The sequence below is a fragment of the Streptomyces sp. DG2A-72 genome (assembly GCF_030499575.1).
In the GTDB taxonomy this organism is placed as follows: domain Bacteria; phylum Actinomycetota; class Actinomycetes; order Streptomycetales; family Streptomycetaceae; genus Streptomyces.
Map to the genome: position 1 here is coordinate 1,816,931 of NZ_JASTLC010000001.1, position 57,671 is coordinate 1,874,601.

Consider the following 57,671-nt stretch of genomic DNA (forward strand, 5'->3'; position numbering starts at 1 on the left):
TTGTTCTTCGCGAAGGCTGTCCGCGGCTTGTTCTCCCCACAGCGCGGACAGCGCTTCACATCTTGCTCTTCTTGCACTCGAAGCCCCCGTCAGCCACCAGCCTTCGTTTCGAAGGCTACTCGCCGCCTTTTTGAACGAAACTACGAACGAAGTCCTCTGCGTTCTCCTCGAGCACATCATCGATTTCGTCCAGCACGGAGTCCACGTCATCACTCAGCTTCTCTTGCCGCTCCTTGAGATCTTCCGAAGCCTGCGACTCCGCCGCCTGCTCCTCGACCTCCTCGGTGGAGCGCGTCGCCTTCTGCTGGCCGCCGCCGGTGTCCTTGGTCGCCATAACCCTCACCCCGCTCGGTTCGACGTTCTTGATCAGACCCTACAAGCAGGGTCCGACATCGGCCCCGCAGTTCCCTCAACGTCCGGGGACCACCTCGATGATTCCCGGACGCCGGGATTTCCACTCTGCCGGGCCGTTTCTGCCCGGGTGTTCGTTCAGCCGCCGGAGAGGACCCTGACCAGGTCTTCTGCCGTGCGGCAACGGTCCAGGAGTTCCTTGACGTGATTACGCGTTCCGCGAAGTGGTTCCAGGGTTGGGACGCGTTGCAACGAGTCCCGCCCGGGAAGGTCGAAGATCACGGAATCCCAGGAGGCCGCGGCGACGTCGTCCGCGTACTGCTCCAGGCATCGGCCGCGGAAGTACGCCCGGGTGTCCTCCGGCGGCTTGGTGCGGGCCCGCTCGATGTCCGGCTCGTCCAGGAGGCGCTTCATGCGGCCACGGGCGACGAGGCGGTTGTAGAGGCCCTTTTCCTCTCGTACGTCGGCGTACTGGAGGTCGACCAAATGCAGCCTCGCGGCGTCCCAGTCCAGGTCGTCCCGGCGTCGGTAGCCTTCCATCAGCTCCCTCTTGGCGACCCAGTCGAGTTCGCCGGCGAGGCTCATGGGGTCGTTCTCGAGCCGGTTGAGGGTGTCTTCCCAGCGGGCGAGGACGTCCTTGGTCTGGTCGTCGGCGTCGGCGCCGTAGCGCTCCTCCACGTATTTGCGGGAGAGCTCGTAGTACTCCATTTGGAGCTGGACCGCGGTGAGTGTGCGGCCGCTGCGGAGTGTGACCAGGCGCTTGAGGGTGGGGTCGTGGGAGACCTGGTGGAGGGTGCGGACGGGCTGGTCGACGGCGAGGTCGACCGCGATGAAGCCGTCCTCGATCATCGACAGCACCAGGGATGTGGTGCCGAGTTTCAGGTACGTGGAGATCTCGGCGAGGTTCGCGTCGCCGATGATCACGTGGAGTCGGCGGTATTTTTCGGCGTCCGCGTGGGGCTCGTCGCGGGTGTTGATGATCGGGCGCTTCAGGGTCGTCTCCAGGCCCACCTCGACCTCGAAGTAGTCCGCGCGCTGGCTGAGCTGGAAGCCGTGTTCGTGTCCGTCCTGGCCGATGCCGACGCGGCCCGCTCCGGTGAAGACCTGGCGGGAGACGAAGAAGGGCGTGAGGTGGCGCACGATGTCCGAGAAGGGGGTTTCCCGCTTCATCAGGTAGTTCTCGTGGGTGCCGTAGGAGGCGCCTTTGTTGTCGGTGTTGTTCTTGTACAGGTGGATGGGCTGGGCGCCGGGGAGCTGGGCGGCTCGTTCTGCGGCTTCGGCCATGATGCGTTCGCCGGCCTTGTCCCAGAGGACGGCGTCCCGGGGGTTGGTGACCTCGGGGGCGCTGTATTCGGGGTGTGCGTGGTCGACGTAGAGGCGTGCGCCGTTGGTGAGGATGACGTTGGCCAGGCCGATGTCCTCGTCGGTGAGCTGGCTGGCGTCGGCGGCCTCGCGGGCGAGGTCGAAGCCTCGCGCGTCCCGCAGCGGGTTCTCCTCCTCGAAGTCCCATCGGGCCCGCCGGGCCCGGTGCATCGCCGCCGCGTAGGCGTTGACGATCTGGGACGAGGTGAGCATGGCATTGGCGTTGGGGTGGCCGGGGACGGAGATCCCGTACTCCGTCTCGATGCCCATTACTCGCCGTACGGTCATGCGGCCCTCCTTGCCCGGCGGCGTCCTCGGTCGGGGACGCTGCTCAAGTACCGCTGGCGCTCCGGTGCGTGTGCGGTGCCCGTCCCCGCACTGCGCGACTCGGCGGTACCGAAGAGCCTAGAACGCCTTTGCGCTGGTGGGGAGATCATTTGCGTCATTGCCTTGCTCCAGCCGTGGCCTGAAAAGCAGTCGGCTGCGGGTACCCGGTGAGGGCACCCGCAGCCGCCCTGTCTTTTACAGGTACTGACCGGTGTTCGCCACCGTGTCGATGGAGCGTCCGGTGTCGGCGCCCTGCTTTCCGGTGATGAGGGTACGGATGTAGACGATCCGTTCGCCCTTCTTTCCGGAGATTCGGGCCCAGTCGTCCGGGTTGGTGGTGTTGGGCAGGTCTTCGTTCTCCTTGAACTCGTCCACGCAGGCCTGGAGGAGGTGGGCGACGCGGAGGCCCTTCTGCTTGTGCTCGAGGAAGTCCTTGATCGCCATCTTCTTGGCGCGTCCGACGATGTTTTCGATCATGGCGCCGGAGTTGAAGTCCTTGAAGTAGAGGACTTCCTTGTCGCCGTTGGCGTAGGTGACTTCCAGGAAGCGGTTCTCTTCAGTTTCGGCGTACATCTGCTCGACCGCGGTCTGGATCATGCCCTGGACCGTGGCGCCCTTGTCGCCGCCGTGCTCGCCGACGTCTTCGGGGTGCAGCGGGAGCCGCTCCGTGAGGTACTTCTGGAAGATGTCCTTGGCTGCTTCTGCGTCCGGGCGCTCGATCTTGATCTTCACATCGAGTCGGCCGGGGCGCAGGATCGCGGGGTCGATCATGTCCTCGCGGTTGGAGGCACCGATGACCACGACGTTCTGCAAGCCTTCCACGCCGTCGATCTCGGCGAGCAGCTGGGGGACGATGGTGTTCTCCACGTCCGAGCTGACGCCGGAGCCGCGGGTGCGGAAGAGGGATTCCATCTCGTCGAAGAAGACGATGACGGGGGTGCCCTCGCTGGCCTTCTCACGGGCACGCTGGAAGACGAGGCGGATCTGCCGCTCGGTCTCGCCGACGTACTTGTTGAGGAGCTCGGGGCCCTTGATGTTGAGGAAGAAGCTCTTGCCGGTGGCCTGGCCGGTGACTTCGGCGACCTTTTTGGCCAGCGAGTTGGCGACGGCCTTGGCGATGAGTGTCTTGCCGCATCCGGGGGGGCCGTAGAGCAGGACGCCCTTGGGCGGCCGCAGTTCGTGCTCCTTGAACAGGTCGGGGTAGAGGTAGGGGAGCTCGACCGCGTCGCGGATCATTTCGATCTGGCCGCCCAGACCGCCGATCTGCTCGTAGCCGATGTCGGGAACCTCTTCGAGGACGAGTTCCTCGACCTCGCTCTTCGGAACGATCTCGTAGACATAGCCGGAACGGGGTTCGAGGAGCAGGGCGTCGCCGGGTCGGATGTTGACGTCCAGCAGCGGCTCGGCGAGCCGTACCACTCGTTCCTCATCTGTGTGCCCGAGTACGAGGGCGCGTTCGCCGTCCTCGAGGATTTCCTTGAGGGTGACGATGTCCCCGACGCGCTCGTATTCCATGGCTTCGACCACGTTGAGCGCTTCGTTGAGCATGACTTCCTGGCCGCGCCGGAGCTCTTCGAGTTCGACGCTCGGGCTGACGTTCACGCGGAGTTTGCGGCCGCCGGTGAAGATGTCGGCGGTGCCGTCCTCGTTCGCCATGAGGAAGACTCCGAAGCCGGCCGGGGGCTGTGCGAGCCGGTCGACCTCTTCCTTGAGGGCCACGATCTGGTCGCGGGCCTCACGAAGCGTGTTGGCGAGCCGCTCGTTCTGTGCGGACACGCCGGCCAGGTTTGTCTGCAGCTCGACGATCCGCTCTTCGAGAATCCTCGTGTGCCGCGGAGAGTCGGCGAGCTTGCGTCGCAGGACGGCGATCTCCTGCTCAAGGTAGGCAATCTGCCCGGCCGGGTCGTCGGACCCTCGTCCCGGGCGGATGCCGCGGTTCATGTCGTCGTCGTGGGCTGCCACGGTCCTCACCTCCTCCAAGGGGAGCTGGACGCTTCCAGACCCTACCTGGGTGGGTGTCGATTGAAACCCCTAGATCACAAAGACTGTCAAGGTGTGTCGTCGGTCACCCTGCGCTCTCCCTCACGCCGTGTGGATACCCAGTCAACGTGATTCAGAAGCGGCCTGTTCCAAGGGTGGAGTGGTCAAAATCCTTCGCGCCGGGCGCGAGTTGCCGGTGTCGTCGGTCGTCGGAGGGCTTGCGGCGCTTGGGCGGTGAGGCGCTGCGGCTGTCGCGGAGGGTCTGGATGCGCGTGGGGAGCGGTGTCGCGGGCGTTGACTCAGCGTGGCGGTGACGGGTGGCTGGAGTCACAGGGGAAGCGGCTCGGGGAGATCGTGTTCGCCGTGAGAGATCGGGGTCTGGGGCGGCTGTCGAGCGGGGCTGGACCTCGTCTCGACCGTGGTCGTACTTCGGGCGGAGGTAGGGTCGAAGGGTCCAACACCGGGTGCGGGAGACGGCGGGAGAGATGAGCGTGCAGCAGGAGGCCGGGGTCGACAGTGAGGCTCTGGAGGTCTGGATCGACCAGGATCTCTGTACCGGCGACGGCATCTGCGCCCAGTATGCGCCTGAGGTGTTCGAGCTGGACATCGACGGTCTGGCCTATGTGAAGGGCTCGGGCGACGAGCTGCTGCAGGCCAAGGGCGCCACAACACCCGTACCGCTGCCGCTTCTCACGGATGTGGTCGACTCGGCACGGGAGTGTCCGGGCGAGTGCATCCATGTGCGTCGGGTGACGGACCGGGTGGAGGTCTTCGGTCCCGACGCGGAGTGATGACACGGGTGCGCTGCGTCACCGGCGTGTGATGTTCCGGGGTTCCGCGAGGTTCAGACGTTGCGGGCTTCGGAGGGCTTGGAGCGCTCGAACGTCCCGTTCTTCCACTGCCATTTCGCGCTGTCCTTGACGTCGGGGCAGCAACGGGGCACGTCGGTCGACGAGTAGCCGAGCACGGTGCCGAGGACGGCGCCTCCCTGTACGGCGATGTCGCTGACGACGCTGCGGTCCTTGGGGTCGACGAGCGTGGCCACGACGCGCGGCTTGCCGGTGTCGGCGGCGGTGGTGAGGACGTACAGGCCGTCGGGCGGGGTGCCCATGGGGGCGTCGCAGTGCACGACCGCGACGGTTTCGGGGCTGCCGTCGCCGTCGAGGTCTCCGGAGGCCTTCTTCACCACGATGGCCTTCACGGGGCCGCATTCGATCGGGAATTCGGCGTCGGCGGGGTCGGGCGCGGGGGCGGTCGCCCGGGCGGTCTTGGGGTCCGGGCCGGCGGCCTGGGCGGCGGTGGCCGCGTCGGGCTGGAGGATCGAGGAGAGGGCGACGACGCCGGCGAGGGCGGTCGCGGTGGCGAGCCAGTGGATCGGGCGGGTGTGCGTGTGCGCGAGTTCCGGAACGGCGGATTGCTGCACTAGGAGTGTCTCCTGTGAGGGCTGTGCCGGTGGGGGTGGCCAGCATGGTGCCACACGTCACAGTGCGGTGGAACGGCGGGGGTGGGCGGATGTTGTGCCGTTGGCCGCCTGTTGTGCTCTTGGCCGCCGCGTCCTGTCCCGACGTCAACGGAAAGGCGTCGTGGCCGAGTTCCGGGGTGTTTCCGGGAACTCGGCCACGTTGTTCGTACGTTGATCGCGGCACAGGGCCGCCCTAGCGCGCGGCGCCTCCGTCGGCGTTGGGGCCGGCGTAGTCCTCGCCGTAGGCGCCCTTGGCGGGGCGGCGGCGGCGCATGGGGGGCTCGACGCCGTCGGCGAGGCGGCGGGCCGTGAGCAGGAAGCCGGTGTGGCCGATCATGCGGTGGTCGGGGCGGACGGCGAGGCCTTCGACGTGCCAGTTGCGGATCATCGTCTCCCAGGATGTCGGCTCGTTGAAGCAGCCGATCTCGCGGATGGACTCGACGGTCCGGGCGAGCTGGGTGGTGGTGGCGACGTAGCAGCAGAGGATGCCGCCGGGGACGAGGGCCTTGGCGACGGCTTCCAGGCATTCCCAGGGGGCGAGCATGTCGAGGATGACGCGGTCGACGTCGGTGTCGCTGAGGTTGTCCTGGAGGTCGCCGACGGTGAGCTGCCAGGCGGGGTGGGGGCCGCCGAAGTAGCGCTCCACGTTCTGCCGGGCGATGTCGGCGAAGTCCTCGCGGCGCTCGTAGCTGTGCAGCATGCCCTGGTCGCCGATGGCGCGCAGCAGGAAGCTGCTGAGGGAGCCGGAGCCCACGCCCGCTTCCACGACGCGCGCGCCGGGGAAGATGTCGGCGAAGGACAGGATCTGCCCCGCGTCCTTGGGGTAGACCACGGCGGCGCCGCGGGGCATGGACAGGACGTAGTCGGGGAGCAGGGGGCGCAGCGCGAGGTAGGCGACGTTCCCGGTGGTGCGGACGACGCTGCCCTCGGGAGCACCGATCAGTTCGTCGTGCGGGAAGGAACCCTTGTGGGTGTGGAAGTTCTTCCCGGCTTCGAGCGTGAACGTGTAGTGACGGCCCTTGGGATCGGTCAGCTGTACCTGGTCCCCGACCTTGAAGGGCCCGCGTCGGCGGGCGGCACCGGTCGGTTCGGACATGTGACCAGCCTACCGGCGTTTATCTGCGTCGCCGACCACTAGGAGGGGCGGGCCATGGCCTTCACGAACGCGCGCTCCACGTCGGCGGCGGACAGGACGCCGTAGATCTCGCCGGTCTCCTCGACGACGAGGTATTCGGTGGCGGGGGTGGCGCGCAGGGCGTCCAGGAGGTCTTCGCCGGCCAGTTCGGCGGAGACGCGCATGCCGTCGGTGAGGTCCTGGGCGAGGCCGCTGACGGCGACCCAGGGGCGGCGGTGTTCGGGGACGCCGACGATGGCGGCCTCGCGGACGAGGGAGAGAGGCTGGCCGTCGGCGTCGACGACGACGAGAGCGCGGGCGCCGGCCTCGTTGGCGCGGCGCAGGGCCTCGGAGAGGGGGGTGTCCGTCTCGACGGGGACGGCGCGGCGGGTGAGGTTGCGGGCGCGCAGCTCGGGGAGGTGTTCGCGCAGGCGGGCCATGCGCAGGCTGTTGCCGGCGCCGGTCCAGATGATCGCGGCGAGGATCGCGGCGAGCAGGGCGTCCATGACGGTGTCCATGCCGACGTTGTCCACGGCGTTGCGGCCGAGTGCGCCGGTCTGGGTGAGCAGGGGCAGGCCGATCAGGACGGAGACGGCGAGGGCGCGGCCGACCCAGGCGGCGGCGATGGTGCCGCTCATGGGTTTGCCGGTGATCTTCCAGATGACGGCGCGGAGCATGCGGCCGCCGTCGAGGGGCAGGCCGGGGAGCAGGTTGAAGGCGGCGACGATGAGGTTGGAGATCATCAGGCCGGCCAGCAGGACGCCGGGGACGGTGCCGGGCTCGACGGGTTGCAGGGCCAGGTAGAAGAGGCCGGCGAGGACGAGGGAGAGCAGCGGGCCGACGAAGGCGAGGACGAATTCGCGGCCGGGGGTCTCGGCCTCCTTCTCGATCTCGGAGACGCCGCCGAAGAACTGGAGCTGGATGCGGCGGACCGGGAGCTTGAAGCGGAGGGCGGCGACGGTGTGGGCGAGTTCGTGGACGAGTACGGAGGCGTAGAAGGCGACCGCGAAGAAGAGGGAGACGAGGTAGCGGGCGGCGCCGAGTTCGGGGAGCACGCGGTCGAGCTGGCCGCCGAACACCCAGGTGATCAGCGCGGCGACGAGGAACCAGCTGGGCGCGACGTACACGGGCACACCGAAGGGGCGTCCCATCAGCAGCCCGCCCCTGGGGTCGCGGGGGCGCGGGGGCTGGGGGCCTTTGGTGGCGTCGGCGTGCGCGAGGGGACGGTCGGCGTGGTCCTGGCCTGTGTCCGCGGGGGTGTGCGAGGGGTTGTGCGCGGGGCTTGGGGCCGGGTGCTCGCCGCTGGAGGGCGGGGTTCCGGGTTGCGCGTCGCCGCCGGGAGCCGCATCCGCGGACTGGCTGTCCTGGTCGTCCGTGGCGGCGCTGTCCGAGGGTGTTGTGGCGTCCAAGTGCTGTGCCTCCGTGGCCCGTTCGTCGGCCGGGTCGGGGCGTGCGGGGTCCGTGGCCGGGGTCGTACGACCCCGGTGGCGCTCGGTCGGCTCCTCGTTGCCGGACCGCGGCTGCCCGCTCCCGCCGCTCTCGTCCACGGTGTCCCCTCGTTCGCAGCTTCTCCCGCGCCTGGCGGGCGGAAGGTCTCGGGTCGATGGTATGCGGCCGTCGGGACGCGTTCCGCCCCGGCACCCCCTGTGTTTGCACTGCCGTCGCGGCGGTCACGACCGTGACGGGGTCACTGTCAGTGGCGGGCCGTATGGTCTGTGGTCATGGAGACGAGCACCGAGGGCGCGGCGGAGGCCCACAGCGGCGGTAGGACGGCGGCGGCCGAGGCGGCGGTCGCGGCCATACCGCATGCGCGACCGCAGGCCGAGCCACCCGTCTCCGCGCCTGCCGAGCCCGCGGCGCAGCCGGCCGGGTCGCCCTCGGGGGCGCCCGCCTCCCCGCCGCTGCGCCAGGCCGCGCCCCCGGCCTCCCTCTCCCCTTCGCGCGCCAGTGACTTCATGCAGTGCCCGCTGCTGTACCGGCTGCGGGTGATCGACCGGCTGCCCGAGAAGCCGAGTGCGGCGGCGACGCGGGGCACCTTGGTGCATGCGGTGCTGGAGCGGCTGTTCGACGCCCCGGCCGCGGAGCGTACGGCGCCGCGGGCGAAGTCGCTGGTGCCGGGGCAGTGGGAGCGGCTGCGGGAGAGCCGGCCGGAGGTGGTGGAGCTGTTCGCGGACGATCCGGAGGGCGAGCGGCTGGCGCGCTGGCTGGGTGAGGCGGAGCAGTTGGTGGAGCGCTGGTTCACGCTGGAGGATCCGACGCGGCTGGAGCCGGCCGAGCGGGAGCTGTTCGTCGAGGCGGAGCTGGATTCGGGGCTCAGGCTGCGCGGGATCATCGACCGGGTGGATGTGGCGCCGACGGGTGAGGTGCGGATCGTCGACTACAAGACGGGCAAGGCGCCCCGGCCCGAGTACGCCGAGGGTGCGCTGTTCCAGATGAAGTTCTACGCGCTGGTGGTGTGGCGGCTGAAGAAGGTCGTGCCGCGGCGGCTGCAGCTGGTCTATCTCGGCAGCGGTGATGTGCTGACGTACGACCCGGTCCTCGCCGATCTGGAGCGGGTGGAGCGCAAGCTGCTGGCGCTGTGGGAGGCGATCCGGCTGGCGACGGAGACGGGTGACTGGCGGCCGCGGCCGACGAAGCTGTGCGGCTGGTGCGACCACCAGGCGGTATGCCCGGAATTCGGTGGTACTCCCCCGCCCTATCCGCTGCCGGTCAGGGCGGTCGAGTCGGGCGGTAGCGAGCAGGGCAGAATGGGGCCGGACTAGCGAAGGAGACTTACGTGGCCATCCGCGTCCTACTGGTCGACGACCAGCCGCTGCTGCGTACCGGCTTCCGGATGATTCTGGAGGCCGAGCAGGACATCGCGGTCGTCGGCGAGGCCGGAGACGGCCTCCAGGCTCTCGACCAGGTGCGGGCCCTGCAGCCCGATGTGGTTCTGATGGACATCCGTATGCCGCGGATGGACGGTGTGGAGGCGACCCGGCAGATCACCGGGCCGGGGCGGGACGGACCGGCCAAGGTGCTGGTGCTGACCACCTTCGACCTCGACGAGTATGTGGTGGAGGCGCTGAAGGCGGGGGCCAGCGGGTTTCTGCTGAAGGACGCCCCGGCCAATGAGCTGGTGCAGGCGATCCGGGTGGTTGCGGCGGGCGAGGCGATGCTGGCGCCGAGCATCACGCGCCGGCTGCTCGACAAGTACGCCACGCATCTGCCCTCCGGCGAAGAGCCCGTGCCGGACACGCTGCACACGCTCACCGAGCGTGAGGTGGAGGTGCTGAAGCTGGTGGCGCGCGGGCTGTCGAACGCGGAGATCGCGGCGGACCTGTTCGTCAGCGAGACCACGGTCAAGACGCATGTCGGGCACGTCCTGACCAAGCTGGGGCTGCGTGACCGGGTGCAGGCCGCGGTGTATGCGTACGAGAGCGGACTGGTGCGCCCGGGAGCGCAGTAGCCGAGTGTCCTACGACGCCGAGGGCGCCCCTTCACCGGAAGGGGCGCCCTCGGCGTTCGTGCCGCCTTGGGTCAGTCCTTGCTGAGTTCCCAGAACCGGAACACGGTCGAGGCATCGAGGCAGTACTCGAGGCCGTAGACGTTGTCGCGGGTGACGGCGTACTGCTTGCCCTGCCACAGCGGCAGCACGGGCACGTCGTCGGCGACGATGTCCTGGAGCCGGCCGTAGTCGGAGTCGGTCGCGGCACGGTCGCTCTCGGACGCGGTGCGCGGGATGAGCGTGCCGGTGATCGTGCTGTTGGTGTAGTTGTTGCTCAGCACGTTGCCCTCGCCGAAGAAGGGGCCGGTGAAGTTGTCGGCGTCCGGGTAGTCCGGGACCCAGCCCTTCACGTAAACGCCGTACTTGCCGTCGGCTATGTCCTGCTCGTACTGGTCGAACGCCACGGACCGGACGTCGGCGTCGAACAGGCCGCTGGCGTTGAGCTGGTCGGCGATCGCCTTGAGCTCGTCGTCGGTGGCGGGGCCGTAGCGGGACGGGGTCGACCAGAGGGTCAGCTTGACCTTGTCGGTGATGCCGTCGGCGCTCAGGGCTGCGGCTGCCTTGGCCTTGGAGGGCTTGGCGCCGTAGGTGTCGAAGAAGGCCGTGTTGTGGCCGGCGATACCGGCCGGGATGATCGAGTACAGCGGGGTCGCGGTGCCCTTGTAGACGTCCTTCATCAGGGCGTCACGGTCGAGCAGGTAAGCGATGGCCTTGCGGACACCGAGCTTTCCGGTGACCGGGTCGTCCATGTTGAAGACCAGGTGCTGGACCTCGGCGCTGTTGCCGTCGACGATCTCGACGCCCGAGCCGGGGTCGGCCTTCTCGATGTCGGCGATGTCGCTCGCGGCGAGGCCTCGGTAGGCGATGTCGACCTTCTTGTCGAGCAGGGCCGTCTTCAGCGCGGTCTGGTCGCCGTGGAAGAACTTGAGGGTGACCCCGGAGTTCTGTACCTCGGCGGTGCCCTTGTAGTGCTCGTTGACCGAGAAGACGGCTTCGTCCTCGCTGAAGGAGTCGAGCTTGTACGGGCCGGAGCCGACCGCCTCGCCGTCCTTGCGCAGGCCGCTCGCCTCGTACGACTTGTGGTCGACGATGGAGCCGGCGCCGGAGGCGATCTTGCTCGGGAAGGTGGCGTCCGCGGTGTTGAGGCGGAAGACGACCGTCTTCTCGTCCGGCGTCTCGACCTTCTCGAGCATGGGGAACATGATCGCGGGGCCGGCCTCGTCGTTGATCTTCAGCATGCGGTCGAAGGAGAACTTCACGTCCTCCGAGGTGAGCGCGTCACCGTTGCTGAACTTCAGACCGTCCTTCAGCGTGCACTGGTAGACCCTGGTCGAGGTGTCCGTGAAGGCACACTCCTCGGCGGCCTCCGGCTGCGGTTCGGTGGCTCCCTTGGGGAAGCTCAGCAGCGACTGGAAGACGTTGTTGAACAACAGCCAGGATCCTGGGTCGTAGCCGGAGGCGGGGTCGGTGGCCAGGACGTCGTCGGACATCCCCATGACCACGGAGGAGCCTTCGCTCCCCGAGTCCCCGTTCTCTGTTCCGCATCCGGTCAGCAGTCCGGAGGCCAGTCCCGCCACGATCGGCAGGACCGGCCACTGGTTACGCATATTCACGTGCAGGTGCCTTGTCGTCGGTTCCGAATTGCGGGGCCGTCGTCCGAGGCCCCGGGCACGGGAGTGGTCAGCCGCTGACTCCGCGGCCGAGCTCCCACAGCTGAAGCGTGGAGGAGGAGTTGAGGGCGTAGGCGGTGCCCGTGATGTCGCTGCGGGCGGCGACGTACTGCTTGCCCTGCCACAGCGGCAGCAGGGGTACGTCGTCGGCGACGACGGACTGGATTTCCGTCAGGCTCTTGACGGCGGAGAGCCGGTCGGCCTCGCGGCGCGACTCCGGGATCAGCGTGCTGCGGATCTCGCCGTTGGCGTACGGCGAGCCGAGGGTGTTGTCCTTGTCGAGGAACGGCGCGAGGTAGTTGTCGGCGTCCGGGAAGTCCGGGAACCAGCCCATGCCGTAGACGTCGTACTCGCCCTTCTGCTCGGCGGGGCGGAAGGTCTCCCAGGGGGTGCCTTCGATCTGGACGTCGAACAGGCCGCTGTCGTTGAGCTGCTTCTGGAGCAGCTCGAACTCCTCCTTGGTGGCCGGGCCGTAGTGGTCGGTCGTGTAGTGGAGGGTCAGCTTCACCGGGGTGGTGATGTCGGCCTTGGTCAGCATGGCCTTGGCCTTGGCCACGCTGGGGTCGCCGTACTTGTTGAAGAACGAGTTGGAGTGGCCGGTGATGCTGGCCGGGACCATCGAGTACAGGGGCTCCGCCTGGTCGCCGTACACCTTGGAGACCAGCGCGGCGCGATCGATGACCTGGGCCATCGCCTGGCGTACGGCCTTGGTCTTCACGGTCGGGGCGTCGGTGTTGAAGCCGAGATAGCGGATTTCCAGGCCTGGCATCTCGACCAGGTCCTCGTCGGTGCCCGCGGCGGCGTTGGAGAGCTTGTCGATCTGCTTCGGCGACATGGTGCGCGTCATCACGTCGATGTCACCGTCGTCGAGCGCGGTGCCCATCTTGCCGGCGTCGGCGAAGGAGCGCAGTTCGACCTTGTCGTTGTTCACCTTCAACGTCCCCTTGTAGTTGGGGTTCTTGGTGAACACGGCCTTGACCAGCTCGTCGTTCTTGACCTCGGACTCGAAGGTGTACGGGCCGGAGCCGTCGACCGCGAAGCCGTCGCGCAGCTTGTTCTTCTCGTAGTCGTCGGGGTTGACGATGCCGGCGACCGGCGTCGACAGCTTGAACGGGAAGGTGGCGTCGGCGGTCTTGAGGTGGAAGATCACCTCGCGGTCGCCCTGCGTCTCGACGGTGTCGATGGTGGACAGCAGCGCGAACACACCGCTGTCGGCCTTGATCGACAGGGCGCGGTCGATGGAGTACTTCACGTCGGCCGCCGTGACGGGAGCACCGTTGGCAAACTTGAGGCCTTCGCGGAGTGTGCAGACGTAGCGCTCGTTGCCGGTGTCGGTGAAGCCGCACTTCTCGGCGGCCTCGGGCACCGGTTCGCCCCCGCCGCGGGGCTGGATCATCAGCGTCTGCACGGTCTGACGCAGGACGTTCCAGGTGCCGATGTCGTAGGCGTACGCCGGGTCGAGGGGCGCGGGGGTTTCCGTCGAGGCACTGAACCGGTCGGTGGTACCGACGACGATCGCGTCACCGCCGCCGCTGCCGCTGCCCGACCCGCCGCAGGCTGCGAGCACCGGCGCGAGCAGGCCGATGACGGCCGGTAGCACCAAAGTCTTGCGGTTCATGCTCGAGTTTCTCCAGAGCTGTGAGTCCGTGTACCCGGCATGCAGGGGTGTAGCAGCGGGGCACGGGGGTAGTGGCGATGTTCTCGCGACGACATTAGTCCGCACCTGCACAAGGCTTGGCCGCACCCGGAGTTGAGAGCCCATCACGCAGTGAAACCGGCTGTCGACGCACCGAAAACCCGACAGCGGAAGGATTCGTGCAGCATCCCCCCAATCGGGACACAAGGCCCCGGCCCCAGCCGTCGAATTGGGGACGAGCCGCACACGTTGACGCCTCTGTCGACCCCCCGAGGAGTGGGGAACGTCACATTCTCAATGGCCTGCGCGAGGGCCGGAATTCGACCATCCAGCGCCGTGTGAATTCTTTTACCAGTGCCCGCATGGAATTCCCGCGCTATCGGTGCCGCACGCTCGGTGAACGCCTAGCCCATTTCCGTCATCAGCCCGTGCAGAAATGCCAGGTCGACCTCTTCCAGCGAGGTCACGACGGTGCGCCGGGCGGCCGGGGCGATGGGCGCCACCGAGGGCACGGCCACCACCTGGCAGCCGGCGGCCTCGGCCGCCGCCACACCGGTCGCGGTGTCCTCGATGACCGCGCATCTGGCCGGATCCACGCCGAGCCCGGCCGCCGCGGACAAGTACGGCTCCGGATCCGGCTTGGTGCGCCGCACCTCGTCCCCGGCGACCGTCAGGGCGAAGTGGTGGGCGCCGAGCGAGGAGAGCACCCGGTCGATGATGCGCCGGTGCGAGGCGGAGACCAGGGCGGTCGGGATCTCGTACGCCGACAACTCGCCCAGCAGCCGGGCGGCACCCGGCATCAGCGGCAGGGCGCGGTCGATACGGTCCTCGAAGCCCTGGTTGAGCAGGACGGTGAGCTCGGCGAGGGTGATGTCGGCGCCGGTGGCCTCGATCAGGAACCCCGCGCTGCGGCTCATCGGGCCGCCGACCACGACATGGCGCCAGGAGTCGTCGAGGGCATGGCCGAGACCGGCGAAGATCTCGACCTCGACGTCCCACCAGAAGCCCTCGGTGTCCACCAAGGTGCCGTCCATGTCGAGGAGCACGGCCTGAAGTGCCGACCCTTCGGCCGTTCGGGTTCCGAGCGCGGGGACCGTGCTGGTCATCCGGCCTACCTCCTTGAGGGACGATCAGGCCGGTTCCCGAAAAGGGAACCGGCCTGCGGTGGACCGACTAGTGTACGACGTCTTCGATCAGCGTGCTCGATGGTCCTAGAGGACGTCTGAACCCGCAGGTCAGCGGGTACGGCGCCGCCTGGTCACCGGGCGTTGAAGTACTTCGCCTCCGGGTGGTGGATCACGATGGCGTCCGTGGACTGCTCCGGGTGCAGCTGGAACTCCTCGGAGAGCTGGACGCCGATGCGCTCCGGCTCCAGCAGCTCGGCGATCTTGGCGCGGTCCTCCAGGTCGGGGCAGGCGCCGTAGCCCAGCGAGAAGCGGGCGCCGCGGTACTTCAGCGCGAACATGTCCTCGACGTCGGCCGGGTCCTCACCGGCGAAGCCCAGCTCGGACCGCACGCGCGCGTGCCAGTACTCCGCCAGCGCCTCGGCCAACTGCACGGACAGCCCGTGCAGTTCGAGGTAGTCGCGGTAGGAGTCGGACGCGAACAGCTTCGCGGTCTCCTCACCGATCCGCGAGCCCACGGTGACGACCTGGAGGCCTACGACGTCGGTCTCGCCGGACTCCTCCGGGCGGAAGAAGTCCGCCAGGCACAGATGCCGGCCGCGGCGCTGGCGCGGGAAGGTGAAGCGGGTGCGCTCGTTGCCGTCGTCGTCCAGGAGGATCAGGTCGTCGTCCTTGGACACGCACGGGAAGTAGCCGTAGACGACGGCCGCTTCCAGCAGGTTCTCGGTCTGCAGCTTGTCCAGCAGGCCACGCAGCCGCGGGCGGCCCTCGGTCTCGACGAGTTCCTGGTACGACGGCCCGTCCCCGGTGCGGGCTTCCTTCAGGCCCCACTGCCCCTTGAAGAGAGCGCCCTCGTCGAGCCAGGAGGCGTACTCCTTGAGCTGGATGCCCTTGATGACGCGGGTGCCCCAGAACGGCGGCGTGGGCACGGGGTTGTCGGTGGCGACGTCGGAGCGGACGTGCCCCTCCTCCGGGCGCTCCTCGACCTGGACGGTGGCCGCCCGCACCCGGCGCTGCTTCAGCTCGGGCAGCTTCGCGCCGGGCACGCCCCGCTTGACGCCGATGAGGGCGTCCATGAGGCGCAGGCCCTCGAACGCGTCGCGGGCGTAGCGGACTTCGCCCTCGTAGATCTCGTGCAGATCCTGCTCGACGTAGGCGCGGGTGAGCGCGGCGCCGCCGAGAATGACCGGGTAATCGGCCGCCAGCTTGCGCTGGTTGAGCTCCTCCAGGTTCTCCTTCATGATCACCGTGGACTTGACCAGGAGGCCGGACATGCCGATGACATCGGCCCGGTGTTCCTCGGCGGCCTCCAGGATCGCGGAGACGGGCTGCTTGATGCCCAGATTGACCACGGTGTAGCCGTTGTTGGACAGGATGATGTCGACGAGGTTCTTGCCGATGTCGTGTACGTCGCCGCGCACGGTCGCCAGCACGATGGTGCCCTTGCCCTCGTCGTCCGTCTTCTCCATGTGCGGCTCGAGGTAGGCCACCGCCGTCTTCATGACCTCGGCGGACTGCAGCACGAACGGCAGCTGCATCTGTCCGGAGCCGAACAGTTCACCGACGACCTTCATGCCGTCCAGCAGCGTCTCGTTGACGATGTCCAGGGCGGGGCGCTCCTGGAGAGCGTCGTCCAGGTCCTGTTCGAGGCCGTTCTTCTCGCCGTCGATGATGCGGCGCTTGAGGCGCTCGTTCAGCGGCAGGGCGGCCAGTTCCTCGGCACGGCCCGCCTTCAGGGACTTGGTGGTGGCGCCCTCGAACAGGGCCATGAGCTTCTGCAGCGGGTCGTAGCCCTCGGCGCGGCGGTCGTAGATCAGGTCGAGGGCCGTGGTGACCTCTTCCTCGGTGAAGCGGGCGATCGGCAGGATCTTCGACGCGTGCACGATCGCCGAGTCCAGGCCCGCCTTCACGCACTCGTCCAGGAAGACGGAGTTGAGCAGCATGCGGGCGGCCGGGTTCAGGCCGAAGGAGATGTTCGACAGGCCCAGCGTGGTCTGCACGTCCGGGTGGCGGCGCTTGAGCCCGCGGATCGCCTCGATGGTGGCGATGCCGTCCCTGCGGGACTCCTCCTGACCGGTGCAGATGGTGAAGGTCAGGGTGTCGATGAGGATGTCCGACTCGTGGATGCCCCAGTTGCCGGTCAGGTCGGCGATCAGCCGCTCGGCGATCGCGACCTTGTGCTCCGGCGTACGGGCCTGCCCCTCCTCGTCGATGGTCAGCGCGATCAGCGCGGCGCCGTGCTCCTGGGCCAGCTTGGTGACCTTGGCGAAGCGGGACTCGGGGCCGTCGCCGTCCTCGTAGTTCACCGAGTTGATCACCGCGCGCCCGCCGAGCTTCTCCAGCCCGGCCCGGATCACGTCCACCTCGGTGGAGTCCAGCACGATCGGCAGTGTGGAGGCGGTGGCGAAGCGGCCCGCCAGCTCCTCCATGTCGGCGACGCCATCACGGCCGACGTAGTCCACGCACAGGTCCAGCATGTGCGCGCCCTCGCGGATCTGCTCACGGGCCATCTCCACGCAGTCGTCCCAGCGGGCGTCCAGCATCGCCTCGCGGAACTTCTTCGACCCGTTGGCGTTCGTCCGCTCGCCGATCGCCATGTACGCGGTGTCCTGCCGGAACGGCACCGTCTGGTACAGGGAGGCGGCACCCGGCTCCGGGCGCGGGTTCCGCTCGGTGGGGGTGACCTCGCGGACGCGTTCGACGACCTGGCGCAGATGCTCGGGGGTGGTGCCGCAGCAGCCGCCGATCAGGGAGAGACCGTATTCGCGTACGAAGGTCGCCTGGGCGTCGGCGAGCTCCGGGGCCGTCAGCGGGTAGTGGGCGCCGTCCTTGCCCAGCACCGGCAGGCCGGCGTTCGGCATGCACGACAGCGGGATGCGGGAGTGGCGGGCCAGGTAGCGCAGGTGCTCACTCATCTCGGCCGGGCCGGTGGCGCAGTTCAGGCCGATCATGTCGATGCCGAGCGGCTCGAGGGCCGTCAGCGCGGCGCCGATTTCGGAGCCGAGCAGCATGGTGCCGGTGGTCTCGACGGTCACCGAGACGATCACGGGCACGTTCAGGCCGAGGGCGTCGAGGCCGCGGCGGGCACCGAGTACGGCGGCCTTGGTCTGCAGCAGGTCCTGGGTGGTCTCGACGAGCAGCGCGTCGGCGCCTCCCGCGACCAGGCCCTCGGCGTTCCGCTGGTAGGCGTCGCGCAGGGTGGTGTACGGGGCGTGGCCCAGGGTGGGCAGCTTGGTGCCGGGGCCCATGGAGCCCAGCACCCAGCGCTGCCGGCCGTCTTTGGCGGCGTACTCGTCGGCCACCTCGCGGGCCACCCGGGCCCCGGCCTCGGACAGCTCGTGGACGCGTTCGGGGATGTCGTACTCGCCGAGCGCCGAGTGGTTGGCGCCGAACGTGTTCGTCTCGACGCAGTCGACACCCACCGCGAAGTACGCCTCGTGGACGGAGCGGACAATGTCCGGGCGGGTGACGTTCAGGATCTCGTTACAGCCCTCGAGGTTCTCGAAGTCCTCGAGGGTCGGGTCCTGCGCCTGCAGCATGGTGCCCATCGCACCGTCGGCGACCACCACACGGGTGGCGAGCGCCTCACGGAGCGCGGACACGCGGGTCCGGCTGTCGGCGGAAGGGGTCAGCGGCGACGAGGCCATGAAAGGGGCTCCCTTTGGTGCGACGGCTGTCGGCTTTGCGCAACCCGTGGGACGTTCCACAGTAGGCGCACGGCAGCCAGCGTAACCGGGTCCATGGCGGGATGGTCAGACGGTCCACGGGACGGACGGGGATGACGAGCAGCTCGCCGACTGGATACGAGTGCGGGATGCGGCGTGGAACGACTGCCGCGACAGCTTCTCGCGGACCATTGGCGGCGGGTCGGCATGGACCGGTAGTGTTCGGCATTGCCGAACGGCGGCAGCGGACGTCGCGGGTCGACGGTCGAAGGGGACGGAGGCAGGACGGCGATGGCACGGAACATCCAGTCGCTCGAACGGGCGGCCGCGATGCTGCGGCTGCTCGCGGGCGGCGAGCGACGGCTCGGCCTGTCGGACATCGCCTCATCCCTGGGCCTCGCCAAGGGCACCGCCCACGGCATCCTGCGCACCCTCCAGCAGGAGGGCTTCGTCGAGCAGGACGACAACTCCGGGCGCTACCAGCTGGGCGCCGAGCTGCTGCGCCTGGGCACCACCTACCTGGACGTGCACGAACTGCGGGCCCGCGCCCTGGTGTGGGCGGACGACCTGGCCCGCTCCAGCGGCGAGAGCGTCTATCTGGGCGTGCTGCACCAGCAGGGCGTGCTGATCGTGCACCACGTCTTCCGGCCCGACGACAGCCGCCAGGTCCTGGAGATCGGCGCGATGCAGCCCTTGCACTCCACGGCCCTGGGCAAGGTCCTGTCGGCCTACGACCCGGTCGCGCACAGCGAGGCGCTGGAGGCCGACCGCAAGGCGTTCACGGACCGGACGGTGTGCGAGCTCGACGCCTTCGAGCAGATCCTCGACGTGACCCGCGCGCGTGGCTATGCGGCGGACGTCGAGGAGACCTGGGAGGGCGTCGCTTCCATCGCCGCCCCCATCCACGACCGGCGGCGCATGCCGGTCGGCGCGGTCGGTGTCACCGGCGCCGTGGAACGGCTGTGCCGGGACGGCGAGGTGCGGCCCGAGCTGATCGCGGCGGTGCGGGACTGCGCCCGCGCGGTCTCCCGGGATCTGGGCGCCGGGCGGTTCTGAGCGCCGTACGCCAACAAGTACGTGCCACAAGTACGTGCCGCAAGTACGTGCCGCAAGTACGTGCCGCAAGTACGTCCCACAAGTACATCGAGCAAACCGGGGCACCGTCGAGCGCTCCGGTTGTTGTCATGCCTTGTAAGGCGTTGTCATGGTTTGGCGAGACGCTTGATCGATAGCTCGCCGCGATCAATAACGATCGTGTTTTCGATAACAGAACTCTTGACGCACTCGTAACGCCAGGGCAAGACTCCCGTCCATCGGTCGACATTGTCGAACACCGACCGGCAATAGGCGTTACAGTGTGACGACGCCAAGGGCCGGCAGCTCTCCCCCTGGACGAAGGACAAAGGAGTCGCGGGTGTCCAGCTCCGACATCTTCATCGGCGAGACCATCGGTACCGCCATACTCATCCTGCTGGGCGGTGGCGTCTGCGCCGCCGTCACGCTCAAGGCCTCCAAGGCCCGTAACGCCGGCTGGCTCGCCATCACCTTCGGGTGGGGTTTCGCCGTACTGACCGCCGTGTACACCTCCGCGCCGCTCTCCGGCGCCCACCTCAACCCGGCCGTGACCCTGGCGCTCGCGATCAAGGATGACGACTGGAGCAACGTTCCGACCTATTGGGGCGGACAGCTGCTCGGCGCGATGATCGGCGCGGCGCTGGTATGGGTCGCCTACTACGGCCAGTTCCACGCGCACCTCACCGACAAGGAGATCGTCGGCGGTCCGGGCGCGCAGGCCACCACCGCCAAGGCCGTCGAGGCCCGTGAGAAGGGCGCCGGACCGGTCCTGGGCATCTTCTCCACCGGCCCGGAGATCCGGGTCGTGTGGCAGAACCTCGCGACGGAGATCATCGGCACCGTCGTGCTGGTGCTGGCCATCCTCACTCAGGGCCTGAACGCCGATGGTGACGGCCTCGGCACGCTGGGCGCCCTGATCACCGCGCTGGTGGTCGTCGCGATCGGTCTGTCCCTCGGCGGCCCGACCGGCTACGCGATCAACCCGGCCCGTGACCTCGGCCCGCGTATCACGCACGCCCTCCTCCCCCTGCCCAACAAGGGCGGCTCCGACTGGGGTTACGCCTGGATCCCGGTGGTCGGTCCGCTGATCGGCGGCGCCATCGCGGCAGGCATCTACAACGTCGCTTTCGCTTAGAGCACGATTCAGCCATCGCGCCGTACAGACAGCCCCCACCTACGGAACCCCAGGAGCACACAGTGACCGACGCGCACACCACCGGCCCGTTCATCGCCGCCATCGACCAGGGCACCACCTCCAGCCGCTGCATCGTCTTCGACCGGGACGGACGTATCGTCTCCGTCGACCAGAAGGAGCACGAGCAGATCTTCCCGAAGCCGGGCTGGGTCGAGCACAACGCCACCGAGATCTGGACCAACGTCCAGGAGGTCGTCGCCGGAGCCGTCGAGAAGGCCGGCATCACCCGCGACGACATCAAGGCCATCGGCATCACCAACCAGCGCGAGACGACCGTGCTGTGGGACAAGAGCACCGGTGAGCCCGTCCACAACGCCATCGTCTGGCAGGACACCCGTACCGACGCGCTCTGCAAGGAGCTCGGCCGCAATGTCGGGCAGGACCGCTTCCGCCGCGAGACCGGCCTCCCCCTCGCCTCCTACTTCGCCGGTCCCAAGGCGCGCTGGCTGCTCGACAACGTCGAGGGTCTGAAGGAGCGCGCCGAGGCGGGCGACATCCTCTTCGGCACCATGGACAGCTGGGTCATCTGGAACCTGACCGGCGGTGTGAACGGCGGCCATCACGTCACCGACGTCACCAACGCCTCCCGCACCATGCTGATGAACCTCCACACCATGGAGTGGGACGAGAAGATCGCCGAGTCCATCGGTGTGCCGCTGCGGATCCTCCCCGAGATCCGCTCCTCCTCCGAGGTCTACGGCGAGATCAAGGGCGGCAAGCTGGGCGACCTGCTCGGCGGCATCCCGGTCGCGTCCGCGCTCGGCGACCAGCAGGCGGCCCTGTTCGGCCAGACCTGTTTCTCCGAGGGCGAGGTCAAGTCGACCTACGGCACCGGCACCTTCATGGTGATGAACACCGGTGACAAGATCATCAACTCCTACGCGGGCCTGCTGACCACGGTCGGCTACAAGATCGGTGACCAGCCGACGGTCTACGCCCTGGAGGGCTCCATCGCCGTCACCGGCTCGCTGGTGCAGTGGATGCGCGACCAGATGGGTCTGATCTCCACCGCCGCCGAGATCGAGACGCTCGCGCTCTCGGTCGAGGACAACGGCGGCGCCTACTTCGTGCCGGCCTTCTCCGGCCTGTTCGCCCCGCACTGGCGTTCCGACGCCCGCGGTGTCATCGCCGGTCTGACCCGGTACGTCACCAAGGCGCACCTCGCGCGCGCCGTCCTGGAGGCCACCGCCTGGCAGACTCGGGAGATCGCCGACGCCATGGTCAAGGACTCCGGCGACGAGCTGGTGGCCCTCAAGGTCGACGGCGGCATGACCTCCAACAACCTGCTGATGCAGACCCTCTCGGACTTCCTGGACGCCCCGGTGGTGCGCCCGATGGTCGCCGAGACCACCTGCCTCGGCGCCGCCTACGCCGCCGGTCTCGCCGTCGGCTTCTGGTCCAGCACCGACGAGCTGCGCGCCAACTGGCGGCGGGCCGCCGAGTGGACCCCCCGCATGGACGCGGACACCCGCGACCGTGAGTACAAGAGCTGGCTCAAGGCCGTCGAGCGGACCATGGGCTGGATCGAGGACGACGAGAACTGACGACAGCCGCCAGCTCTCGAACTCTGATGAGGAGTAAGAACCCGAAATGACCAGTCAGTCCACCCTGCAGTCCGTGCCTGCCCTCGGTACGCGCCCGGCCTCCGGCTTCAACCCGAGCCGCGCCGAGACCCGGGAGCAGCTCGCCAAGGCGTCGTACGACCTTCTCGTGATCGGCGGCGGCATCCTGGGCATCTCCACCGCCTGGCACGCCGCGCAGTCCGGGCTCAGGGTGGCGCTGGTCGACGCCGGCGACTTCGCCGGCGCCACCTCCTCCGCCTCCTCCAAGCTGCTCCACGGCGGTCTGCGTTATCTGCAGACCGGCGCGGTGAGGCTGGTGGCGGAGAACCACTTCGAGCGCCGTGCGGTCTCCCGCCAGGTGGCCCCCCACCTGGCGAACCCGCTCACCTTCTACCTCCCCGTGTACAAGGGGGGCCCGCACGGCGCGGCCAAGCTGGGCGCGGGCGTGTTCGCGTACTCGGCGCTCTCCGCGTTCGGCGACGGCGTCGGCCATCTGCTCTCCCCCGCCAAGGCCCAGCAGGACGTGCCGGAGCTGCGCACCGAGAACCTCAAGGCCGTGGCCGTGTACGGCGACGACCAGATGAACGACGCCCGCATGGCGCTGATGACGGTCCGCGCGGCCACCGAGGCGGGCGCGGTCGTCCTCAACCACGCCGAGGTGACCGGGCTGCGTTTCACCAAGGGCCGGGTGACGGGCGCGGAGCTGAAGGACCGCACGACCGGCGACGAGTTCGGGGTCGACGCCCGTCTCGTGCTGAACGCGACCGGTCCCTGGGTCGACCACCTGCGCAAGATGGAGGACCCGAACGCGGCTCCGTCCATCCGGCTGTCGAAGGGCGCGCACCTGGTCCTGAAGCGGACCTCGCCCTGGAAGGCCGCGCTCGCTACCCCGATCGACAAGTACCGGATCACCTTCGCCCTCCCCTGGGAGGACATGCTGCTGCTCGGTACGACGGACGAGGAGTTCGAGGGCGACCCGGCGGATGTGTCCGTCAACGACAAGGACATAGCCCAGATCCTCGACGAGGCCGCGTTCTCGATCCGCGACCAGCAGCTCGACCGTGACCTGATCACCTACGCCTTCGCGGGTCTGCGGGTGCTGCCGGGCGGCCCCGGCGACACGGCCAAGGCCAAGCGCGAGACCGTCGTGACCGAGGGCCGGGGCGGCATGCTGTCCATCGCGGGCGGCAAGTGGACGACGTTCCGGCACATCGGCCGTACGGTCATGAAGAAGCTGGAGGCGCTTCCGGGGCACCCGCTGGGCGACGACTTCGAGCCGATCGCCTCCCTGCCGAAGAAGCTGCCGCTGCCCGGCGTTGCCAACCCGCGTGCGATCGCGCACCGGCTGCTGGTGGACCGGCCGGCTCCGGGCCCGCGCATGGGTGCGGACACCGCGAAGCACCTGGCGACGCACTACGGTTCCCTGGCCTTCGACATCGCCCGACTGGCGAACGAGAACCCCGAGCTGGGCGAGCGGGTGCACCCGGACGCCCCGGAGATCTGGGCGCAGGTCGTGTACGCGCGGGACAACGAGTGGGCTCAGACGACGGACGATGTGCTGCGGCGCCGTACGACGTTGACGATCCGAGGGCTGGCCACGGACGACGTCCGGGCGAAGGTTCAGGACCTGCTCGACAAGAAGTAGGCGTTACGACACGCAAGGGGCGGCTCCTCGCCGACGGAGCCGCCCCTTTCGCATGCCGTCAAGTCCGGTGCCGTCAAGTCCGGTTCATGCTCTGATCTCCTGGCATGTCCGAGAGTTAACGGACCATTAGGACACATGAGGTGTGAAGGGCCTGATGGTGGATCAATCATCTTGTCATGAACCTGCGATCCGACGGACGGATCGCGGCCTCATGGAGGTGTGGGATGCACCGCAGACTCGCCACCGGTCTCGCCGCTTCGGCCCTTGCCCTGATCACCGTCACCGCAACTGCCGCCACCGCCACCGCGGTTCCCGCCGACAAGCCCCAGGTCCTCTCGAACTGGACCCAGACCAGCGCGTCGAGCTACAACGCGTGGGCCGCCGCCCGCGCCAACCAGTCCGCCTGGGCCGCCTACGAGTTCAACTGGTCCACCGACTACTGCTCCTCCTCGCCGGACAACCCCTTCGGCTTCCCCTTCGCCACGTCCTGCGCCCGGCACGACTTCGGCTACCGCAACTACAAGGCCGCGGGCGCGTTCGACGCCAACAAGGCCCGCCTCGACAGCGCCTTCTACGAGGATCTCAAGCGCGTCTGCAACAGCTACAGCGGCGGCACGAAGAACGCCTGCACCAGCACGGCCTGGACGTACTACCAGGCCGTGAAGGCCTTCGGCTGACAGCGGTCACTTTCCTGGGGCCGGGTGCGGTACGCCGCACCCGGCCTCGCCCGCATCGCGGACCCGGGGGCTCGCGGGTGCGCGGCTCGCCCTCGGTAACGTCGTCTCATGCCCCAGGATCTGCTGCCCGTCACCCGAATACCCCGCACCGGGCTCCCGGCGCACGCGATCGTCGTCGGCGACCCGGCGCGCGCGGCGGTCGTCGCCGCTCTGCTCGACGGCGCCGAGGAGGTCTCGTACCACCGCGAATACCGTGTGTTCAGCGGGGGTTGGAAGGGCCTGCCGGTCACCGTCGCGTCGCACGGGGTGGGCGCTCCGGGCGCGATCCTGCTGTTCCAGGAGCTGGCCGACGCGGGCGTACACACCTTTCTGCGGTTCGGTACGGCGGGCGCGATGAAGCCGGGCATCGGCGACGGCGAACTGGTCATCGCCGAGGCGGCCGTTCGGGACGACGGGGTCACCCACCAGCTGCTGCCGCCCGAGTACCCGGCGGTCTCCTCCCCCGAGGCGGTGTTCGCCCTCCAGCGCGCGGCACGCGAGGCGGGCGCCCCGCACCACCGGGGCATCGTGTGGACGCGGGCCGCGTTCCAGCCGGGGCTGCTGCCCTTCTTCCCGTACGGCGGCGCAGGGCTCGCGGCGATCGAGATGGAGCTGTCCGCGCTGCTGGTGACGGCCTCGCTGCGCGGGCTGGTGGCCGGAGGTGTGCTGGTCGTGGACGGCGCCAACGCCGACGAACTCGTCGACGAACAGGGCACCGGCGGATACGACCCCCACCGGGACGTCGTGGCGGCGGGCGTCGAAAGAGGTGCCGTCGTATCCCTGGAGGCGCTGCGGCTGCTGGTGGAGCAGTCGCCCTGATCTGCGCATTCGGCGTCCCGTTCAGCCTGGTGAACCCCCATAATGGCGTGAGACATCGGATGTCTGAACGACAGGGAGGCCGGCCATGGCAGTCACCGACGAGGCGATCGAAAAGATCAAGGGCATGATCGTCTCCGGCGCGCTGCGCCCGGGCGACCGGCTGCCCAAGGAGAGCGAGCTCGCCTCCGAACTGGGGCTGTCCCGCAACTCCCTGCGGGAGGCCGTGCGCGCCCTGTCCCTGATCCGCATCCTGGATGTACGCCAGGGCGACGGCACGTACGTCACCAGCCTCGATCCGCAACTCCTCCTGGAGGCGCTGAGCTTCGTCGTCGACTTCCACCGCGACGACACGGTCCTGGAGTTCCTGGCCGTACGCCGCATGCTGGAGCCGGCCGCGACGGCGATGGCGGCCTCGCGGGTCAGCGAGCAGCAACTGGACGCGCTGTCGGCCCAGTTGGACAAGCTCGGCGACGCACCGTCGGTCGAGGAACTGGTCGCGTGTGACCTGGACTTCCACCGGGGCATCGTGCAGAGCTCAGGCAACTCGGTGCTCTGCTCGCTCCTCGACGGCCTCTCGGGTCCCACCACCCGCGCCCGTATCTGGCGCGGCCTGACCCAGGAGGACGCGGTCAGCCGCACCCTGCACGAGCACCGCATGATCCTCGCCGCCCTGCGCGACCGGGACGCGGAGGCGGCCAGGTCGTGGGCGACGGTGCACATCGCGAGCGTGGAGCAGTGGCTTCGGTCCACTCTGTGACGACTCCCCCTCCGACAAGCGCGGCACAGAGGGAGTGTTTCGAGGTGGCGATGTGGGCAGTGATGCGTGCATTCCCCCTCCGGGGGGCTGCGGACGCCCCGCCCGCACGCCGTAAGGTTGGGACGTCAGGCGAGGGCACGTCGGAAGGAGGCACTGGGTGATCGAGCTCGAGGGGGTTCCCGAGCTGATCGACCCGGTCATGGTGGCCGCGTTCGAGGGCTGGAACGATGCCGGCGACGCCGCCTCCACCGCGGTCGCGCATCTGGACAGGGAGTGGAAGGGCGAGGTGTTCGCGGCGCTGGACGCCGAGGACTACTACGACTTCCAGGTGAACCGCCCCACCGTGTGGATGGACGCCGGAGTGCGCAAGATCACATGGCCGACGACAAGGTTGTCGGTGGTGCGGATCGGCGGTGAAAAGCCCCGCGATCTCGTCCTCGTCCGCGGTATCGAACCGTCCATGCGATGGCGCTCGTTCTGCAACGAACTGCTCGGCTTCGCCCACGAACTGGGCGTGGAGCTGGTGGTCATCCTGGGCGCCCTGCTCGGTGACACCCCGCACACGCGTCCGGTCCCGATCAGCGGGACCACGTCCGACGCCGACCTGGCCCAGCGGATGGACCTGGAGGAGACGAAGTACGAGGGCCCCACGGGCATCGTCGGCGTCCTCCAGGAGGCGTGCACCCACGCCGGCGTGCCGGCCGTGTCGCTGTGGGCGGCCGTACCGCACTACGTGTCGCAGCCGCCCAACCCGAAGGCGACGCTGGCCCTCCTCAACCGCCTGGAGGACCTGATCGACGTACGCATCCCGCTGGGCGAGCTGGCCGAGGACGCGCGCGCCTGGCAGGTGGGCGTGGACCAGTTGGCCGCCGAGGACACCGAGGTCGCCGAGTACGTGCAGACGCTGGAGGAGGCCCGGGACACCGCCGAGCTGCCGGAGGCGTCGGGCGAGGCGATCGCCCGCGAGTTCGAGCGGTATCTGCGGCGCCGGGACACCCCGGGCGGCCACGCCACGGAGGGCGGAGAGGGCACGCCGTTCCTCAAGGACTGGGGCGACAGCCCCGGCGGTCGTGCCAAGCCGCCGAAGCCACCGAAGCCGGACACGGATGACGAGGATTCGTCCGAGGACTGAAACACAGAAGGGGCGGTACGGCTCTCCTGTACCGCCCCCGATTTCTCAGCGCGCCACAGCGATCACGTCATACGTGGTCGTCGGCGTCGGAGTCGTCGTGAACCGTGCGTTGGGCAGGTAGAGCCGGTCCCGGTACGCGGCGACCGTGGTCGGCACGTCGAAGTCCGGGTCGGTGATGCGGCGCCGGAAGATTCCGCTGGTGCCGTCGGGCGCGAGCGTGAACACGTCGATCGCGTTCTGCCGGTTCTGGACGACGTACAGCGTCCGTCCGAGCAGCAGCAGACCGTCGCCGTTGGTGAGCGGGGCCGCGTCCCCGAGGTCGACGATCTTGGTGACGCCGGTCTTCGGGTCCACCCGGTGCAGGGCGCCGACCCCGGACTGCACGACCAGCAGGGCCGAGCCGTCGGGTGTGCGGGTGATGCCGTTGGCGTTGACGACCTCGCCTGGGACCTGGCTCCAGTCGCCGCTCAGGGTGATCGTCACGATGTCGTCCGCGTCCGGCAGCGCGCCGCGCCGACCGAGCGGCAGGGCGTAGAGCGCAGGCTGGTAGGAGTCGGTGAACCAGGCCGTGCGGGGGGTCAGGAACACATCGTTGGCGAAGGTCGGGGTCGCCGAGGTGAGGACGTACGACGCGATGATCGCGCCGTTGCGGGCGTCGACGACACGGGCGCCCTCGCCGCGTCCGGCGACGAACAGCCGTCCCCGGTCGTCGAGCTTGAGGCCGACCGAGGGCGTGCCGGGCCCGGTCGAGATGATGCCGCCCTTGCCGGTGCGCAGGTCGGCCCGGTAGATCGAGCCGTCGCCGAGCGAGCCGAGGTAGGCGTAGGGCCCGCCGCCGATGGTGATGCCCTCCGGGCGGAAGCCGTCGGGCAGCGGGATCACGGTCGGCCAGGACTTCCCGGAGGCCGAGGCCGTCGTGGCCCCGGCGAGAACGGCACCGGCGGTCGCGGCACCGGCCGTGAGGAGTCTCCGGCGGGTGAGGCCATGTGCGAAGGAGCGATGCGTGGGTGCCACTGTGCGTCCTTCCGCGAAGAGACCAGCCGACTGGCTGGTCCAACGGTCAACTGACGCGTCCACCCCATCACATGCCAGGGGGCTCCGCAGCTCTCCCCGGTCCCTCGACAGCCAGTAGACAGCTTCTGGCCGGATTGTTGCACTGGACCAAGTGCGTTGCGAGAACCAAGCGCGCGCTGTCTCATCGACGTTCACGTCAACCGGGATGGTTCCAACCCAGCTGGGCCTCGGGCGTCCGCTCGGCGGCCGGCGCCGATGTGACGGCCCTCAACATGTTCCTCAGCGACGAACAGCTCGCTCTGGAACCGCTGTTCGGCAGCGAGGAACGGCTCCAGCAGCGCCGAGAAGAACCAGCGGCAGGCAGGGCTACTTGCGCCCGGCGCCCGAGGGCATCGACGCGCACTGGGCCTGGCAGCTGGGCCATGAGGACCTCGCCGCCAAGCTCGCCGGGCTTGTCGTCGGTACCCCGCTGACCGACGTCGCCCGGCGCGACCACGGCACCGCCGTGATCGGCGTGATCGGCGGCGACATCGTGCTGGTCGAGCTCCACCGCCCGGGCCCGCGGCTGGACTTCGCCGAGCGCGACGACCAGAACGGCTACGTCGCGATCGAGTGGTGGCCGGACGACTACGCGGCCATCCGCTACGCCACCGCCAAGGGCGTCCTCGTCGTGAAGGCCGCCGGAAACGGCGGCGAGTCCCTCGACGACGCCGTCTACGAGCGCCGCCCGGACGAGTTCCCGGAGACCTGGCGCACCCCCTTCTACCCCTCCAACCAGTCCTCCGGCGCCGTCCTGGTCGGTGCGGGCGCACCGCCGCCCGGCACGCACGGCCGCGATCACGGCCCGGACCGGTCACGGCTCGCGTTCTCCAACTACGGCGCCCGGTTGGACGCCCAGGGCTGGGGCCGCGAGGTCACGACCACCGGCGGCTTCTGGGACCGGCTCGGCGATCTGCAAGGCGGGCCCGAGGAGATCGCCTGGTACACGGACACGTTCTCCAGTACGTCCGCCGCCTCCCCAGTGAAGGCATACTTTAGGCGGCCGTGACCCAGCTGCTGCCACCCCGCAGATGAGTCACATGGGACTACAGCAAGGCCAGCAGTTCCCCAGCACGTCGCCGTACCAGCAGCAGTTCGGCCCCCAGCAGGACCAACAGGACCAGCAGGACCAGCAGGCCTTCGCGTTCGGCCACCAGGTCATCGGCATCTGGGACACCCTGTCACCGAACGTGCTGCGCAGCGTACGGATCCAGCGGATCTGACGCGCATGTGAGCAAGAACAAGGGCGCCTCCTCCGGCAAGGAGGGGGCGCCCTTCCCTACGTGATTACAGGGCCACGCCCAGCAGAGCGTCCACCGCGCGCGACACGACGCCGGGGGCGCCCTCGTCCGTGCCGCCCCGCTCCTGCTGGAGCGCCGCCCAGCGATCGACGGCGACGAGGGCGGCCGGGGCGTCCAGGTCGTTCGCCAGGGCCTCGCGGATCTCCGTCACCAGCGTCTCGGCGGGCGGTCCGTCGGGGCGGGAGACGGCGGCACGCCAACGGTCGAGGCGCGCGACGGCGTCCTGGAGGACCTGGTCGGTCCACTCCCAGTCGGCCCGGTAGTGGTGGGCGAGCAGGGCCAGCCTGATCGCGGCCGGGTCGACGCCCTCGCGGCGCAGCGTGGAGACGAAGACCAGGTTGCCCTTGGACTTCGACATCTTCTCGCCGTGCAGCGCGACCATGCCGGCGTGGACGTACGCCTTGGCCATGGGGAACTCGCCGGTCAGCGCCTGGGCGTGCGAGGCGCCCATCTCGTGGTGCGGGAAGGCGAGGTTGGAGCCGCCGCCCTGGATGTCGAAGCCCATGCCGAGGTGGTCCAGGGCGATGGCGACACACTCGATGTGCCAGCCGGGCCGTCCGCGGCCGAGGGAACCGCCGTCCCAGCTGGGCTCGCCCTCGCGGGCGGCCATCCACAGCATCGGGTCCAGCGGGTTCTTCTTGCCCGGCCGGTCGGGGTCGCCGCCGCGCTCGGCGGACAGCAGTCGCATGGCGGCGGCGTCGAGGCGGGAGACCTTGCCGAAGTTCGGGTCGGACTCGACGGAGAAGTAGATGTCCCCTTCGAGTTCGTAGGCGGCGCCCGCGTCGCGCAGCCGCTCGACGAGCGGCACGATGCCGGGTATCGCCTCGACCGCGCCGATGTACTGCTGGGGGGGCAGCATCCGCAGGGCGGTCATGTCCTCGCGGAAGAGGGCCGTCTCCTGCTCGGCGAGGGCGACCCAGTCGACGTTGTCCCGCTGGGCGCGCTCCAGCAGTGGATCGTCGACGTCGGTCACGTTCTGGACGTAGTGAACCTGCCGCTTGGTGTCGAGCCACACGCGCTGCACGAGGTCGAACGCGTTGTAGGTCGCCGCGTGACCGATGTGGGTCGCGTCGTACGGGGTGATGCCGCAGACGTAGATACGGGCGACGGGACCGGGGTCGAGGGTGACGAGCCCATCGGTCGCTGTGTCGTGGATCCTCAGGTCGCGGCCCTTGTCAGGCAGGGCGGGGACCTCGGAAGCGGGCCAGGCATGCATGTCATGAGCCTAACCGGACGGGAGTTCCGTATTCGAACCGGACCAGGCCGGATGGCCGGTGGCGCACTCTTGCGGAACGTCGCCGGCCGTGCCGGTTGTTCCCTACACCGGCGGCCACGGAATGGCAGGCCACTCGCCGCTCGGCGCCGGATGGACCCCCGCGGTGAGCAGCGCGTCGACACGCGCGCGCGTGGCGTCGAGTTCGGCGCCGGTGATCAGCCCGGCCAGGCGCTCCGCCAGGGCTCCGCCGTCCCCCAAGGCGTCCTTGAGGCCCTTGAGGACGTCGACGGCCTCACCCGTGAGCGGCTCGCCCGCCCACCCCCACAGCAGCGTGCGCAGCTTGTTCTCGGTGTTGAAGGTCACGCCGTGATCGATGCCGTACAGCCGGCCGTCGGAGGCCGGCAGCAGATGGCCGCCCTTGCGGTCCGCGTTGTTGATCACGGCGTCGAGGACGGCGAGGCGGCGCAGCCGTGCGTCGTCGGCGTGCACGAGCAGCGCCGTCTTTCCGTCGCCGACCTCGGCGAAGCCGATCGCCTTCCAGCCCTCCTCCGGCTCCTGGCCGTCGACGAGGGCGAGCAGTTCACTCTCCTCCGGCTGCGCCTCGATCCACAGCTGGACCATGCCCTCGCCGTACGGCCCGTCGCGCAGCACGGTGGTGGGCACCAGGCCCCATCCGGTGGTCTCGGAGACCTCGTACGCGGCGACCTCGCGCCGGGCGAGGTTGCCGTCGGGGAAGTCCCAGAGGGGGCGCTCGCCGCGGACGGGCTTGTAGACGCAGAGGGCCTCTTCCCCCTCGTGGGAGACGGAGCAGTACAGCACCGCGTTCGAGGCGTCCCGGATCTGCCCGCGGACCGTGAGCTCACCTCGGGTGAGCAGCTGGGCCGTGGTCACGCTCCGCGGCGGTATCCGTTCTGGCGCGGACATACGTGTCCTTCCGGGTCGAGCGGGAGGCTGCACAGCGGGCACGGCGGCCGCCCGGCGTTGACGACGTCCAGGGCGCGTTTGGCGAAAGCGCGGGCCTGGGCGCCGGTGAGCCGGACCCGCAGCATCGGGGGCCCGTTCTCCTCGTCCTGGAGCAGCCGCTCCTCGGCCTCGGCGAGGTCCTCCTCGGAGTCGGCGTCCAGCTCCACGAGGGCCTGCGCCTCGACGATCATGCGCTGTTCCTCGCCGTCCCAGGCGAGGGCCATGGTGCCGACGCGGAACTCCTCCTCGATGGGGGCTTCCAGCGGGGCCGTGTCGGCGACCTCGGTGGGTGCCACGGCAGGGACGGCGGCGCTGCCGCCACTGCGTCGTACCACCTCGTCGAGCAGTTCGTCCATGCGTTCGGCGAGCGCGGCGACCTGGGTCTTCTCCAGAGCCACGCTGGTCACCCGGGATCCTGCGATGGCCTGGAGGAAGAACGTACGGCGCCCGGGCAGTCCGACCGTGCCGGCCACGAAGCGGTCCGGCGGATCGTAGAGGAACACCTGACGGGACACGTCCTGTCTCCATTGGAATCGACATCGGGACCGGCCGCTGCGGCCACCGGAACTTCAGTCAGGGCCGCCTCGACCGCTTCACCCTACTGCGGTTGACGATCACGGTGCGCCCGCATCGCCCCCGACCCGGGCGTCTCCTGACGGGGGTTCCGCGCGCGGCGCAAGGGAGGCGAAATCCCCGGTGTCACCGAGGCGAACGAGAAACGGCCTGAGACGGGTGTAACGGATCGCGGTGATGGAACACGGCTCTACGGAGATCCGCTGGAAGAGGTCGAGATGGAGTCCGAGCGCGTCCGCCACGAGGGACTTGATGATGTCGCCGTGCGAGCACATGACATAGACGGCGTCGGCGCCGTGGTCGCGCTCCACGCGCGCGTTCCACTCGCGCACCGCCTCGGCGGCACGGGTCGCCATCGCCCGCATCGACTCACCGCCGGGGAACCGCGCCGCCGACGGATGCGCCTGCACGACCTCCATCAGCGGCTCGTCCATCAACTCGGCGAGCTTGCGCCCGGACCAGTCGCCGTAGTGGCACTCCCCGATCCGCTCGTCGGTGTGCGCGGTCAGTTCCGGCCGGGCGTCCAGCAGCGGCCGTATCGTCTCCTGGCAGCGCTGCAGCGGGCTGGTGACGACCTCGGAGATCGGCAGCGCGGTGAGCCTCCCGGGCAGCGCCGCGGCCTGCGCGGCGCCACGTTCGTCGAGGGCGACCCCGGGCGTCCACCCGGCGAGCAGTCCCTCGGTATTGGCGGTGGATCGTCCGTGCCGGACGAGGATCAGCGTGGGCATGCGGCCAAGCGTAAGCGTCCATCACCCGCCGAAGGGCCGCGCCGGTGTCGAGAGCCCATGGGGGTCCCCCCGCTCGAGCGAAGCCGAGAGTGGGGGAGCGCGGAGGCCCGGAGGGTCGAGCACGGTCGGGCTCTCGACACCGGCTTGGGCGGCCCGGAGGCGAAAAAGTCAGCGCGCGTTCCGGGGCGTGAGGCGGGAGAATACGCTCCGTGATCGTCGACTGCGCCGTCTACCGGGACGGGATGCGCACGGAGGGGCCGCGGGACTTCTCCGACGCCCTGGCGCAGTGCCGGGTGGGCGGGGACGCGTTCGTGTGGATCGGGCTGTACGAGCCGACGGAGCGCGAGTTCGACCAGGTGGCGGAGGAGTTCGGACTGCACCCGCTGGCCGTCGAGGACGCCCTGACCGCCCACCAGCGCCCCAAGCTCGAGGTGTACGACGACTCGCTGTTCATGGTCCTCAAACCGGTCGCGTACGAGCCCAAGAGCGACAACGTCACCTCCGGCGAGGTCATGATCTTCATCGGCGACTCGTTCGTGGTGACCGTGCGGCACGGCGAGGAGGCCCCGCTCACGGCGGTTCGGAAGCGGCTGGAGGCGGAGCCCGAGATGCTGCGGTACGGCCCCACGGGGGTGCTGTACGCGATCTCGGACGCGATCGTCGACCACTACGTGGACGTGGCGGGCGAGCTGAGCACCGACCTGGAGGAGCTGGAGGCGGAGGTGTTCTCGCCGACCGGCGGCGGCACCCGGCACACCGCGTCCCGCATCTACAACTTCAAGCGGCAGATCCTGGAGTTCCGCCGGGCCACCGGTCCGCTGGCCCAGCCGCTGGACCGGCTCGCGGGCACCGGCCTGTTCGGTCTGCGGGTGCCCTTCGTGCCGGAGAAGGCGCAGCCGTTCTTCCGCGACATCAACGACCATCTGATGCGCGTGAACGAGTCGGTCGAGGGCCTGGACCGGCTGGTGTCGGACATCCTGTCGGCGCATCTGGCCCAGATGAGCGTCCGGCAGAACGACGACATGCGGAAGATCTCCGCGTGGGCGGCCATGGCCGCGGTCCCCACGATGATCGCGGGGGTCTACGGCATGAACTTCGACCACATGCCGGAGCTGCGCTGGGTGTGGTCGTATCCGGCGCTGATCCTGGCCATGGCCGCCCTGGAGGTCTCGCTGTACCGGCTGTTCAAGAGCCGGGGCTGGTTGTAAGCGCTTTTCCCGGGCTTCAGGCGAACTCGGGGGCCGAGGTGGCCGGTCCGCCGAGGGCGTCGCGGCGTTCCGGCATCTTCAGGCTGACCATGCGGCGCCAGCCCGCGATCCGCTCGTAGGCGTACATCGCGTGGATGCCCGCCGCGAGCAGCGCGGCCTTCGGCTTCGGCCAGCCGAGGATGCGCCCCATGTGGGACATGACGGCGAGGCTGACATCCCGATAGATCCGGATCTCGGCGAGCGCGCACTCCCGCAGCGTCCGCTGGATGGCCCGGCCGTGCCCGGCGTGGGCGAAGCGCAGCAGTTCCTCGTGGCAGTAGGCGAGATGGTTGTCCTCGTCATTGGAGATCATCTTCACCGCCCGGCCGAGGTCGGGGTGGTCGGCGAAGTGCTTGCGGAGCAGCTCCATCTCCTCGGAGGCGCGCTGCTCGGTGACCCGGCTGTGCGAGAGATAGGTGACGATGTCCTGGACGGTGAGCGGCTCGTCGCGCTTGAGCTTGTCGTGCGCGAGGCCGATGCCGTTCTTCTCTAGGAGCATGGTGTAGTCGGTCTCGGGCGGTACGGGGACGGGACCGAGGCCGCGCTTCTTCATCAGGGCGTTGAAGATCCGCCCGTGCTTGTCCTCGTCCGCGCCATGCCGGGTGATCTTGGGGGCGAGTGCGCGCTCGCTGTCCGGAACGAGCGCGGCGATACGGGCGTTCTCCCAGCCGCCCTGTGACTCCCCGCTGGCGGCGATGGAGCAGAACAGGCGGAAGGACTCGTCGTTGTCGAGGATCTCCTGGAACAGACTCTTGGCCGAAAGCATCGTGCGCACCTCTCTGCAGGATTCCGCAAAGAACGAGTCAAATGCGCTGCGAGGGACGCTGCAACAGCTGTGTCGGACAACTCCGCCAAAAGAATGACCCCGGGCTCCGCCGAGGGCGTAACCGCGCGCGCTCCGGCGCGTTGTGCTGCGTGACGGCCGTGGCGGGGAAGACCCCCGAGCCCCCACCACGGCCGTAGAACTTCCCTCCGTGGTACGCCGTTACGCCAGCCCGGCCCGTTCCAGGGCCTCGGTGCCGGCCCGCAGCGAGGCGAGCCGCTCGTCCAGCGTGAAGCCCGCCGGGTTGAGGGACAGGGTGGTGACCCCGGCGGCGGCGTAGGCCTTCATCCGGTCCGCGATGCGATCGACGGAGCCGAGCAGCGTGGTCCGGTCGATCAGCTCGTGCGGTACGGCGGCCGCGGCGCCCTGCTTGTCGCCGGAGAGGTACTTCTCCTGGATCTCGGCGGCGGCCTGCTCGTAGCCCATGCGCCGGGCGAGCTGGTTGTAGAAGTTCTGCTTGGCGCTGCCCATGCCACCGACGTACAGCGCGGTGTACGGGCGGAAGGCGTCGGCCAGCGCGGTCACGTCCTTGTCGGCACCGACCGCGAGCGGCAGCGTCGGGCAGACGTCGAACCCGTCCATGGTCTTCCCGGCCTTCTCGCGCCCGGCCCGCAGATATGTGATCGCGGTGTCCTCGAGGTGGTCGGCGGAGGGGAAGATGAGCAGCGCCCCGTCGGCGATCTCGCCGGTCTGCTCCAGGTTCTTGGGGCCGATCGCGGCGATGTACAGCGGGATGTGCTCGCGCTCCGGGTGCACGGTCAGCTTGATCGGCTTGCCGGGTCCGCCGGGCAGCGGCAGCGTCCAGTGCTCGCCGTCGTACGACAGCCGCTCCCGCGTCATCGCCTTCCGTACGATCTCCACGTACTCGCGGGTCCGGGAGAGCGGCTTGTCGAACTTGACGCCGTACCAGCCCTCGGAGACCTGCGGCCCGGAGACGCCGAGGCCGAGCCGGAAGCGGCCGCCGGAGAGCGAGTCGAGCGTGGCGGCGGTCATGGCGGTCATCGCCGGCTGCCGGGCCGGGATCTGGAAGATGGCCGAGCCCACGTCGATGCGCTCGGTCTGGGCGGCGACCCAGGTCAGCACGGTGGCCGCGTCCGAGCCGTACGCCTCGGCGGCCCAGCAGACGGCATACCCGAGCCGGTCGGCCTCCTTCGCCACGGCGAGATTGTCCGCGTCCATTCCGGCGCCCCAGTAGCCGAGGTTGATCCCGAGCTGCATGGCGGATTCCCCTTACCGATCAGTAACGTCCCTTGTCCGGAGACCTTAGCGTGGGGGTGGGGAAACTGGTCATCCACAGGCCCCCACTTCACAGGTCGTGGCCAGTAATCTCGGCGTCCATGGAGCAGAGGCATCTCGGCCGCACCGGCCTGCGCGTGTCCCGCATCGGGCTCGGCACCCTCACCTGGGGCAGGGACACCGACGAGCACGACGCCGCGGACCTCTTGAAGACGTTCTGGGAAGCGGGCGGGACGCTCATCGACACGGCCGACGTGTACGGCGACGGGGAGGCCGAGTATCTGCTCGGACGACTCATAGAAGGCCTGGTCCCGCGCCGGGATCTGGTCATCTCCACGAAGGCGGGCAGCGTGCCCGATCCGGACGTCCGCGTCGACGGCTCTCGCGGCCATCTGCTCGCCGCGCTGGACGCCTCGCTGGCCCGGCTCGGCACGGACTACGTCGACCTGTGGCACATCCACGCCTACGACCCGTTCACCCCGCTGGAAGAGACCTTGCAGGCCCTCGACATGGCGGTCAGCAGCGGCCGGGCGCGCTATGCGGGCGTCTCCAACTTCTGCGGCTGGCAGCTCGCCAAGGCGGCCACCTGGCAGCTGACGGCGCCGGGGACACGGACCCGGCTGGCCGGCACGCAGCTGGAGTACTCGCTGCTCCAGCGCGGCGTCGAACGCGAGGTGCTGCCCGCCGCCCTCGACCTCGGCATCGGCCTGCTGCCCTCCTCCCCGCTCGGCCGCGGAGTCCTGACCGGCAAGTACCGCAACGCGACGCCGCCCGACTCGCGGGGCGCGTCCGAGCATCTGGCGCCGTTCGTCGCGCCGTACCTCGACGACACCGCCGGCCGGATCGTGGACGCCGTGGCGACGGCGGCGGACGGGCTCGCGGTGACCCCGCTCCAGGTGGCCCTCGCCTGGGTCCGCGACCGGCCCGGGGTGGCCGCGCCCATCGTCGGCGCGCGCAACGCGCAGCAGCTCACGGCGGCATTGTCAGTGGAGGCCCTTAGTCTTCCAGACGAGATCTGCCGGGCGCTCGACGATGTGTCAGCGCCCGTGCACCGCTATCCCGATCACGACTGGAGCATGCTGTGAGCACGGAGCCCGAGCCCACCGAGGACGCTGCGCACGCCGAGCCGGGGACCCCGGGCGCCGCGCCGGAGGGCGACACCCGGGAGACGGGGACCACGGAGGGCGAGCCGGCCCGGGACGGCGGAGAAGCCGGGGGCAAGTCGGCCCGGGACGGCGCAGACGCCGGGGGCAAGTCGGCCCGGGACGGCGCAGACGCCGGGGGCAAGTCGGCCCGGGACGGCGCAGACGCCGGGGACGAGTCGGCCCGGGACGGCGCAGACGCCGGGGGCAAGTCGGCCCGGGACGGCGCAGACAAGACCGGGGCCGACACGGACGCCGACCAAGGCGCAGCCGACACGGGTGAGACGCAGAGCCAGGGCGCAGCCGACGCAGGCGAGACCCAGAACCAGGGCGCAGCCGACGCAGGCGAGACCCAGAACCAGGGCGCAGCCGACGCAGGCGAGACCCAGAACCAGGGCGCAGCCGACGCAGGCGAGACCCAGAACCAGGGCGCAGCCGACGCAGGCGAGACCCAGAACCAGGGCGCAGCCGACACGGGGGGAGCCCCGAGCGAGGCCTCAGCCGACGCAGGCGGGACCCAGAGCCCGGCCGATGAAGCCGCTGCCGCCGCCAAGTTGTCCGAGGCTGAGGCCGAGCTTGCCGCTCAGCGGATCGAGCGGGAGCGGATCGAGCGCCGGAAGGCCGAGAAGGCGGCGCCCATCACGGCCGGGGCGAAGCTCAGCGGAACGGCCGCCGACCTGCTCGCGGCCGTGCGTGCCGTGGAGAGCGGTGAGAAGCCCGCGGCCACCGTGTTCAGCGAGCCGGAGCCGACGCCCCGCCGCCCCGCCCCCGAGCCGGTGCGCCGCCCGCAGACCGAGGCGGTCCAGACGGCCGACGCGGTCACGGCCACGGCCCCCGCGCCCGAGGCCGTCGACGCCGTGCGCGGTGTGCTGGCCGGCGGCGGTGCCCCGGAGACGCTCGCCCCGCACGTCGCCGCAGCCCTCGGCGAGAGCGCGGGCGACCTGCTGCGGGCGGACCCCTGGCAGTTGCTGCGGGTCACCGGGGTGCGCACCGAGCAGGCGGACGGGTTCGCGCGGGCGCTGCTCGGCGGCGAGTCCGGCCCGGACGACGAGCGGCGCGGCCGTGCGGTCACCGTCTGGCTCCTGGAGCAGGCCGCCCTGGCGGGGCACACCGCCCTGGAGCTGCCGGCGCTCACCGCCGCACTGACCCAGCGGGGCGTGCCGGACGCGGACACCGCCGTACAGAACGCCCTCGCGGAGGGCGAGGCCCTGGCCTTCCAGGACGCGTTGGACGACAAGGGCGGCGGCGCGGCCGACGAGGGCGACGAGGAGCGGCCGGTCCGGGTCCTGGTCGGCCTGGAGCGGTACGCCCTCGCCGAGGAGAGCCTCGCCGACGGACTGGCCCGGCTGATCAACTCGGTGCCCAAGCAGGACGGTTCGGCCGACGAGTGGGAGCGGGCCGCGTGGGCGGCGGGCTCCGCGGTCGAGTTGATCCGCGCGGTCGCGTCCCACGGTCTCGTGCTGCACACGGGCGGCGAGGCGTCCTTGACAGAACCGGCGGCACTGTTGCGCACGGCCTCCGAACTCGGCCTCCGCGCCTGGGCCGCCACCCACAGCCCGCTGGGCCGTACGCGGTTCGCGGCGCTGCTGAGCGAGCCGGACGGCTCCCGGGTCACCACCGTGTCCGGCCTCCTCTCCGGTGCCGAGGGCCCCGGCCGGGACGCGGACGGTGCTCTCGACCTCGACCTCCTCGTGGTGCTGGACGCTCCGCAGCTGGACGTGGAGACGGCGGCGCTGCTCTCGGAGTCGTTGCCGGACGGGGCGCGGCTGCTGCTGGCCGGGGATCCGGGGGTGCTGTGGTCGGCGGGTCCGGGGCGGGTGTTCGCGGATCTGCTGGCGGCGCGGGTCTGCCCGCAGATCGCCTCCCGGCAGCCCGACCCCGGTCCGCTGGGCGAGCTGGTCTCCGGGATCGGCATCGGCGAGCTGAACCAGGTGGACTCCCCCGGCAAGGAGCTGGTGATCGTGCCGGTGCGGGACGCGGGCGAGGCCGTGCACCGGACCGTGCAGCTCGTCGCGGACTCGGTGCCGCGGGCGATCGGCGTACCGGCCGAGCAGACCGTGGTCATCACGCCGGGCCACGGCGGCGCGGCCGGTACGCGCGCGCTGAACACGGCGCTGAAGGAGCGGCTGAACCCCGGCCCCGGCCGGTTCGGCGGCTTCGACCCCGGCGACCGGATCGCCTACTCCCCCGCGCCGGGCCGTACGCTGCCGGGCCAGGTGGTGAAGGCCGACGCCGACGGGCTGCACCTGTCGTGTGCGGGCGCCCCGGTCGTCGTACCGAAGGAGCGGGTGGAGCAGTCCGTGCGGCACGGGTGGGCGCTGACCGCGCACCAGGCGGTGGGTGCCCGGTGGCCCGCGGTGGTCGTGGTGCTGCCCGGCGACGCCGCGCAGGCCCTCAGCCGGCCCTGGGTCTACACCGCCTTCGGCCGGGCGGAGCGCCATCTGTCGGTGGTCCACGGCGTCGAGCAGGCGCTCCCGCGTGCGGTGGCCGAGGTCCCGCCCAAGCCCAGGACGACCCGCCTGTCCGTCCTGCTGGCCCCGCAGATCCCGGCGGCGGGCTGACGCGGGGACGACCGACACGGACGACGGCGGTGGCTTCGGAGGCCGTAACCTCCGTGACCACCGCCGTCGTACCGGACGGTGTTCAGCCCGTCAGCGGTCCGCGTCCAGCCGCTCCAGGTCCTCTTCCTCCACCTCGTCCTCGGCCTCGTCGTCCACCTCGTCGTCCGCCTCGTCCTCGGGCTCTTCTTCGTCCTCGTCCGGGTCGAGTTCGTCCTCGAGATCGTCGTCCACGTCGTCCTCGATCTCGTCGTCGAAGACGGCACTGACATCGAACCGGCAGACCACCTGCTGCGGGTCGATCGCCTCGAACGGTGCCTCCAGCCACTCGCCGGGATCGGCGGGGTCGTCCGCCGCGGTCACCCAGAGCGTGGAGTCGCCCTCCTCCAGGCCGAACTCCTTGTGCCGTGAGGCGATCTCGTCCGGTTCGAACTCGCCGAACAGGAGGCCCAGTGCCCCGTGCACGGTGCCGGAGGCCCCCGCCCCGTCCCTCCCCTGGTCGTCCGCCGCCTCGACCCGCTGGGCCTGCGCCAGCAGCCGCTGCGGTTCCACCACGGCGTAGTCGCGGCGGATCAGCACGCTCAGCGCGTTCGGCTCCTCGGGCCCCGCGTACGGCGGCAGCGCGTCTTCGGCACCGGGGATCTCGAAGGGTGTGACCTCGTCGTAGCGGTCGTAGAGCAGCTCGTCGTACGCCTCGGCGGCCCCGGCGAGCTGGTTGAACGCCTCGTAGACGGTCGGGTCGTCCTCCCCCGACCGGCGTTCGACCGCGGCCAGGTGGCGGTCGAGCGCGGTCTTGACCGCCTCGGCGGCGGCGCGTACCTCGGCAGCGGTGGGCTGAGCAGCATCAGACATAGGGCAGACGCTATCCGTACTGGGGCTCTGCCCGCACAATAGATGCGATGCCGGAATACGAATTTGTCGACGTGTACGTGCCGCGCGGGGTCTCTCGCAAGGACGCCACACGCCTGCTGACGGACCATGCCGAGTACGGACACTGGGAGTTGGACCGCCTGAGTCTGCTGCGGGACGGGAGCCGCAGGGTGCGGTTGCGCCGACGGATCATCCGCCAGGTGCGCGCCACGTGGTGAGCTGAGGCAGGAGAAAAACGGAGCGGGCCCCGCCACGGCGGGGCCCGCTCCGTTTCTGTGCGGTGTCGCTATGCCGAGGCGCGTGCCCTGCGGTAGAGGACCGTGCCCGCCAGCAGTGCTCCCGCGCCGACGGGGAGGACGACACCGAGGGGAAGGTCACCGCCGGTGTGGGCGAGCTGGGCGCTGCCCTGCGGCTGGGGGATCGACTGGGCGCCGGGCTGGTTGCCCCGCGAGGAGCCGTGGCCGCCGTCCGGCGTCCCGTCGTCCACGCCCGGGGGCGTACCGGGCTCCACGGGGTTGCCGGGCCGGCCGGGATCGCCCGGATGTCCAGGGTCGCCGGGCTGCCCGGGGTTGCCCGGCTCGTCCGGATTCCCGGGCGGCGGCGTCTCGTGGTCGCCCCCGCCGGGAGGTGTGCTCGGCTGCCCGCCGCCGGAACCGCCGTTGTTCGCGCAGTCGTTGCCCTTGGTGCCGCTGCCGATGCCGATGATGTCGACGCTGTTGCCGCAGACGTTCACCGGGACGTGGACCGGCGCCTGGACGTGGTTGCCCGAGCCGATGCCCGGGGAGTCCTTGGCCTGGCCGTCGGCCCGCGAGTCGCCGGAGCCGCCGTGACCGCTGTACCCGCCCTGGTTGACGCACTTGTTGCCCATCGCCGGGTTGAGGATCCCGACGACGTTGACCGTGTTGCCGCAGACGTTGACCGGTACGTCCACCGGCGCCTGCACCGTGTTGCCCGACAGCACGCCGGGCGAGTGCGAACTCGAGCCGTTCGCGCCCGAGTCGGCGTGCGCGTGGCCGCCGGCGGCGGCGATCACGCCGGTGGCGGCCGCCACGGTCATCAGGCCTTTGCGGGTGACCTGTCTCATTGCTGCTTACCTGCCTTGTCCCTGCGTTACCGACGCGGAAAGACCGGACGGTCCCGGAGCGCTTGACATGCGCTCCGGGACCGGCGGTGTGGACGAGAACCTCAGAGAGGCAGCGTCACTTGTTGACGCAGTAGTTGCCGAAGGCGGGGTTCAGCAGCCCGACGACCGAGATCGTGTTGCCGCAGACGTTCACCGGGACGTGAACCGGCGCCTGGACGACGTTGCCCGAAGCGATGCCGGGGGAGTGCACCGCAGCACCCTGGGCACCCGAGTCGGCAACGGCAAGGCCCGCACCCGCGAGAACCAGACCGCCAGTGGCGGCAGCAGCGGCGACGACCTTCTTGATCATTATTCCTCCTTGTTGGCAATGCGATCCAAAGTCGCGGATCACATCAGCTGTAACGAGGAGGAACTAATGGAGCTACGAGCTTATGGTCGCATTCACCCTTCCTGGGCGATCTCCGTACGTGCGGGCGAATACCGGCGTCAACACGTCATGACGCGTCGATGAAGCGGTCGAGCACCCGCGCCCCGAACTTCAGCCCCTCCACCGGCACCCGCTCGTCGACACCGTGGAACATGCCCGCGAAGTCCAGCTCCGGCGGCAGTTGCAGCGGCGCGAAGCCGAAGCAGCGGATGCCGAGGTCGTCGAAGGACTTGGCGTCGGTACCGCCGGAGAGCATGTAGGGGACGGCCCGGGCGATCGGGTCCTCGGCGCTCAGGGCGCTCTGCATGGCGTCGACGAGCTTGCCGTCGAAGTCGGTCTCCAGCGCCTTGTCGCCGTGCACGTCCTCCCGCTTCACCCGCGGGCCGAGGATCCGGTCGAGGTCGGCGAGGAACTCCTCCTCGTACCCGGGCAGGAAGCGCCCGTCGACGTGCGCGGTCGCCTGGCCGGGGATGACGTTGACCTTGTAGCCGGCGCCGAGCATGGTGGGCGCCGCCGAGTTCCGCAGCGTCGCACCGACCATCTTGGCGATGCCGCCGAGCTTGGCCAGCGTCTCGTCCATGTCCTCGGGGTCGAGCTCGGTACCGAGCGCGTCGGACAGCTCGTCGAGGAAGGACCGTACGGTCTTGGTGACCCGTACCGGCCACGTGTGCCGCCCGAGCCGCCCGACTGCCTCGCACAGCTCGGTGATGGCGTTGTCGTTGTTCGTCATCGAGCCGTGACCGGCCGTGCCGTCCACGGTGAGCCGCATCCAGTGCATGCCCTTCTGGGCGGTCTCCACGAGATACAGCCGCAGCTTCTCGTTGACGGTGAAGGAGAACCCCCCGACCTCACCGATCGCCTCGGTGACGCCCTCGAAGAGGTCCGGGTGCTTCTTGACCAGGTGCTTGGCGCCGTACGTCCCGCCCGCCTCCTCGTCCGCGAGGAAGGCGAGGACGATGTCGCGCGGGGGCTTGCGTCCGCTGCGCAGCCGGTCGCGGACGACCGCGAGGGTCATCGCGTCCATGTCCTTCATGTCGACGGCACCGCGGCCCCACACGCACCCGTCCGCGATCTCGCCGGAGAAGGGGTGGTGGGTCCAGTCCTGGGCGTTGGCCGGTACGACGTCGGTGTGTCCGTGGATCAGCAGCGCGGGCCGGGAGGGGTCCTCGCCCTCGATCCGGGCCACCGTGGACGCGCGTCCCGGGTGGGATTCGAAGATCTGCGGTTCGAGCCCCACCTCGGCGAGCTTCTCGGCGACGTACTCGGCCGCCTTGCGCTCGCCGGGACCCGAGTGGTCGCCGTAGTTGCTGGTGTCGATCTGGATGAGCTCGCGGCAGAGGTCCACGACCTCGTCCTCGCCGGTGACGCTGCTGGCCGTGTCCGTCCCGCTCACGCTGCTTCCTCCCACTGTCACTGCTGGTGGTCCCCCTCATCCTCCCTCCCCCGCCGGTCCGCCCCAAGACCCCGCCCGTCCCGTCACACGCCGTTCACGCGGCGACAGGGGGTGATCGGCCACCCTCCGGAGCCTGGTAATGTTTCCTTCGTCGCCGCGGGGAACCCCCGCACGACACACACCTTGTCCGGGTGGCGGAATGGCAGACGCGCTAGCTTGAGGTGCTAGTGCCCTTTATCGGGCGTGGGGGTTCAAGTCCCCCCTCGGACACACTCTGAAAACCCCACTCCACGTGGGGTTTTCTGCTGTCCGCCACCGATGCCGGACACGCTTCGCGATCAAGTGTGGGCCATCTCTCGCCGGGCGGGCAGACACCGAGGTCACAGCCCCGACGCCCCCTCCCTCAGCGCCCCGGACAACCCACCCAAGTGGCCGCAAGGTAACGCGGAACCTAACGTCGGACTAAAATTTCCGGCTTGTCGGAGCTGGAGCCGGACAACCCCAGGCAAACCTGCGGGCCCACCAGCGCCCCGGAGGCTTCCGGGATCGAGACGCGAGGACCCGATGGCAGCCATACACGAGAGCAGCGCTCTCGGCCTGCTCGATGAAGAGATCCGCGAGCGATTCGGTAGTACCGCACGTTTCTCGGGCGGGGCCGCGGCCTCTCCCCGCACACTTGTCGACATCTTCGAGGCGTCCGTCCGGTCGTACCCGGACGAGCTCGCCCTGGACGACGGCGCGCGGCGCCTGACCTACCGTGCGCTGGCCGTCGAGGTCGCGGCGCTGCGGCGCAGGCTCGCCGACGCCGGTGTGGGACTCGGTGACCGGGTGGGCGTGCGGGTGCCGTCCGGGACCAACGATCTGTACGTCGCGATCCTCGCCGTACTGGCCGCGGGCGCCGCGTATGTGCCGGTGGACGCCGAGGACCCGGACGAGCGGGCCGAGTTGGTGTTCGGCGAGGCCGACGTACGGGCCGTCATCGGTGCCGACCATGTCATCAGCGCCCACAGCAGGGCGGACGTTCCCGCCGGCCGGCCCGGTGTCGAGCACGACGCCTGGATCATCTTCACCTCCGGGTCGACGGGGAAGCCCAAGGGTGTCGCCGTCACCCACGAGAACGCCGCCGCGTTCGTGGACGCCGAGGCCGCGCTGTTCCTCACCGATGACCCCATCGGCCCGGGTGACAGGGTCATGGCGGGTCTGTCGGTCGCCTTCGACGCGTCCTGCGAGGAGATGTGGCTGGCCTGGCGCTACGGCGCCTGTCTGGTGCCCGTCCCCCGCTCGCAGGTCCGCAGCGGTGCCGACCTCGGACCCTGGCTGGTGGAGCAGGACATCAGCGTCGTGTCGACGGTGCCCACGCTGGCCGCGCTGTGGGAGCCGGAGACCCTCAACGACGTACGACTGCTGATCTTCGGCGGTGAGGCCTGTCCGCCCGAGCTGGTGCAGCGGCTGGTGACCGAGGGGCGCGAGGTGTGGAACACCTACGGGCCCACCGAGGCGACCGTCGTGGCGTGCGCGTCGCTGATGAGCGGCGAGGAGCCGATCCGGATCGGGCTGCCGCTGAACGGCTGGGAACTGGCCGTCGTCGACGAGGCCGGGCAGCCCGTGCGGATGGGCGAAAGCGGCCAGTTGGTGATCGGCGGGGTCGGGCTCGCCCGGTACCTGGACGCCGAGAAGGACGCGGAGAAGTACGCGCCGCTGCCGTCGCTGGGCTGGGAGCGGGCGTACCGCAGTGGTGACCTGGTCAAGGCGGAGCCCGAGGGGCTGGTCTTCCTCGGGCGGGCCGACGAGCAGATCAAGCTCGGCGGACGGCGGATCGAGCTGGGCGAGGTGGACGCCGCGTTGCAGGCGCTGCCCGGTGTCGCCGGTGCCGCGGCTGCCGTACGCACCGCCCGCAGCGGCAATCAGCTGCTCGTCGGGTATGTCGTCACGCAGGACGGCTGGGACCACGCGGCCGCCGTCGAGAAGCTGCGCGCCGAGCTGCCCGCGGCCCTGGTGCCGCTGCTCGCGCCGGTCGAGGACCTGCCGACGCGGACGAGCGGCAAGGTCGACCGCAACGCGCTGCCCTGGCCCCTGGAGGGGCTGGAGACGGGCGGCAGGGCCGAGCAGCTCTACGGCACCGAGGCGTGGCTCGCCGAGCAGTGGACGGAAGTCCTCGGCATCCCGGTGGGCAGCGCCTGCGACGACTTCTTCGCGATCGGCGGCAGCAGCCTGGCCGCCGCCCAGCTGACGACGCGGCTGCGCACCCGCTACCCGAGCGCGGCCGTCCTCGACATCTACCAGCAGCCGACGCTGCGCAAGCTGGCCCGGCACCTGGAGGAGTCCGCGCAGGACGACACCGCCCGACGGACGATCGCTCCGGTGCCGAAGCGGGCCCAGGTGATCCAGCTGCTGGTCATGCTCCCCCTGTTCACGTTGCTGGGGCTGCGCTGGATGGTGCCCCTGGCCGCGCTGGGGAACGTGCTGACCGCGTACTCCTGGCTGCCGACCGCCCCTTGGTGGCTGGTCGTGTCCGGGGCGCTGCTGCTCTTCAGCCCGCCGGGACGGCTGGCGATCGCCGCGGGCGGGGCGCGGCTGCTGCTGCGCGGCGTGACGGCCGGGCGGTATCCGCGCGGCGGCAGCGTGCATTTGCGGCTCTGGGCCGCAGAACGGCTCGCGGAGTTCAGTGGCGCGACCTCGCTGACCGGCTCCTGGCTGGAGCGGTACGGCCGTGCGCTGGGCGCCAGGATCGGGCAGGACGTCGATCTGCACTCGCTGCCGCCGGTCACCGGCATGCTCAAGCTGGGCCGGGGCGCCGCCGTGGAGTCCGAGGTCGATCTGTCCGGGTACTGGCTGGACGGTGACCGGCTGGAGATCGGGCCGGTGAAGGTGGGTGCGCACGCCGTGGTCGGCACGCGCAGCATGCTGTTCCCGGGTGCCCGCGTGGGCAAGCGGGCGGAGGTGGCGCCGGGTTCGGCGGTCGCGGGGCAGATTCCGACCGGTCAGCGCTGGGCGGGCGCGCCCGCGGTCAAGCTCGGCAGGGCGAAGCGGAACTGGCCCAAGGACCGGCCGCGGCGCGGCGCGTTCTGGCGCGCGATGTACGGCATGACCGGCATCGCGCTGACGCTGCTGCCCGTCCTCTCGCTGGTCGCCGCCCTGCTGGTCGCGGATGTCTTCGTGGCGCCCGGCGCCGGGCTCGGCGAGGCCCTGCGGGGTGCCGCGCTCGCGCTGGTCCCGGCGACGCTCGCCTTCGGGCTGGCGTACGCCGTGCTGATCCTGATCGCCGTACGGCTGCTGAGCCTGGGCCTGCGCGCGGGCACGTATCCGACGCACAGCAGGACCGGCTGGCAGGCGTGGACGGTCACGCAGCTGATGGACCGCTCCCGGGAGACGCTGTTCCCGCTGTACGCCGGGCTGGTCACGCCGGTGTGGCTGCGGCTGCTGGGCATGCGGATCGGCAAGGGCGCCGAGGTGTCGACCGTGCTGGCGCTGCCGAGCCTGACGACCGTCGGTGAGGGTGCCTTCCTGGCCGACGACACGCTGACCGCGCCGTACGAGCTCGGCGGTGGCTGGGTGAAGGTCGGGCGCGCGGAGATCGGGCGGCGGGCCTTCCTCGGCAACTCGGGGATGACCGCGCCGGGGCGGAGCGTGCCGGACGGCGGTCTGGTCGGGGTGCTGTCGGCGACGCCGAAGAAGGCGAAGAAGGGCACGTCGTATCTGGGGCTGCCGCCGGTGAAGCTGCCGCGCAGCGCGAGCGACGGCGACCAGAGCCGGACGTACGACCCGCCGGCGCGGCTGCTGTGGGCGCGCGGGCTGGTGGAGCTGTGCCGGATCGTTCCGGTGTTCTGCTCGGCGGCGCTGGCCGTGCTGACGGTGGCGGCGCTGAGCGCGCTGGGCGGCTGGGCCTGGCTGCTGGGCGGTGTCGTGCTGCTCGGGGCGGGCGGGCTTGCGGGTCTGCTGTCGATCGTCGCCAAGTGGGCGCTGGTCGGGCGGCACCGCAGCGGGGAGCACCCGCTGTGGAGCTCCTTCGTGTGGCGCAACGAGCTGGCGGACACCTTCGTCGAGGTGGTCGCCGTGCCGTGGCTGGCCGGGTCGGTGCCGGGTACGCCGGTGATGACGGCGTGGCTGCGGGGGCTGGGCGCGCGGATCGGCAAGGGCGTGTGGGTCGAGAGCTACTGGCTGCCGGAGACGGATCTGGTGACCCTGGAGGACGCGGCGACCGTGAACCGGGGCTGTGTGCTGCAGACGCACCTCTTCCACGACCGGATCTTGCGGACGGATACTGTTGTCCTCCGTGAGGGCGCGACGCTGGGTCCTGGCGGAATCGTCCTGCCGGGCAGCGAGATCGGGGCCCGCACCACACTGGGTCCCGCGTCACTGGTGATGGCCGCGGAATCCGTTCCCGACGACACGCGCTGGCTGGGCAACCCGATCGAAGCATGGCGTCGGTGACCGCGACTGTGTCGACGTCGGGGGATGAAGGACGTCGTACGAGCGCAGCGCGAGGAGCAGACGCAGCAGTGGCAGTTCAGCAGTCCGTGGGTGCGGACCCGTACTTCCCCGACAACGGTGATCCCCGTTACCGGGTGCATCGGTACGAACTCGCGCTGGACTACCGCCCGGGGCCGAACCGGCTGGCCGGCACGGCCCGGATCAACGCCATAGCGGGCCGGTCGCCGGTCGGCGAGTTCCAGCTGAACCTGGCCGACTTCAAGGTCGGCCGGGTCCGGGTGGACGGACGGCAGCCGCACTACACGCATCGCGGTGGCCGGCTGCGGATCCGGCCCGCCAAGCCGATCCGTGCCGGGGCCGCGTTCACGGTGGAGGTGCACTGGTCGGGCAATCCCAAGCCGGTGAACAGCCCCTGGGGCGGAATCGGCTGGGAGGAGCTGGAGGACGGGGCGCTGGTGGCGAGCCAGCCGATCGGGGCGCCGTCCTGGTATCCGTGCAACGACCGGCCCGCGGACAAGGCGTCGTACCAGATCTCCATCACGACGCCGTCGGCGTACTCGGTGGTCGCGGGCGGGCGGCTGCTGACCCGGACCACCAAGGCGTCGACGACCACGTGGGTGTACGAGCAGGCCGCGCCCACGTCGAGCTATCTCGTCGGGCTGTCCATCGGCAAGTACCAGACGGTGCTGCTCGGCGACCCGGGGCCGGGCGGCGTGCCGCAGCACGGGCACATTCCGGCGCATCTGCTGCCGGAGTTCTCGCGGGACTTCGCACGGCAGCCCGCGATGATGGAGCTGTTCCAGGAGCTGTTCGGGCCGTATCCGTTCGACGAGTACGCGGTCGTGGTGACGGAGGAGGAGCTCGATGTGCCCGTCGAGGCGCAGGGGTTGTCGCTGTTCGGCGCCAACCATGTGGACGGGGCGCGGGGTTGGGAGCGGCTGGTCGCGCATGAGCTGGCGCATCAGTGGTTCGGGAACAGCGTGTCCATCGCGGACTGGCGGCACATCTGGCTGAACGAGGGGTTCGCCAAGTATGCCGAGTGGTTGTGGTCGGAGCGGTCGGGTGGGCCCACGGCGCAACAGCATGCTGCGGGGGCTCACCGGTTGCTCGCCGGGCAGCCGCAGGATCTGAAGCTGGCCGATCCCGGGCGGAAGTTGATGTTCGACGACCGGCTGTATCAGCGGGGTGGGCTCACCGTGCATGCGTTGCGCTGCGCGATGGGTGATGCGGACTTCTTCCGGATGCTGCGTGCGTGGGTGGGGCTGCACCGTAGTGGTGCGGTCAGCACGGGGGTGTTCACCGCGCATGCGGGGCGGTTCACATCGGAGCCGCTGGATGGCTTGTTTACGGCGTGGTTGCAGAAGGGGGCGTTGCCGCCGTTGCCCGAGCAGGATGTGCGGGTACCTGTGCGGCCCAGTTTTCCGCCGGGTAGCGCCTGAGAGCTCGGGCCGCACGGTTGTTTTGCGGGTGCGGGTCAGCTGTGGCTTGTCGCGCCCACGCGGCGGAGCCGCAAATGTCACAGCCCCGCGCCCCTTTCGGGGCGCGGTACTGCACGCGTGTCTAGCTGTGCGGGACCCTCAGTTTGTCCCAGCTGATCTTGCCCGGTATGCCGTCCGCGTCCTTGCCCTTGAAGCGGAGCTTTTGCTGCCAGGCCTGGTAGGAGCGGCGGTCGGCCTCGGACCATTCGGGGCCTGGGCCCACTTCGTAGCGGCCGCAGCCTTCGGCGACGAGGCGGTGGCCCATGGCGGTGATGATGGGGGACTTCTGGCCGACGTGGAAGAAGCCACTGCCGGGGAAGGGCTCGTAGGTCGGCTTGGGCGGGGCGGGCTTGGGGTCGGGTTGCTTCCCGCCGGTGTCGCCGCCCTTGCCGGCCAGGCGTTGGGCGATGCGCTTGCGCATGCCGTCCATGGTGAAGCCGCGTGGGTCCACCTTGCCGGGCTGCCACTCCTTGTGGCCGATGACGGAGCGCTCGGTCCAGCCGTGGTGGCGGCAGATCGCGGCGGCGACCTTCTCGATGGCTTCTTTCTGGACCTCGGGCCAGGGGTCCTTGCCGTTGCCGAGGTTGATGCACTCGAAGCCGTAGAAGTGGCGGTTGCCGTCGGTGTCGGCTTCGTTGTCGTGGGGCAGTTTCGTCTCGTTGATCACGGCCCGCAGGACGTCGTTGTCGCCGAGGCCCGCGTGGTTGGCGCGGCCGTTGCCGACGAGGTGGATGTGGCCCTTCTTGTCGATGACGCCGTGGCAGAGGGGGCCGGGCAGGCTGGAGTAGCCGTCGTAGCAGATGTCGACGGAGGCGTTGGTGCCGGAGGTGACGGTGTGGTGGATCATCACGCCGTTGACCGGACCCCAGGGGCCCTTGCCGTTGCGGTTGTGGGAGCGCCAGTTGCGGACCTCGTGGACCGTCAGGCCCTCCGCACGCAGGATCTCCACCATCTTGGACGCGCTCAGTGGCTTGGCCATCACTCGTCTCCTTCCGCCGCGCGCTCGGCATCCGCCGTGGTCTGCGACCGACCGCCTGAGGGATCCTCCGCCGTCTGTTCCTCCCGGCGGGCCTGGGCCTCGGCCGCCAGGGCCGCCTCGTCCGCCGGCGGGATGCTGCTGGCCAGCGCGGTGAACGCGAGCCGCAGGTCCACGGTGCCGCCCTCGCCCTTCACCAGTGCGAGCGGGGCGTAGGAGCGGACGATGCCGGCCGGGGCCTTGAGGAGGGGGCGGCGGGCCTGGTCGGTGGGCCACTCGACGCTGCCCGTGGCGGTGCGGGCGGGGATGAGCCAGTGGTCACCGGTCGTGTACGTGGCGCCCTTGGCGAAGTAGACCTCGACCCCGTCCTCCAGGGGCAGCCACTCCCCCTCCTCGATCCGCACCGCGCCGCCCTTGAGGGCTGCCGTACGGCCCTTGCGCTTGGGGCCCTCGTGGTGGTCCCAGCGGCGCAGGAACGGGCCCAGGTGAGGCAACCGCCCGACCTGCCCCTCCGGCTCGGCGGACAGCCTCACCCGGCGGCCCGGCAGGTCCAGTTCCTCGATGCGCAGCAGCGGCAGGGGTTCGAGGCGGGAGGCGTACGCGGTGTCGGTGAGCTCGACGTGGTCACCGACGTCGAGGTCCAGCTTCTCGTCGTGGCCGAGGGTCGCCAGCTGCACCCAGGTGCCGTCGAGTTCGTCGACCGGGAAGACCACGGAGCCGTTCTCGCGGGACCACTTGAACGTGGCGTCCTTGGCCTCGCCGCCCTCGTGGATCTCCACCCGGTACAGCTGGTTCTCCGGGCCGCGGTAGCGGGCGTCGGGCTTGACCAGGCACGGGTCCTCGTCGGCGTGGTCGGGCCGTTCGCTGCGGGCGGCGAGCCGGGCGGTGGGGGTGGACTGCTTCTGTGCCCAGCGGGTGAAGGCGGCCCGGACGTCCTCCTTCGGCGGGTTCGCGCCTTCGATCTCCAGCGCGGCCAGCGAGAGCGGCAGCACCTGCCAGACGACCTTCACGCGGGCGGCGGTGTCCGGCAGCGCCGTGCCGAGGGCGATCTCGCGCAGCGCCGGGTCCTCGGCGGCGCTGACCGCGCGCTCCCACACCTTGAGATAGACGAGGAACGGCGACTGGGCGGGCGAGGGCAGCCGGTCGCCGGGCTTCTCCGGGTCACGGAAGCCGTCGGGCTGGTCCCAGTACGTCCAGTACGCGGGCGGCTGCGCGGTCTCCTGCTCCTCGGCGTCCTCGTCGGGGACGGGCGTGCCGGGCGCCGGGCGGTTCGCGTCGAGCAGGATGCCGTCGACGTAGTAGCGGCCGCCGTGGATGTGCAGGGTGTCGATGTCGTGCTTGCCACCCACGTACTCGATCCGGAAGCCGGCGGCGTCGCGCGGACCGCCGTGCTGTCCGATCAGGTCGGCGGCGAAGGTGCGCGCCCGGTGGAGCTGGATCGCGGTCTGCTCGTTGGCGTCGGCGTCGAGCTGGACGCGGCCCTGCTGGGCGATGACCGCGGAGTAGTGCCGCTCCGGGCGGAACGTGGAGCGGGAGAGGTCAGCGTGCATGAAGGGGGTCCCCCTGGTTCAGGAAAGTGCGGGTAGGGCGTACGGCGGCACTGCTCATGTCACTGAGAAGATCCCGGTCATGTCACGAAGAAGATCCCGGCGTCCGTGCCCGCCGGCGTGTACTCCTGCAGCCGCGCGCGCAGACCGTCCTCGCGCTGCGGCCGGTACAGGTCGTGGAAGGCGCCCAGCTCGGCGCCGTCGTCGGATCCGCGGCGGATCTCCTCGGGACCGCGGTCGGCCAACTGGCCGTACCAGGGCGTCCCGTAGCGCACGGCGGCGAACAACGGCCGTACGGCTGTGCAGCGGTGACGTCGCGGGGTGCGCGAGCCGACGGGCACGGCCGAGTACCGCAGGCAGCCGATGCCGCGCCTGGCCACGTGCAGCTTCCCGGTGAGGACGGAGTTCTCGACGATCTCCACGGCGTGCGTGTGGATTTCGCCGATCACCGTCGTCCGGTGCAGATGCAGCACGGCGTGGGCGTGGCGGCAGTCCGGGGCGGACAGGGCCTCGCGGTCGTCGCCGGTGGCGTCGAGGATGCTGTCGCGCAGGTGGATGTCGAGCGGTTCCTCCGTGACTTCGTCGCCGATGACCTCGATGGTGCCGAGGATGCTGTGCTCGACCTGGAGGCAGGCGGTGGTGCGTTCCAGGACGACGCTGGGTTCCTCGGGCGAGTGCGGCTCGCACTCCGGCTCCAGCGACCAGCCCGGCACCAGCGTGCAGTGGCGGACGACGACGGCGCCCATCGGGCCGGTGACGTTGATGCCGCGGCCGGCGACGAGGAGCCCGTCGAGGACGAGGCGCGGACGCTCGTGCGGGGCGCAGTCCTCGGACACGGCACGGATGTTGAGGGCGTCCGGGCGGTTGCTGTACCAGTCGAGCAGCCGGATCACGGGTCGGGTGCCTTCGGCGGCCCGCAGTTCGAGGCGGTCGCCCGGGTCGAGGTCGAAGTCCAGCTGCTCCTGGTAGGCGCCGCTGTGCGTGATCTCGATGATGCCCTCGGGCCCGGTCCGGTCGGCCCGCCGGTCGTGCTGCCAGGCCCGGTAGGCGTCCATGATCTGCCGGTACGGCTGTCCGGGGCCGACCCGGTACGTCTCCGCGTCGGGGCGCGGCTCCCTGTCCCGCTCGTACTCGCCGCCGCCCATGTCGGCGCCGAACGCGTAGTGGTAGTCCACCCAGACGCCCTGCCGGGGCGCCGACCGGGCGCCGAACGCGATCCGGCCCAGCTCCGGGTCGACGGCCACCTGCCCGCGCTTGGGACGGTAGCGCCACTCGGACAGGTCGGCCACGACGATGTCCTGCGGCGGTACGGGCTTGTCCTCGCCGTCGCGCCGGACGACGAAGCTCTTGCCGGGGCCGTAGTAGTCGGCCAGCCGGTCGTGGAGCATGCGGCGGGTGATGAAGGCGGGCACGTTGTCGACCGCGGCGATGTGGGTGGGCGACGGCTCCGGGACGGGCTTGGTGACCAGGGGGCTGTCGTTGCCGAGGATCGAGAAGGTGTAGAGGCTGCGGGCGCGGTCGATGCAGTACGCCGGGGACGACGTCAGCGAGTATGCCTTGAGCCGCCACACGAACAGCCCCACGCCGGCCGGGGTCCAGCCGCCCTGCCGGTGGCGGGAGTCGGCGCTGCGGACGTCGACCGTACGGGCCGATGTGGCGAACGGGCCGCCCGCGAGGGCGAGTTCGGAGGAGTTCCGCAGGTCGACGAGGCGCCCTCGGACGGCTCGCTCGGCACCGCCGTACAGCTTCACGGGCTGGTTGTGAGCGACCATGCGGGACAGCTCGACGGCGCGCGCGGGCCAGCCGGTGATCTGCTCGGAGAGTTCCTCCAGGAGGTGGAGGGTGCCCTTGCGGCGGCGGTTGGCGACGGTCGCGGCCACGTCGGCGCGCGGGGCGACGGCCTCGGCGAGTGCCGCCCGTCCGCCCTCGTGCAGGCCCGTGGTGAGGACGCGTTCATAGCCGGGCAGGGTGCGGTAGCCGACGAGGTCGCCGAGGTACGGCAGCACCCAGGGCGCCGCGGTCTCCACGAACAGGTCCTCGTAGCCCTGCTCGACACCGTCGCGGACGCGGTCCAGCTGCTCGGTGATCACGGCGAGCAGCGCGCGCAGCGCCTCGCCCTCCTCGGCGTCCCGCAGCAGGTGCCAGCGGGGCAGCAGCGCGGCCAGCCCGTCGGGCTCCCTGGACGTCGCCGGGGCGGTCGTCGTCTCGAACTGGGCATCCGTCGAGTTAACGGCCATCACTTGACCTCCGTCAGGATCAGGGTGTCCGCGGCCCTCGGCGACAGCAGCGCGAGCTGCGCCGGGCGGATACCGCGGAAGACGAACACCGGCCGGCCCTTCGGCAGGCGCCGGGTGTCGGTGATGTCGGGGTTGAGGCGCAGGAGTTCGGCGAGTGGGATGCCGTAGCGCGCCGCTATGGCACTCAGGGTCTCGCCGTCGTCGGCTCGGACGGTGTGGACCGTCTCGTCGTACGTCGCCGGGTGCGCCGGCACGCTCGTCCGCGGGGCGCCGGGGCGGGTGAGCAGCTCGGCGAGCCGGTCCGGGGTGGCGGACGCGGGGACGCCGGTGAAGACATCGACGTCCACGTAGTCGACGCCGGGCACGGTGTGCGCCGTGGCCAGGATGTCGGAGAGCCGGGCGGGCTGCGCCAACTCCCGCCCCTCGTAGCCGAGTCGGCGCAGCAGTGCCTGACGCAGGCGCGGCTCCACGATCTGCCAGGCGTGGTCGGGAGCGACCTTCACCTTGGCCGCGACGACGAGCAGGACCAGCTCGCGGACGTCGACGCGGACCGGCAGGCCCAGGTCGCCGTACTCGGTGAGGGCGGCCCGCAGTGGCTGGAGCGTCTCCTCGCCGAGCGGCACGTCGTCCGTGCCCGCGACCGTCACGTGCACGACGCGCCGCCGCCCGTCGAAGAGTTCCCGTGCGGCGGCCCGGCCGACGCCGGCGCGGGAGCGGGCGAAGTCCTCGTAGTCCGGCGTGGACACCAGCCGGTCCAGGGCCGAGACCGCGAGGGGGATCGTACGGCGGGTCAGGCCGGGCCCGTCCGCGTCCGAACCGCCGGTCGCGGGGCGGGGGTTGGTGACCGCGGTGACGCCGAGCGGCCGGGTGAGGGGCTGGGTGATGCGGTCGGCGGCGACGTTGGCGGCCTTGCCGGTGCCGAAGCGGTAGCGGGCGCGGACGTTCTCGTGGCCGCTGGGCAGGCGGGCGCCGTGGATGCCGTCGCCGAAGGAGACGGTGGTCCGGCCGTCCGCGGTGCTGCCGGTGATGTAGACCCGCTCGTTCGGGCCGCGTCCGGCGAGGCTGTCGACCTCGTGCCAGAGCACCCCGTCGATCCGGATCTCCAGCACCGGCGTGGCGCCGAGGGGGTTGTCGTCGGCGAGCCAGGTGAGCGGGGTCTGCCAGAGCGCGAACGTCTGGTTCACCCGGTCCGAGTCGCCGCTGCCGATCGCCTCCTCGCGGCTCTCGCCGTGGGTGACCTCGACGACGTTGCCGAGGACGCGGACGGTCGCGCGCCGGTAGCGGTGGGCGAGGTCGGCGGTGAGGGTCAGCGCGGTGTGGACGTGGTCGCCGGGCAACTGCGGGTCCACGGCCGGGTCGGCCGCGGCGATGGTGACGACCTCGGTGGCGGTGACACCGGCCACGCCCGGGATGTCGGTGCGCTCGCCGGTGACGATCAGCGTGCGCCCCGGCTGCAACCCGTCGTACAACTGCGCGAGTTCGATCTCGTTGCCGTACACGTCCTCGGCGAGGGGCTCGTCGGCCAGGCGCAGTGGCTCTCCCGCGGCGTGCACGGTGGTGTCGCGGATGTGGGAGAGCAGGACGTCGAACTCGTCCAGCCAGGGGTCGGCGAGGGTGAGTTCGGTGCCGCGGCCGGTGATGCCGTAGTTGGTGTACGCGGCCGTGCGGACGGCGACCACCTGGGTGGTGACGAACGACAGCTTTTCGTCGCCGGGGAGGCCGCCCTCGGCGCCCTTCTTGGGGCGCTGGACGGCGACCCAGCTGCCGACCGTGATGCCGGTGTGGACGGAGTCGAGCTGCAGTACACGGCGGTTGATGGGCTGCGGCTTGCTGGCGATGACCACCTCGACGTTGGGCTCGGCGGTGCCCACCGTGTAGCGCACGCTCACCTCGTACTCACCGTGGGTGAACTGCTCGCTGCCGCCCGGCCGCAGGGCGACCTCCTCGGCCGTGCCGTTGTTGATGCCGACGTGAACGAGGCCGTCGTTGTCGGGACGCGACACATGCAGGGTGCGCTCGGGCAGACCCGAGTGCATCCGGACGGTGACGCCCGGCTCCTGGGAGTCGGCGGGCCGGCGGTTGAGCCAGTTCAGGTCCCTGTCCTGCCCGGCGCGGACCCTCAGCTCGACCTGCCCCGGGCCCAGCGGGAAGTTCACGAACTGCGGCACGGGCAAATTCTCGGCACGCTGATCGGAGCTGCTGCCCTCGACGTACTGGAACTCCCCCCGGACCGGCACCTTCCCCGCCGTGTCGTACACGATGCGCAGGCTGGTCAGCGCCGCCCCGGTGAGCGGCCAGTCCGCCGTACGGATCACCCGCCCCCGCTCGTCCTGCACCGGCTTGAGCGGAGCCGTGGCGCCGAAGGGGGCCGCGGTGACGCGCATGACGAGGAGGTCGCGGAGGAGTTGGGGCGTGCCGTGGACGGCGGCGGTGCGCCAGGCCGGATAGAGACCGGGGTTGAGCGCGGAGAGCAGCCGGGCAGGGTCGGCGGCTTGGCGTTGGGCACTGCTGTGGGCCGGGGCGGCGGGACGCAGGGCGGGCAGTACGGCGCTCAGGGCTTTCAGAGCGGCGGCACGAGAATCGCCCTCAAGGGGCGCGGGGCTGTATCGATATGCGGCTCCGCCGCGGGGCGCGACCAGCCCAGACGGCGCCGCACCCGCCAAACCACCCGACTCAACCGTCTGCGCAGGCGCCAACTCCAAGGCCCGCTCACCAAGTTCCGCGAGCACCGCCTCCAACTGAGCAAACCACTCCGCCACGTCCTCATACGGCGTAGCCAGAACCTGCGCCTCACCAAGCCTCGCAACCGGCTCAACAAGCCGCCCCGCGAGCTGTTCCGGCGTCTTCACATCACCCAGACCCGCCCGCAACGGCGCAAGAACCTGATCCTCGAAGTCCTCGATCAGCCGACTGACCGGACGCGGATTGGGAACCTCCGGAGTAGGCGGCTCATCACCGGGCTCGCCCGGCCCGGCAGGCTCAGCGGTCCACCGCCGTACCTCGTCCACAAGTTCCTTCAGCGTCGGCGGCGCCGACTTCGGCAGCGAGATCGCGGTGATCTCGTCGTCCCGGTCGACCCGCGTCTTGGCGACCGGCAGCAACGTCCGCTCCCCGCCCGCCCGTTCACCGAACACGAACAGCAACTGGTCTCCGGTCCGGAGGGAGTTCCCCGTGCCCTCGACGAACAACTCCGACCGGCGCTCCAGATCCGCTGGGGTCACCAGCGACGGCCGACGCCGACGTACCTTCAGCTCGTTCCAGTCCCAGCGCGCCACCAGATCACGGCTGGTCTCAAACGTCTGGGACTGCT

General features: G+C 70.3%; 45 protein-coding genes and 1 tRNA gene (2 of these 46 running past the window's edge). 20 read left to right on the plus strand and 26 right to left on the minus strand.

The annotated features are described in order from the left end of the window. The 4 genes from QQY66_RS08775 to arc form a co-directional block, all read right to left on the minus strand. Positions 1–77: the 5' end (the start) of an endonuclease VII domain-containing protein gene (locus QQY66_RS08775; protein WP_301978538.1), read on the minus strand. The gene continues 517 nt to the left of window position 1, outside the view; only the first 77 of its 594 coding nucleotides appear in the window; its start codon is at positions 75–77; its stop codon lies off the left edge, out of view. Between the two features lie 38 nt (positions 78–115). Further along, a complete protein-coding gene (locus tag QQY66_RS08780; protein ID WP_301978539.1) occupies positions 116–334 on the minus strand; it encodes a ubiquitin-like protein Pup in 219 nt (72 codons plus the stop codon). Positions 335–489: 155 nt separating this feature from the next. After that, entirely contained in the window at positions 490–2,001 is a 1,512-nt protein-coding gene (gene dop / locus QQY66_RS08785) for a depupylase/deamidase Dop (protein WP_367666962.1), read from the minus strand. A 234-nt stretch (positions 2,002–2,235) separates the two neighbouring features. Next, positions 2,236–4,002 carry a proteasome ATPase gene (gene arc / locus QQY66_RS08790; RefSeq protein WP_301978540.1) on the minus strand — a complete coding sequence of 589 codons (1,767 nt, stop codon included), beginning with the start codon at positions 4,000–4,002 and terminating at the stop codon, positions 2,236–2,238. 503 nt (positions 4,003–4,505) lie between these two features. Between arc and QQY66_RS08795 the strand changes: the two genes are divergently transcribed. Further along, positions 4,506–4,811, plus strand: coding sequence for a ferredoxin (locus QQY66_RS08795; protein ID WP_301978541.1), 306 nt, complete (start codon positions 4,506–4,508; stop codon positions 4,809–4,811). 53 nt (positions 4,812–4,864) lie between these two features. Here QQY66_RS08795 and QQY66_RS08800 read toward each other — a convergent pair whose 3' ends face one another. The 3 genes from QQY66_RS08800 to QQY66_RS08810 all read right to left on the minus strand — a co-directional run bounded on the left by QQY66_RS08800 (position 4,865) and on the right by QQY66_RS08810 (position 8,143). Then, positions 4,865–5,443, minus strand: a complete 579-nt coding sequence (locus QQY66_RS08800) for a hypothetical protein (protein WP_301978542.1) — start codon at positions 5,441–5,443, stop codon at positions 4,865–4,867. A 232-nt stretch (positions 5,444–5,675) separates the two neighbouring features. Continuing rightward, the gene (locus QQY66_RS08805; RefSeq protein ID WP_301978543.1) at positions 5,676–6,578 is read right to left on the minus strand and encodes a tRNA (adenine-N1)-methyltransferase; all 903 of its coding nucleotides are present in this window, start codon (positions 6,576–6,578) and stop codon (positions 5,676–5,678) included. Between the two features lie 38 nt (positions 6,579–6,616). Then, the gene (locus QQY66_RS08810; RefSeq protein ID WP_301978544.1) at positions 6,617–8,143 is read right to left on the minus strand and encodes a site-2 protease family protein; all 1,527 of its coding nucleotides are present in this window, start codon (positions 8,141–8,143) and stop codon (positions 6,617–6,619) included. 174 nt (positions 8,144–8,317) lie between these two features. Here QQY66_RS08810 and QQY66_RS08815 point away from each other — a divergent pair, with 174 nt between their 5' ends. Both QQY66_RS08815 and QQY66_RS08820 read left to right on the plus strand, forming a co-directional pair. Beyond that, the gene (locus tag QQY66_RS08815) at positions 8,318–9,358 is read left to right on the plus strand and encodes a PD-(D/E)XK nuclease family protein (protein WP_301978545.1); all 1,041 of its coding nucleotides are present in this window, start codon (positions 8,318–8,320) and stop codon (positions 9,356–9,358) included. 14 nt (positions 9,359–9,372) lie between these two features. Then, positions 9,373–10,044, plus strand: coding sequence for a response regulator transcription factor (locus QQY66_RS08820; RefSeq protein ID WP_210574852.1), 672 nt, complete (start codon positions 9,373–9,375; stop codon positions 10,042–10,044). A 71-nt stretch (positions 10,045–10,115) separates the two neighbouring features. Here the strand turns inward: QQY66_RS08820 and QQY66_RS08825 are convergent, their stop codons facing one another. The 4 genes from QQY66_RS08825 to metH all read right to left on the minus strand — a co-directional run bounded on the left by QQY66_RS08825 (position 10,116) and on the right by metH (position 18,160). Then, entirely contained in the window at positions 10,116–11,696 is a 1,581-nt protein-coding gene (locus QQY66_RS08825) for an ABC transporter substrate-binding protein (RefSeq protein WP_301978548.1), read from the minus strand. Positions 11,697–11,763: 67 nt separating this feature from the next. Further along, positions 11,764–13,371 carry an ABC transporter substrate-binding protein gene (locus QQY66_RS08830; protein WP_301978549.1) on the minus strand — a complete coding sequence of 536 codons (1,608 nt, stop codon included), beginning with the start codon at positions 13,369–13,371 and terminating at the stop codon, positions 11,764–11,766. A gap of 422 nt (positions 13,372–13,793) precedes the next feature. Beyond that, complete coding sequence (locus QQY66_RS08835) at positions 13,794–14,495, minus strand: HAD family phosphatase (protein ID WP_301978550.1); 702 nt, start codon at positions 14,493–14,495, stop codon at positions 13,794–13,796. Between the two features lie 152 nt (positions 14,496–14,647). Further along, entirely contained in the window at positions 14,648–18,160 is a 3,513-nt protein-coding gene (metH, locus tag QQY66_RS08840) for a methionine synthase (RefSeq protein WP_301978551.1), read from the minus strand. A 309-nt stretch (positions 18,161–18,469) separates the two neighbouring features. On the opposite strand from metH, the gene QQY66_RS08845 reads away from it, so the two are divergent. The 8 genes from QQY66_RS08845 (at position 18,470) to QQY66_RS08880 (ending at position 27,078) form a co-directional block, all read left to right on the plus strand. Further along, positions 18,470–19,234, plus strand: coding sequence for an IclR family transcriptional regulator (locus QQY66_RS08845; RefSeq protein ID WP_301978552.1), 765 nt, complete (start codon positions 18,470–18,472; stop codon positions 19,232–19,234). A 358-nt stretch (positions 19,235–19,592) separates the two neighbouring features. Then, positions 19,593–20,387, plus strand: a complete 795-nt coding sequence (locus QQY66_RS08850) for an MIP/aquaporin family protein (RefSeq protein ID WP_301978553.1) — start codon at positions 19,593–19,595, stop codon at positions 20,385–20,387. A 62-nt stretch (positions 20,388–20,449) separates the two neighbouring features. Continuing rightward, the gene (gene glpK, locus QQY66_RS08855; protein ID WP_301978554.1) at positions 20,450–21,991 is read left to right on the plus strand and encodes a glycerol kinase GlpK; all 1,542 of its coding nucleotides are present in this window, start codon (positions 20,450–20,452) and stop codon (positions 21,989–21,991) included. A gap of 46 nt (positions 21,992–22,037) precedes the next feature. Continuing rightward, a complete protein-coding gene (locus tag QQY66_RS08860) occupies positions 22,038–23,654 on the plus strand; it encodes a glycerol-3-phosphate dehydrogenase/oxidase (protein ID WP_301978555.1) in 1,617 nt (538 codons plus the stop codon). A 224-nt stretch (positions 23,655–23,878) separates the two neighbouring features. Beyond that, on the plus strand, positions 23,879–24,331 hold the full coding sequence (locus QQY66_RS08865; protein WP_301978556.1) for a phospholipase: 453 nt from the start codon (positions 23,879–23,881) through the stop codon (positions 24,329–24,331). Between the two features lie 108 nt (positions 24,332–24,439). Beyond that, positions 24,440–25,189, plus strand: a complete 750-nt coding sequence (locus QQY66_RS08870; protein ID WP_301978557.1) for a nucleoside phosphorylase — start codon at positions 24,440–24,442, stop codon at positions 25,187–25,189. Between the two features lie 85 nt (positions 25,190–25,274). After that, entirely contained in the window at positions 25,275–25,946 is a 672-nt protein-coding gene (locus QQY66_RS08875) for a FadR/GntR family transcriptional regulator (protein WP_301978558.1), read from the plus strand. 157 nt (positions 25,947–26,103) lie between these two features. Beyond that, positions 26,104–27,078, plus strand: a complete 975-nt coding sequence (locus QQY66_RS08880; RefSeq protein ID WP_301978560.1) for a PAC2 family protein — start codon at positions 26,104–26,106, stop codon at positions 27,076–27,078. Between the two features lie 45 nt (positions 27,079–27,123). Here QQY66_RS08880 and QQY66_RS08885 read toward each other — a convergent pair whose 3' ends face one another. Further along, positions 27,124–28,092: an SMP-30/gluconolactonase/LRE family protein gene (locus QQY66_RS08885; protein ID WP_301978561.1), complete on the minus strand. Its 969-nt coding sequence runs from the start codon at positions 28,090–28,092 to the stop codon at positions 27,124–27,126. A gap of 370 nt (positions 28,093–28,462) precedes the next feature. Between QQY66_RS08885 and QQY66_RS08890 the strand changes: the two genes are divergently transcribed. Together QQY66_RS08890 and QQY66_RS08895 are read left to right on the plus strand one after the other, a co-directional pair. Further along, entirely contained in the window at positions 28,463–29,140 is a 678-nt protein-coding gene (locus QQY66_RS08890; protein WP_301978562.1) for a hypothetical protein, read from the plus strand. A 31-nt stretch (positions 29,141–29,171) separates the two neighbouring features. After that, positions 29,172–29,354 carry a hypothetical protein gene (locus tag QQY66_RS08895; RefSeq protein WP_301978563.1) on the plus strand — a complete coding sequence of 61 codons (183 nt, stop codon included), beginning with the start codon at positions 29,172–29,174 and terminating at the stop codon, positions 29,352–29,354. Positions 29,355–29,418: 64 nt separating this feature from the next. On the opposite strand, the gene mshC is transcribed toward QQY66_RS08895, so the two are convergent. The 4 genes from mshC to QQY66_RS08915 form a co-directional block, all read right to left on the minus strand. After that, positions 29,419–30,648, minus strand: coding sequence for a cysteine--1-D-myo-inosityl 2-amino-2-deoxy-alpha-D-glucopyranoside ligase (gene mshC, locus QQY66_RS08900; protein ID WP_301978564.1), 1,230 nt, complete (start codon positions 30,646–30,648; stop codon positions 29,419–29,421). Positions 30,649–30,750: 102 nt separating this feature from the next. Beyond that, entirely contained in the window at positions 30,751–31,572 is an 822-nt protein-coding gene (locus QQY66_RS08905) for an SCO1664 family protein (RefSeq protein WP_301978565.1), read from the minus strand. Then, on the minus strand, positions 31,536–32,126 hold the full coding sequence (locus QQY66_RS08910) for a DUF3090 domain-containing protein (RefSeq protein WP_301978567.1): 591 nt from the start codon (positions 32,124–32,126) through the stop codon (positions 31,536–31,538). The genes QQY66_RS08905 and QQY66_RS08910 overlap by 37 nt, the downstream gene beginning before the upstream one ends. A 99-nt stretch (positions 32,127–32,225) precedes the next feature. Beyond that, positions 32,226–32,912: a histidine phosphatase family protein gene (locus tag QQY66_RS08915; protein WP_301978568.1), complete on the minus strand. Its 687-nt coding sequence runs from the start codon at positions 32,910–32,912 to the stop codon at positions 32,226–32,228. A gap of 209 nt (positions 32,913–33,121) precedes the next feature. Between QQY66_RS08915 and corA the strand changes: the two genes are divergently transcribed. After that, positions 33,122–34,120: a magnesium/cobalt transporter CorA gene (gene corA / locus QQY66_RS08920; protein WP_301978569.1), complete on the plus strand. Its 999-nt coding sequence runs from the start codon at positions 33,122–33,124 to the stop codon at positions 34,118–34,120. A 16-nt stretch (positions 34,121–34,136) separates the two neighbouring features. Here the strand turns inward: corA and QQY66_RS08925 are convergent, their stop codons facing one another. Next, positions 34,137–34,925, minus strand: a complete 789-nt coding sequence (locus tag QQY66_RS08925; RefSeq protein WP_301978570.1) for a ferritin-like domain-containing protein — start codon at positions 34,923–34,925, stop codon at positions 34,137–34,139. Positions 34,926–35,144: 219 nt separating this feature from the next. Further along, positions 35,145–36,200, minus strand: coding sequence for an LLM class F420-dependent oxidoreductase (locus QQY66_RS08930; RefSeq protein WP_301978571.1), 1,056 nt, complete (start codon positions 36,198–36,200; stop codon positions 35,145–35,147). 119 nt (positions 36,201–36,319) lie between these two features. Between QQY66_RS08930 and QQY66_RS08935 the strand changes: the two genes are divergently transcribed. Together QQY66_RS08935 and QQY66_RS08940 are read left to right on the plus strand one after the other, a co-directional pair. Beyond that, complete coding sequence (locus QQY66_RS08935) at positions 36,320–37,303, plus strand: aldo/keto reductase (protein ID WP_301978572.1); 984 nt, start codon at positions 36,320–36,322, stop codon at positions 37,301–37,303. Next, entirely contained in the window at positions 37,300–39,921 is a 2,622-nt protein-coding gene (locus QQY66_RS08940; RefSeq protein WP_301978573.1) for a helix-hairpin-helix domain-containing protein, read from the plus strand. Before QQY66_RS08935 ends, QQY66_RS08940 begins: the two co-directional genes overlap by 4 nt. Positions 39,922–40,011: 90 nt before the next feature. On the opposite strand, the gene QQY66_RS08945 is transcribed toward QQY66_RS08940, so the two are convergent. Then, positions 40,012–40,770, minus strand: coding sequence for a hypothetical protein (locus tag QQY66_RS08945; RefSeq protein WP_301978574.1), 759 nt, complete (start codon positions 40,768–40,770; stop codon positions 40,012–40,014). Positions 40,771–40,817: 47 nt separating this feature from the next. Between QQY66_RS08945 and QQY66_RS08950 the strand changes: the two genes are divergently transcribed. Next, entirely contained in the window at positions 40,818–41,006 is a 189-nt protein-coding gene (locus QQY66_RS08950) for a DUF5703 family protein (protein ID WP_005485166.1), read from the plus strand. Between the two features lie 68 nt (positions 41,007–41,074). Here the strand turns inward: QQY66_RS08950 and QQY66_RS08955 are convergent, their stop codons facing one another. The 3 genes from QQY66_RS08955 to QQY66_RS08965 all read right to left on the minus strand — a co-directional run bounded on the left by QQY66_RS08955 (position 41,075) and on the right by QQY66_RS08965 (position 43,692). Beyond that, positions 41,075–41,872: a chaplin gene (locus QQY66_RS08955; protein ID WP_301978575.1), complete on the minus strand. Its 798-nt coding sequence runs from the start codon at positions 41,870–41,872 to the stop codon at positions 41,075–41,077. 115 nt (positions 41,873–41,987) lie between these two features. Continuing rightward, complete coding sequence (gene chpH / locus QQY66_RS08960; protein ID WP_301978576.1) at positions 41,988–42,221, minus strand: chaplin ChpH; 234 nt, start codon at positions 42,219–42,221, stop codon at positions 41,988–41,990. 145 nt (positions 42,222–42,366) lie between these two features. After that, positions 42,367–43,692, minus strand: a complete 1,326-nt coding sequence (locus QQY66_RS08965; RefSeq protein ID WP_301978577.1) for a M20/M25/M40 family metallo-hydrolase — start codon at positions 43,690–43,692, stop codon at positions 42,367–42,369. A gap of 185 nt (positions 43,693–43,877) precedes the next feature. Here QQY66_RS08965 and QQY66_RS08970 point away from each other — a divergent pair. From QQY66_RS08970 to QQY66_RS08980, 3 genes are all read left to right on the plus strand, one after another. Beyond that, positions 43,878–43,962 (plus strand) — tRNA-Leu (locus QQY66_RS08970). A 294-nt stretch (positions 43,963–44,256) separates the two neighbouring features. Next, positions 44,257–48,123 (plus strand): Pls/PosA family non-ribosomal peptide synthetase, encoded by a 3,867-nt coding sequence (locus tag QQY66_RS08975; RefSeq protein WP_301978578.1) that lies wholly within the window; start codon positions 44,257–44,259, stop codon positions 48,121–48,123. Positions 48,124–48,191: 68 nt separating this feature from the next. Next, on the plus strand, positions 48,192–49,562 hold the full coding sequence (locus tag QQY66_RS08980) for a M1 family metallopeptidase (RefSeq protein ID WP_301978579.1): 1,371 nt from the start codon (positions 48,192–48,194) through the stop codon (positions 49,560–49,562). Positions 49,563–49,683: 121 nt separating this feature from the next. Here QQY66_RS08980 and QQY66_RS08985 read toward each other — a convergent pair whose 3' ends face one another. The 4 genes from QQY66_RS08985 to QQY66_RS09000 all read right to left on the minus strand — a co-directional run. Then, the gene (locus QQY66_RS08985) at positions 49,684–50,580 is read right to left on the minus strand and encodes a peptidoglycan-binding protein (RefSeq protein WP_301978582.1); all 897 of its coding nucleotides are present in this window, start codon (positions 50,578–50,580) and stop codon (positions 49,684–49,686) included. Next, complete coding sequence (locus QQY66_RS08990; RefSeq protein WP_301978584.1) at positions 50,580–52,127, minus strand: DUF6519 domain-containing protein; 1,548 nt, start codon at positions 52,125–52,127, stop codon at positions 50,580–50,582. Before QQY66_RS08990 ends, QQY66_RS08985 begins: the two co-directional genes overlap by 1 nt. A 77-nt stretch (positions 52,128–52,204) precedes the next feature. Next, entirely contained in the window at positions 52,205–54,361 is a 2,157-nt protein-coding gene (locus tag QQY66_RS08995; protein WP_301978586.1) for a hypothetical protein, read from the minus strand. Next, a protein-coding gene (locus tag QQY66_RS09000) for a putative baseplate assembly protein (RefSeq protein WP_301978587.1) crosses the window boundary here: on the minus strand, positions 54,361–57,671 show its 3' portion. The gene runs 475 nt beyond the window's last position; only the last 3,311 of its 3,786 coding nucleotides appear in the window; its start codon lies off the right edge, out of view — the gene reads right to left on this strand; its stop codon occupies positions 54,361–54,363. Before QQY66_RS09000 ends, QQY66_RS08995 begins: the two co-directional genes overlap by 1 nt.

Excerpts from the sequence above, each read along its gene's own strand:
- QQY66_RS08780 (WP_301978539.1), bottom strand. The coding sequence starts at position 334 with ATGGCGACCAAGGACACCGGCGGCGGCCAGCAGAAGGCGACGCGCTCC.
- dop (WP_367666962.1), bottom strand. The coding sequence starts at position 2,001 with ATGACCGTACGGCGAGTAATGGGCATCGAGACGGAGTACGGGATCTCC.
- QQY66_RS08795 (WP_301978541.1), top strand. The coding sequence starts at position 4,506 with ATGAGCGTGCAGCAGGAGGCCGGGGTCGACAGTGAGGCTCTGGAGGTC.
- QQY66_RS08805 (WP_301978543.1), bottom strand. The coding sequence starts at position 6,578 with ATGTCCGAACCGACCGGTGCCGCCCGCCGACGCGGGCCCTTCAAGGTC.
- QQY66_RS08815 (WP_301978545.1), top strand. The coding sequence starts at position 8,318 with ATGGAGACGAGCACCGAGGGCGCGGCGGAGGCCCACAGCGGCGGTAGG.
- QQY66_RS08830 (WP_301978549.1), bottom strand. The coding sequence starts at position 13,371 with ATGAACCGCAAGACTTTGGTGCTACCGGCCGTCATCGGCCTGCTCGCG.
- QQY66_RS08835 (WP_301978550.1), bottom strand. The coding sequence starts at position 14,495 with ATGACCAGCACGGTCCCCGCGCTCGGAACCCGAACGGCCGAAGGGTCG.
- metH (WP_301978551.1), bottom strand. The coding sequence starts at position 18,160 with ATGGCCTCGTCGCCGCTGACCCCTTCCGCCGACAGCCGGACCCGCGTG.
- QQY66_RS08845 (WP_301978552.1), top strand. The coding sequence starts at position 18,470 with ATGGCACGGAACATCCAGTCGCTCGAACGGGCGGCCGCGATGCTGCGG.
- QQY66_RS08860 (WP_301978555.1), top strand. The coding sequence starts at position 22,038 with ATGACCAGTCAGTCCACCCTGCAGTCCGTGCCTGCCCTCGGTACGCGC.
- QQY66_RS08865 (WP_301978556.1), top strand. The coding sequence starts at position 23,879 with ATGCACCGCAGACTCGCCACCGGTCTCGCCGCTTCGGCCCTTGCCCTG.
- QQY66_RS08870 (WP_301978557.1), top strand. The coding sequence starts at position 24,440 with ATGCCCCAGGATCTGCTGCCCGTCACCCGAATACCCCGCACCGGGCTC.
- QQY66_RS08875 (WP_301978558.1), top strand. The coding sequence starts at position 25,275 with ATGGCAGTCACCGACGAGGCGATCGAAAAGATCAAGGGCATGATCGTC.
- QQY66_RS08895 (WP_301978563.1), top strand. The coding sequence starts at position 29,172 with ATGGGACTACAGCAAGGCCAGCAGTTCCCCAGCACGTCGCCGTACCAG.
- mshC (WP_301978564.1), bottom strand. The coding sequence starts at position 30,648 with ATGCATGCCTGGCCCGCTTCCGAGGTCCCCGCCCTGCCTGACAAGGGC.
- QQY66_RS08905 (WP_301978565.1), bottom strand. The coding sequence starts at position 31,572 with ATGTCCGCGCCAGAACGGATACCGCCGCGGAGCGTGACCACGGCCCAG.
- QQY66_RS08915 (WP_301978568.1), bottom strand. The coding sequence starts at position 32,912 with ATGCCCACGCTGATCCTCGTCCGGCACGGACGATCCACCGCCAATACC.
- QQY66_RS08925 (WP_301978570.1), bottom strand. The coding sequence starts at position 34,925 with ATGCTTTCGGCCAAGAGTCTGTTCCAGGAGATCCTCGACAACGACGAG.
- QQY66_RS08930 (WP_301978571.1), bottom strand. The coding sequence starts at position 36,200 with ATGCAGCTCGGGATCAACCTCGGCTACTGGGGCGCCGGAATGGACGCG.
- QQY66_RS08935 (WP_301978572.1), top strand. The coding sequence starts at position 36,320 with ATGGAGCAGAGGCATCTCGGCCGCACCGGCCTGCGCGTGTCCCGCATC.
- QQY66_RS08945 (WP_301978574.1), bottom strand. The coding sequence starts at position 40,770 with ATGTCTGATGCTGCTCAGCCCACCGCTGCCGAGGTACGCGCCGCCGCC.
- QQY66_RS08950 (WP_005485166.1), top strand. The coding sequence starts at position 40,818 with ATGCCGGAATACGAATTTGTCGACGTGTACGTGCCGCGCGGGGTCTCT.
- QQY66_RS08955 (WP_301978575.1), bottom strand. The coding sequence starts at position 41,872 with ATGAGACAGGTCACCCGCAAAGGCCTGATGACCGTGGCGGCCGCCACC.
- chpH (WP_301978576.1), bottom strand. The coding sequence starts at position 42,221 with ATGATCAAGAAGGTCGTCGCCGCTGCTGCCGCCACTGGCGGTCTGGTT.
- QQY66_RS08975 (WP_301978578.1), top strand. The coding sequence starts at position 44,257 with ATGGCAGCCATACACGAGAGCAGCGCTCTCGGCCTGCTCGATGAAGAG.
- QQY66_RS08985 (WP_301978582.1), bottom strand. The coding sequence starts at position 50,580 with ATGGCCAAGCCACTGAGCGCGTCCAAGATGGTGGAGATCCTGCGTGCG.
- QQY66_RS08990 (WP_301978584.1), bottom strand. The coding sequence starts at position 52,127 with ATGCACGCTGACCTCTCCCGCTCCACGTTCCGCCCGGAGCGGCACTAC.
- QQY66_RS08995 (WP_301978586.1), bottom strand. The coding sequence starts at position 54,361 with ATGGCCGTTAACTCGACGGATGCCCAGTTCGAGACGACGACCGCCCCG.